Consider the following 57566-nt stretch of genomic DNA (forward strand, 5'->3'; position numbering starts at 1 on the left):
TTCGTCATGGCGTATTTTTTTATAAACCATTAATGTATCTTCCACCTTAGGTGGCTAACTTGATTGTATAACTTACCTCACATAAAATTTCTAAAACAATAAGAGAATAAAAAAATTTCTTTCATTTAAAACATCATACTCTTTTTGCAAAGAAATTTGATAAATCATACTTCAGCTTTTCATGCTTAATCCTTCTTATAAGTACGTCGATTGTAAAATTAAGCTAGACAACAAAAAAGCCTTCTGTTGGTAAACTCAATATGTATTTCCGACCAAAGAAAACATAAGGAGTTAGTACAGAATGGCCTATAAAACATCTTAACACGGATGAACTCACGTTCATAGAAACATATTATGATCAAATCGAAGGTGAGAAATTGTCTAGCTTATTTTGACAAACGAATGGATTTAATACTTGAAGACATTGAATTAAACGCAGCGATTCATCTCATTAGTAGAAAATGGAGTTAAAAATAAAAACTGTAATTGCCAAGTGCAATTACAGTTTCTTTATTTCAACCTTTAGATCTGATAATAAAGCGATAAACTTATCTCTATTCGCTGGAGCAACATATTCTAATAAGATCCTTTCATATTTTTCAAACTTGCTGTCGATACTTAATTTATCTTCTCCAATGTGGGGATTTATTCTCATGAGTAATGCGCCTTTGAAGATAAATTTAAGCGTTACACCAATTGAGACGCTTCTCGTTTTTGTATATTCAGGCAATAGCAGTTTGTAGTTGTTAATTGTATTCTTAAGTTGATCACTCAGCTGAACACGTAAGCGAAGTTCTTTCGTTTCCAGTTCTTCCTTATCTATATATCTTAGTTTGATAGAATTATCGTGAATTACCTTATCCCAGTTCGTGATTGCCGCAACATCATCAATCGCTTTAGCGATAACCATTGCTTGCGTCATATTAGCACTTGCTTCTTCTTCATATTTTTCTTTCAGTAGTCTGAAGTATTCAGAAGTTTCTATTGAAATTCTAGCTTGAAAGTAATCCATTTTTCTCATCCTTGTAACTGAATTCATATTATCAGTGTATATGATATTACGAGAATTTACAAAGGAGAGTCTTCAATCTGCTGTTCGACTGTGAAGTTACGTGATTTAGTCATATTTTTGTGATAAAAATTTTAGTTCTAATATAATTTGTTATTCATTCACTCCACCTGTACAAGGTTCATCACCATGTTTTTGAGCCTGAAGAGTATCAACCAACCATTTATTATCAGCTTCTAAATCATCAGTTAATTCGTCTAATGATACAGGGGAACAAGAAGCATCATAATAACCTGAGATTAATGCATCTGCAATAGCTTGATTAATTTGAAGATTAGATAAATTTTCGATACAGCCACTATCATAATTATCAGTTACACAACTAATTGGAGAAGGTTCATAATTTCCATCGCATATTCCGTTTCCATTAATTTTTTGTTGGATGGAGAAGTTAATTCTATCTAAAGTAGTTGTTCCGCCTTGACAAGATTCAGATAGTTCTCCCGAAGCTAATAATTCTTGATATACTTCATATAGAATACGAGGTTCATATTCATTATATATACAACTCGTCCCTTTTGTATTTTCCATGATACAATTTTTTACTTCTTCACGTTTCTCAGGTTTTTTTAGATTATCGGTGATTTCATCTGTTGAAACTGTTTCACTAGTTGTTTCTTCAACTTTTTCTATTGATTCAGATTTTCCTTTTATAGATTCTTCTGTAGATAAATCTTCTGTTTTGTTATTTTCCTTCTCTTTATCGACTGAAATTTCACTTTTCTCTGTCTTTTGTTCTGTTTCTTTTAATTTATTATTTATATCCATATACATGTAAGTAATACCACCCATAACTACAATCAATAAAACTATAATTGCAATTAATAATTTTTTCATTTAAAACTCTCCTTTTTGTCTTGTAAATTTATTATTTATTTTCATTAATTTTACACCAGAAGTGCTAACCATAATTAATATACATAGATTTTAATTAGTGTAATAAAAGTAAAATTAAATACAATTGAAATGTCGGTTTCCGTAAACTTTTGACAGACTCCTATTCCTATATGGGTAATTTTATATTAATATTTATGAGCATTCTTACTAAAAATTTTCAGACACTGGAAGAGCAGTCCAAACCACTATGATAATAAGATTTACCGTTTAAAGGAATATCAACTTCAATAAAAAATCGATAATGGTGAAGATACATATTCTAGTTGTATGGTGAATCATAATATTATGTTTGAATAATTCTTTTAGAAATACCTCTGCAATTAAATTTAAAGAATTTAACTGCAGAGGTACTCGTTAATTTAAGTGAAAGAGAATATTATTGATTTAATAATTAGAAATCATTTTTAAATTCGTTCGCATCCCATTCTGATTGAAGTATTCTAAGGTAATCAAAATCTTCAATATTTCTTGCATAATTATTTGATTCTTCCAGAGGACGCTCCCAATAAGATATGACGAAATTTTTCCATTTTTCTGGATTATTTCTAAGTTCATCACCTAAAATATGAACACTTTCTAAAATATATTTCCTGTATACATCATCATATAAATAAATAAATGTCACATTATCGTAAAAATCAATGATGATTTCTTCGCCCCACCCTTTATATTTATAAGTATCTTCTCCAACAGGCTTTCCATATAATTTCAACATATAGTTTCTATCATAAAGTTTCGCAAAACCAGAAGTTTTGTCTTGAACAAATCTGTCAACTGTTTGTTTTCTTAAAGGATTATCTGGGAAGTCGGTGTATGCTTTAATCTCACTCATATTTTCTCCGACAAAATTAATATATGAGTGAGATTCTGGATGATATCTGCCATAATCCATAATGGTATAGTACTCAGAATTATAATATTTTTCAGCAGGACTATTTAATTTAATACCATCATTCATGTTAAGTTGGCCCAATTTAATACGGTTAGCAATCACTTGGTCATAATAATCTATATTTGAAAGAACAGGTATAACTTTTACACTTACCTTCGTACTCTTGATTGATCTGAAATCTGAATATACTTGGATTGTAGTAAATACATCTTGTTTAGGAATATTCACTTTAAACTTACCATTTATTGTTTTAGTACTACCAATAACTTTATTATTTTTTAGAACATATACAATACTATCAGTTTTAGCAGTACCTGTAACAGCTGTGCTTTCAGTTGTAATTCTGTTTAATTTTACATTAGTATTTGATAATGGTTTAACAGATAGTATCAAATGACTGAGGTTTTTTAATGAAGATTTTTTCTTATATATATTATTGTACTGATTGTAATATGTTACTGAATTTTTTGCTTTATCTTTAACGTATAAACTAACAGGATTCCATGATCCTTTTGCAGACTTATCTGTTATCTTTAATGTACCTATGAATGTAGTAGCATTCTTTTTTACAAAATTGATTTTATTAATTTTATTACTATTTGGAAGCATATAATTCATTGATACTTGATGTACACCTGTACCTTTATCGGTCACTGATGCTGTAATTTGTACATTATCTCCAGGGTATGCAGTTACCTTACTGATCTTAGTTGATTTTAAAACAGGTTTACTCTTGTCAGTCGCAGCTTCTGTTAAAGAAACAGTACCGATCATGAATCCAATAATTAAAGTAAAAGATAAACAAAACTTAAGCAATTTTTCCATTTACAATTCTCCGTTTCAATATTTAATTGTTATTTATGTATAAAGACACCTTTAAAAGGTAATTATATTATATAAGGTTATTTGTTATTAATAAATATAAATTATGGAAAATAAAAAAATATCCAAATACATTCGAATATTATAAGATAAAATGTATTTTCATTATCTATTTAAACTGAGGGAAATTATGAAAAGATTATTAGGGTGTTAATGTTTTTATTATTATTATTTGCAATGAATTTTGATATTGCAGATGCAATGAAGATTAATGAGAAAAATGTAATAGCGGTACCCAGAGACGAGATAAAAATTATTTCAACTGGTAATGACGATGTAAGTGAAACGAAAATAATTAAAATTAAACCATTATTACCAAAGCAGCCGATTCATCAACTTGGTGGACATCCCTTCTTTTCTCAGGAAGATTCGAGAGTGTTTGAAGAGGATATACAAGCTGATAATCAGCTTGTGCTTCAAATCGATACAGACGATGATGAAAGAGTAGAAATTGCATGGCACGATGATGGTATCAGCAATATTCTGATGATATCAGAAGATTTAAAGGCAATGAATTTTGATAAGTACATTTATACATGGGATACATTATAAGGAATACTGAGGTTCGTTTAACCAAATTAAAAAGCAAGATTTCTATATATAGAAATCTTGCTTTAAAATACGTAACTTAACTAAAAGTTTCGACTTTTGTGTTCACTCTAGACAGGTGAACTTTTTTTATCACTAAAAGGTTTGGTTTTACAGAATATATTTTAATATTAATATTCTATGTTTGGCATTGCGTTTACTTGTTTTTGATAACGCTTAAGCGCATAAAAACCAGCACCACTAATAATTGTTACGATTAATAATTTTTTCAAGCTCACCATTCCTTTATTTTAGCTATTTATTATTTTGGTAATAATTTAGTTCTAAATCTTTTGATGTTTGTTGACGAATTTTTTTCATCAATTCTGTGTCATCAATAAGTGATTGACCATATGACGGTATCATTTCTTTAATTTTAGGTGTCCATTCAGATTTATATTCAGGGAAGTTTTTCTCAAGTACTTCTAATGCGACTGAAACTGAAGTTGATGCTCCTGGAGATTCTCCTAATAGTGCAATCACTGTATGATCTTTAGAGTTAACAACTTCTGTACCGAATTGAATAAATCCTTTACCATATTCAGGTGTGTCTTTAATGACCTGTACACGTTTACCTGCTGTATATAATTCCCAATCTTCATCACGTGCTTCTGGGTAGAATGTACGTAAATGATTCATACAACCTTCTTTAGTCATTAAGATTTGGTCGATAGAATACTTGATTAAAGGTAAATTCTTAACTGCAGAAGATAATAATGTTGCAATATTATATGGTTTAACAGATTTAAATAAATCTAAATTAGAACCATTTTTTAAGAATTTAGGGCCAATACTTGCGAATGGACCGAATAGTAATGTACGTTCACCATCAATATAACGTGTATCTAAGTGTGGTACAGTCATTGGTGGTGTCCCATGTGGCTCTTTACCATAGACTTTTGCGTCATGTTGCGCGATGATGTCTGGATTAGTACAAATTAAGAATTGACCTGTAATCGGGAAGCCGCCTAGATTTTTACTTTCAGGAATACCTGTTTTTTGTAAAAGTGGGATTGCACCGCCACCAGCACCGATAAATACATAATCAGCAATTTCAGTTTGAACGCCACCACTATTAAGTTGACGTACTTTTACTTCCCATTTGCCATCTTGTCTTTGATTAAAATCGATAACTTCGTGATTGTACTGAACATCAGCATTTGGGTGCTGTTCAATATTTAGAGCCATTTTACGTGTTAGCTCTCCGAAGTTCACATCTGTACCTTCATTGATTTTACTAGCGGCCATAATATCACTTGGACTGTGACCTTGCATCATTAATGGAATCCATTTTCTCATTTCTTCGATATCTTCTGTAAATTCGATATTATCGAACATTGGAGATTCTTTCATCACATGATAACGATCTTTTAAGAATTGGACGTTATTTTTACCTCTAACAAAACTGATGTGAGGTAATGGTTGAATGAAGTCTTTAGGGTCTGAAATATTTTTACTTTTAACTAAATGTCCCCAAAACTGTTTTGAAATTTCAAACTGTTCATTAATTTCTTTTGCTGTTTCAATGTTGATTGATCCATCAGGTTGTTTCACTGTATAGTTCAATTCACATAAAGCAGCGTGACCTGTTCCTGCGTTATGACGCTCATTTGAACTTTCGAGACCAGGGCGGTCTAAACGTTCATAAAGTTTTATATTCCAACTTGGTTCTAATTCTTTAAGCATAGAACTAAACGTTGTACTTAAAACCCCAGCGCCAATAACAATAACTGTTTTTGACTCTTGTTTATTCATATGAATCTCCTTCCTATTGCTTATAAATGATAGTATAGTACAATCATGTTGAAATTTAAAATACTTAGCTTGGAATAAAGAAATAAATTTTATTTCATAAAATTAGTACTTAATGATTGTAGTATAGATACCTTGTGATTAGTAACGATAAAAATTTTAACGAGATAGTGAGCTATTGTAACATTTGGAGAAAAAGGTGCAGTATTTTATAATGGTCTGCTTGTCAATGAGCCGGGTATTAAAGCTGATGTAGTAGATACAACAGGCGCCGGTGATACATGTAACGGTGCACTTGCTGTGGCATTAAGTGAAGGGATGGCACTTGATGACGCGATCTTATTTGCAAATAAGGCGGCGAGTATTTCTGTAACAGGCTTAGGTGCACAAGGCGGTATGCCCTATAGAACGGTGATGACAGATGTATAAGACAGGGACGTTAAACGAGTGTGTATTTGTTCTCGATGATCAGACCGTACATGCTTGATTGAAGAGAGTGGTGCAGGTAAATTAGCATGGATGAATATCTTAACCGGTATTCATTCGAAGGATCAAGAAGAGAACGTAGTATATAGCACAACTGTGAATTACAAATCGTCGAAAGAACCTGAAGCAAGAAGCACTAGAAGTATTTCATCATTTGTATAAGTGTTAGTAATTCTATATAATCGTTGTAAAATGATACTATACTATATATTAGGATAGTAGAGATGAGGAGTGGGACATATGTCTATTATAAGTGAAGAAGAAAAAGTAAAAATATTGTCGGATGTTATCGCAATTAAAAGTGTGAATGACAATGAACTTTCGGTGTGTGAATATCTACAAAAACTGTTAAGCCAGTATAATATAGAATCTACGATTGAAAAAATAAACAAAAGTAGAGCAAATCTCATCGCAGAAATAGGGGAAGGTAAACCCGTATTAGCTTTTTCAGGCCACATGGATGTCGTTTCAGAAGGTAACAGTGAAAATTGGAAATACGATCCTTTTGAAATGACAGAAGAAGATGGCAAGCTTTATGGACGTGGTACTGCTGATATGAAATCAGGGTTAGTTGCTATGGTAATAGCAATGATTGAAATCAACAATGCAAATCTTCTGCAGAAGGGCACGATTCGCTTACTGGCAACTGCTGGAGAAGAAATGGAACAAAAAGGTTCAGCACAACTTTATAGCAACGGTTATATGGATGATGTAGATGCACTTATCATTGCTGAACCGTCAGAGTCAATGATAGCTTATGCACATAAAGGTTCTATGAATTTTCGAGTAACATCCAGAGGGAAATCAAGTCATAGTTCTGCTCCTTTTATGGGTCAAAATGCGATAAAACCTTTAATAGAAGTTATTAGAGAAGTTGAAAATGAATTTAATCATGTCTTGAAGGATGTAGAATTTAAAGTTCTAGATTTTTCATCTCTTTCAGATAAAGTTAAAAAGGAATTTAATATTGAAATAAGCAGTGAATCATTAGGTTCTGCTATATTGACGAATACAATTATACAAGGTGGTAACCAAGTCAATTCTATACCTGAACATGCGGTAGCTGAATTTAATGCAAGAACAGTACCTAAGTTTGATAATGATAAGATGAAACAATTGTTTAATAAGATTATCGAAAAGCATAATAAAGAAGGCAATCTAAGTTTAGACATAGACCTAGATCTTCCATCCGTGGCGACAAATGAAAATAATAGGCTAGTGACACTAATAAAGAAACACGGGGAGAACCATCTGAATATGAACCTGTTAGTAGCACCTACTATGGGTGTCACAGATGCTTCAAATCTTCTTAAAGATAAGGATGAAAACTTTCCGTTCGTGATGTTCGGTCCTGGAAATCCATCTTTGGCACATCAGACTAATGAATATGTTGAACAAGAAAAATACATAAAATTTATAGAAATCTTTAAACAGACCGCATTAGATTATTTAAACGAAAAAAATTAAAGAATCTAGGGTATAAACACATTCTTTTCCTAGTGAAATTTGACTTCAAGTGCTGACACAATTCATTTTAACTAAATGGTTAGGGTGCTTAGCTAACTAGATTTTACACCCTTATATTGCATCGATTGTAAAATTAAGCTAGACAACAAAAAAAGCCTTCTGTGCTAAACTCAATATGTATTTCCGACCAAAGAAAACATAAGGAGTTAGTACAGAATGGCCTGTAAACATCTTAACACGGATGAACTCACGTTCATGGAATCAATTTATCATCAAATCGAAGGTGAGAAATTGTCTACCTTATTTTGACAAACGAAAGGATTTAATACTTGAAGACATTGAATTAAACGCAGCGATTCATCTCATTAGTAGAAAATGGAGTTAAAAATAAAAACTGTAATTGCCAAGTGCAATTACAGTTTCTTTATTTCAACCTTTAGATCTGATAATAAAGCGATAAACTTATCTCTATTCGCTGGAGCAACATATTCTAATAAGATACTTTCATATTTTTCAAACTTGCTGTCGATACTTAATTTATCTTCTGCAATGTGAGGATTTATTCTCATGAGTAATGCGCCTTTGAAGATAAATTTAAGCGTTATACCAATTGAGACGCTTCTCGTTTTTGTATATTCGGGCAATAGTAGTTTGTAGTTATTAATTGTATTCTTAAGTTGATCACTCAGCTGAACACGTAAGCGAAGTTCTTTCGTTTCCAGTTCTTCCTTATCTATATATCTTAGTTTGATAGAATTATCGTGAATCACCTTATCCCAGTTCGTGATTGCCGCAACATCATCAATCGCTTTAGCGATAACCATTGCTTGCGTCATATTAGCACTTGCTTCTTCTTCATATTTTTCTTTCAGTAGTCTGAAGTATTCAGAAGTTTCTATTGAAATTCTAGCTTGAAAGTAATCCATTTTTCTCATCTTTGTAACTGAATTCATATTATCAGTGTATATGATATTACGGGAATTTACAAAGAAGATTCTTCAACCAGCTTGCTTATGATGGTAATGACTAGGGCAATGGTAATACTATATGAAAATGGTAAAAATAGGAATGAATTGTACACGAGTACGATTTAACACCTTTAGCGTTAGGGAAATAGATAAAGCAATATCAAACTACTGGTTATTCAATCATCAAGATAACTTGTCAGATGAGTAAAAGGAGACGATTAAATTGTGCAAAGAATTTCAATAATTAAAGATGGAAAACGATATTTTAAAGCAAGCAGCTCTGATTAGCAGTAATGCGATGGTTTTGTGATTGTAAATGAAAAACAAGCTATTACTCTTAGGAAGAAGAGTCCTAGTCACTATAGAAGTGAGATGTACCTTCTCTAAGTTTGTAGCCAATCAAAACTATATATATGAATAATATCAGTCCCCGCGTTTCGATTGAAGCGCGGGGTTTTATTGTTGTGTAGATTACGCATGGGGTAACGACAGAGAATAAAAGAATATATTTTATTATTTAAAAAATTTTTTTAGGTTAACCTAAAGTTATGGTATATTATTGTATAAGGAGATGATAATATGAATAAAAGTCTGGAAGAAATAAATGGTAAGGTGTCTTTTGATAGTGAGGCACATGGCATCAAGAAAATGATTATGTATCTGGGACCAGGGCTGTTGGTAGCCGTCGGTTATATGGATCCAGGAAACTGGATCACATCAATGGCAGGGGGTGCGCAGTTTGGGTATACGCTGCTCTTTGTCATACTGTTATCCAGTCTGTCAGCGATGCTCTTGCAAAGTATGTGCGCGCGTCTTGGGATTGCTAGTGGTATGGACCTCGCTCAGGTTACCAAGCATATGAGCAATAAGCCTGTGTCCATCGCTGCATGGGTTGTTACAGAGCTTGCAATTATGGCTACAGATATCGCGGAGATCATCGGTAGTGCCATTGCTTTAAATCTGCTGTTCAACATTCCTCTAGTTATCGGAGTAACGATTACTGTTGTAGATGTCTTACTGCTGCTTGTCATCATCAAGCTGGGTTTTAGGAAGATAGAAGCTATTGTTGGTGTTTTAGTGTTCACGGTCTTATTTATCTTTATGTTTGAAGTATATTTTTCTTCACCTGAATGGAGAGACGTGCTGGAAGGATTTCTGCCAAGTACAGCTATCGCTACAAACAGTAACCTGCTATATCTTGCTCTTGGAATCATCGGTGCAACCATCATGCCCCATAACCTTTATCTGCACTCATCTATCGTGCAGTCTCGGAACTATATACGTGATAATGTTGCTAAGAAGAAAGAGGCTATTAAGTATGCAGTGATCGACTCACATATTCAGTTGACGATTGCTTTTGTAATCAACTGTCTTATATTGATACTTGGGGCTTCGTTATTCTATGGCAATGGAGAAGAACTCGGCAGATTCTATGATCTATATAATGCGCTAAAGGCATCGACATTCACAGGTGCAGTAGGCGGCGCATTGATGAGTACATTATTCGCTATAGCATTGTTAGCTTCGGGTCAGAACTCGACAATTACAGGAACATTATCAGGTCAGATAGTTATGGAAGGGTTCCTTAACATAAAGATACCGCAGTGGGCAAGACGACTGATTACAAGGATGATTGCTGTAATTCCTGTTTTCCTATGCTTGTGGTTGTATGGTTCAAGTGCAACAAAGATTGAAGATTTGTTGATTTTTACACAAGTATTCTTAAGTCTTGCGCTACCATTCAGCATTATTCCGTTAACGCTAGCAACAAGCAACAAAAAGATCATGGGAGAAGCGTTCGTCAATAAAACATGGGTGAATGTCATCGCCTGGCTGTTAACAGTAATCCTTAGCGTACTGAATATGTATTTGATTGTAGAGACGGTAAAAGAATTTTTATAATAATGATGTAAAAATTATATAATTGAATATGGCACTATTAAAAATGGATATAATGTACTTAGTTAAAAACTACAAATTAAAATTTAGAGCGTAGTGGATTGTATGAGTTTCTCAACTTCAGAGTATTAATTATCTAATAAAAGTAATGAAGTTGGTAATAATTGTATATTAAACATAAATTGAATCATTTAATATAAACAAGAAATAACCTAGGTATTGATATGTTCAATACCTAGGTTATTTCTTGTGTTTTTATTGTCTATCACTCCATCCTACTGAGCACTACTTCCCCGAGTGACTTCGCACAGATCATCATCGACTCTTCATTAATTTCAAACTTCGGATGATGGTTTGGATATGGATCTGCTATTCCTTCAGGTTTAGCACCGACGATGTAGAAGGTTCCTGGTGTTTGCTTTAAGTAATAAGCAAAATCTTCTGATCCGGACAGTGTATCTCCTTCAATGACTTCATCAAAGTAGCTGCCTTCACTTTGTTTAAGAATATCTCTAACTGCACGTGTTTGTTCAACGTGGTTATAGAGTACGGGGTAGTTAAAGTGATAATCTAAGTCAACTGTAACACCGAATGCTTTCTCCAGCCCTTCGACTTGGTTTTTAATGGCTGCGTACGCTATGTCTTTTGATGGTTCGTCCAAGTATCGTGTCGTTCCTTTTAATACGACTTTGCCTTGTATGACGTTATGTGTTCCTGGTGCTTCGAATGCGCCGATGGTTACGACGACTGAATTTTTAGGGTCTGTACAACGTGATACGACGGTTTGTAGTTGTGTGACAAAGTAAGAAGCGGCAACGATGGCATCCTTTGTATTCTGAGGCATTGCAGCATGGCCGCCTTTGCCTTGAATGACGATATCAAAGGTCGAAGAACCTGCATATGTCTCTGCTTCATGTATTTCAATCTTCCCTTGATCAACAAAAGGAAAGACATGGATGCCATAAATTTCATCGAGATTATCCAGGATGCCTGATGCTACGATATCTCTTGCACCACCTGGCGGCTTCTCCTCAGCATGCTGATGGATGATGCGGATTGTCCCTGATAATTCATCTTTTAGTTCGATCAGTGCATCTGCAAGTATTAATAAGTACGCCGTATGGGCATCATGACCACAAGCGTGCATTAATCCGTCACGCGTTGATTTATATGCTAAGTTCGTTTCCTCATGTACCGGAAGTGCATCGAAGTCTGCGCGTAACCCGATGATCTTCCCTGGGTTCCCACTTTCGATATCAACAACGACTGCAGTGCCGCCACCAACATTGGTATGTACTGTGACATCCTTTCCTTTATAGAAGTTCTCGATAAATGCAGCAGTTTCATGTTCCTCGAATGATAATTCAGGATGTGCATGCAAATAACGTCTGATTTCAATCACTCGCTCCTGCTTTTCATCTAGTTTCTTGAATAATGTGTCTTTGAGTGTCATATTGTATCCCCTCATTTTTCTATAATATATCAGATTTAAGTTATGAAATGTTGCTGGGCGAAGTATATCGGCATCTACTGCTGACAATATAAAATTAAAAGGAAATATAATTTTCATTTTTTAAGATAAAGTGTGATAAAAGTTACAGCAAAATAGTATGCATCGTGTCATAATTTCTTTTCGATATTATAAGAAACGGGGTCAGGCCATGAAGCAACTTCTAAAAGTAACGTTCACATTAAGTTTATTATTCTCATCTATTGGAGTGATAGATGACCAGCAGGCATATGCAGCAGCTATTGATAACAAAGGAATAGGATCACAGTATCAGGACGGGCGTTTTAATACAGACACATTAGATGCGGGTCATGGCTATAGCGTAGGGAAGAGAACGTATATTGGTGACAAAGTGACTAAAGTAACGCTCTCGGCAAAAGGGAATCTGCTGACTATGTATAAAGAACGGGACAATAATAAGTTTCAGAAGGCGAATAATAAAACACTAGAGAATAAAGTATGGGTAAATAGGAATGGACAATTGTTTGTATTGAGCACCAGCGCGAACTATCGTGCGATTAAAGGATTTAATAATAACGAGTTCTTTAATACAAGAAAATTTAATGATGAAATCATCAAACTCATCAACAAGGATAGAAAAACAAAAGGGTTGAGCCCCCTGCAATATCGTCCTCAATTGCAAAGCGGAGTAGATGTCCGTGCGAATGAACTTGCAAGCTACGGTAAGATAAGGGTTAACGGTGTAGCACACGTAAGACTCAATGGAGAGCGCTACCTCACTGCCTTTCCGGTGAATGTTCGTAAGCAGGTCGCAGGAGAAAACTCACTGCTGAGTAGCTACATGGGCAATCCATATACACTAGTTTCAGAAAGATATCTAGCTAAAGTATGCTTTGAACAATGGAAGAAGAGTCCGAGCCACTATGCAAGTATGATGTACCCTAAATTTAAAGGTGTTACCTCTTCTGTTAAGCTCGGAAAGGGCGATGGTACATTCTCGAAATTTGTAGCGAATCAGAACTTTACATACAAATAGATACGAGTCCGCGATTGATGATAAACAGATCCACTGAATGATCAGTGGATCTGTTTTCATATTAAGCTTAAATTTTTTGTAAAGGCTTTCTTTACGAATTGTGTCTAGTTTGTTAAGATTGTAAAGATAATGTAAATATAGAAAACAGGAGGAAATTTATGTTAAAGTTTTTACAACCTGCGCCTAAAGCACAGCCTTTAGACAGCAAAGAAGTTGACGCAGAGTACAAGAAGTTACGTCTGCAGGTCTTTATCGGAATCTTTATTGGCTATGCAGCTTACTATCTATTAAGAAAGAATTTCTCGCTTGCGATGCCGGCACTTATTGAACAGGGATTCACAAAGACCGATCTCGGTTTCGCGTTATCGGCGGTATCTATTGCATACGGTATTAGTAAATTTGTGATGGGAACGGTATCAGACAGGAGCCACGCCAGAAACTTCATGGTGCTTGGTCTTGTACTGACGGCAATCGTCAACTTACTGCTTGGCTTTGTTCCGTTCTTTACCTCTTCAATTGCCATTATGTTTGTCTTATTATTCTTAAATGGTTGGTTCCAGGGCATGGGCTGGCCGCCTGCTGGAAGAACATTAGTCCATTGGTTCAGTGTATCTGAGCGTGGGAGTAAAACAGCACTATGGAACGTTGCACATAACGTAGGTGGTGGAGTGATGGCACCGCTTGCTGTATTTGGTATCACACTGTTTACAACATACAACTTCGGCTATCTAAAAGGTTTTGAAGGTGCGTTTATCTTCCCGGCACTGATTGCCTTAGTATGCGCTGCAATAACGTTCTATTTCATGAAGGATACACCTCAATCACAAGGATTACCACCGATTGAAGTATATAAGGATGATTATCCGAATAAAGCACATGAGACATTGGAAGAAGAATTAACGACGAAAGAGATTCTCTTCAAATATGTACTGAATAACAAGTGGGTCTGGATGATCGCAATCGCTAATATCTTTGTCTACTTCGTAAGATATGGTGTATTAGACTGGGCACCGACGTATCTTAATGAAGAAAAAGGTTTTCAGCTTAACGAATCCAGCTGGTCTTACTTCTTATATGAATGGGCAGGTATTCCGGGGACCTTATTGTGTGGCTGGTTATCAGATAAGGTATTCAAAGGGCGTCGTGGTCCGGCAGGATTTATCTTTATGATCGGCGTAACGATCGCAGTAATCGTCTACTGGCTGAATCCTGCAGGCAACCCGTGGATCGATAATATTGCACTGATTACTATCGGGTTCTTGATCTATGGACCGGTAATGCTGATTGGCTTACAAGCACTGGATTATGTACCGAAAAAAGCAGCAGGAACAGCAGCAGGACTTACTGGATTGTTCGGTTACCTGGCTGGTGCGGTGATGGCGAATATCCTGATGGGAGTAATCGTTGATAACTTTGGCTGGGATGCAGGATTTATGCTATTGGTCGGAGCCTCCGTACTTGCGACATTAAGCTTTACCTTCACGTGGAACGTGCGTGGACAAGAAGTAATTAAATAGGACAAAAAATGCATAGAGTATTCTATGCATTTTTTTTATAATACAGGTAAGGAGGTGTGGAGAATGCTGAAGCTAGAACATATCAGTAAACGTTATAGAGAAGGTTATGTGCTCAAGGATATCTCATGTGATGTGCAGCTTGGTGAGTTCTTCGTCCTTGTCGGCCCGAGTGGCTGTGGGAAGAGTACGCTGCTAAACATGATTGCGGGTCTTGAGGATATCACAGAGGGTGAACTCTATATTGACGGACAGCTTGCAAATCATCTGCATCCGAAAGCACGTTCATTGTCGATGGTGTTTCAGAACTATGCGTTATATCCGCATATGACGGTTGAGAAGAATATTCTATTTACGCTAGAGAATCGTAAGGTACCTAAAGCGGTGCGTTATGACAGGATGTTAGAAGCGGCGAAGCTTGTTGGGTTAGAAGATTATTTGAAGAAGAAACCCGGCGAACTCTCTGGTGGCCAGTGTCAGCGTGTGGCATTAGCGCGTGCCATCGCCAGTGAATCGAAGCTGTGCTTAATGGACGAACCGTTATCTAACCTGGATGCCAAGCTGCGCGGCCAGATGCGTGTCGAGTTACGACAGTTACAGCAGCGCCTCGGTATGACGATGATTTATGTAACGCATGACCAGGTTGAGGCGATGACGATGAGTGATCGTATTATGGTCTTGAATGAAGGGCAAGTACAGCAGATTGGCACCCCGCTTGAAATTTATAATGAGCCAAACAATAAGTTCGTTGCGAGTTTTATAGGGTCTCCTGCGATGAATATTGTACGTGGTGATGTAGTGGATGGTATAGTGCAGTTCGGTGACTTCAATCTACCAATTAACATGCCGGTTGCTGATGGTGCGATAGAGGTAGGGTTCAGACCCGAAGATGTGACACGTGATGCGTTAGGGGCGCCCGTTACTGTAACGGCGTGCGAGATGTTAGGAGATACGACGGTCGTCACCTTCATAGTCAATGGCGCGCAATGTATCGCTAAGTTTTCAGAGCAGGTGATGCTTGAGATTGGTGATGAGATTCGCATCTCGATCAATGATAAGAAAGTTCAATATTTCGATTCTGAAAGTGGAGTAGTGATTAAATAAACGGGCAATCGCCCGTTTATTTTTTTTGAATGATTGTTAACTTATTTTAAAAATTAGTTTACAATATAATGGTGCAGTTATATTGTAAAAGTATACAGGGGGGATTTTATGTTAGCGCAACGTATTATTAAAGGAGAAAGTATTTCAAAAGCAGAAGCATTATCGTTATTTGTCGATAATAATATAGATACATATGACTTACTACATGAAGCATATCAAGTGCGTAAATATTATTATGGTCGTAAGGTGAAACTGAATATGATTCTTAATGCGAAGAGTGGGATTTGTCCAGAAGACTGTGGTTATTGCGGACAATCGAAACTGATGAAGAATAAAGACAAATATTTACTGGTTGATAGTGAACAGATTAAATCAGGTGCAGATTTCTGTGCAACACATGACATCGGCACTTATTGTATTGTTATGAGTGGGCGAGGGCCAAGTGATAAAGAGGTTGATCATATTGCAGATACTGTTGAAACAATTAAACACGAACATCCGCAGCTTAAGATTTGCGCTTGTCTCGGTCTGACGAATGATGAACAAGCAAAGAAGCTGAAATCGGCTGGCGTAGATCGTTATAATCACAATATTAATACGAGTGAAAATTATCATGACGAAGTCGTAACGACACATACATATCAAGACCGTGTCGATACCATTGAAATCATGAAAGCCAATAACATCTCGCCATGTTCAGGTGTAATATGTGGGATGGGTGAGACAGATGAGGATATTATTGATATGGCATTAGCGCTTCGAGCGATAGACGCAGATAGTATCCCGGTAAACTTCCTTCATCCTGTAAAGGGGACGAAGTTCGGTAATGAAGATAACTTAACACCAGAACGCTGTTTAAGAATATTATCGATGTTCAGATTGATTAATCCGTCGAAAGAAATCCGCATTGCTGGGGGTAGAGAAGTGAATTTAAGAACATTACAACCCCTTGCGATGCAGGCAGCAAACTCCATCTTTGTAGGAGATTATCTGATTACCAATGGACAGCCGAATGAACTCGATTATAAGATGCTAGAAGATCTAGGTTTTGAGATTGATATAAATGAATCTGAAGTAAATAAAGCAGCACTCAAAATTTGAGTGCTGCTTTATTCACTACCGTTATTAATCAGCGCAAATGGATAGACTTTATCAGCGCTTTCTAGAAGCTGTGATGCAACAACGGTCATCGTCCATCTGGAATTTACGATGTCGTCTATAAGCAGTATGTTCTTACCTGTGAGTTGCTCATGATTGACGATATGAATCGTGTCTTTAATATTTTGTTCTTGCATCATAGAATTTTTCATATCTCTTTGTGATGCGCCAGGACGTATCTTTTCCACAGCTTCGATATATTCGATGTTAAAACTTTGAGCAAGCTGCTCGGCCAATGTTTTGACGAGTCCTGGATTCCTTAAACTTGGAACGGGAACAATCGCATCAATTTCATTCTGATATATCATATCTTTCAAGAAATGGCGGACTGTTGCTACTGTTTTTTCAGAAACCTGATCGTGTTCTTTTTCTAGCATAAATCGTCTGCCGATAGGAGAATATGCATCAGTTGTATATGTCCATCCGGGTTGCATCTGTAAGTGTTCTTCAATCTTTTTGTTATAAGCTGTACGTTTTCTTGGTGCTATTTCACCATGTAACTTATTTTTATATTGCGTCGCTGATTCAAGGTATGGATTATCATTTGTCATTGGGACAAATATACGATTTCTGCAATAAGTACACATGCCACAGACTTCTTTAATGTCTGGGGCATCAAGTTCTTCGGCAATGTATTTCATATAACAGCCATCATAGTTGATAAATCGTTTGAGGTTGTTTAATTCATTCATGCGCGTATCATTGAGTTTGTTCTGAAGCTTCGCATTTGCAGTCGCATCAAATGTATTTTGTTCGTTGATGACATACTTTCTTTTGTGCAGCTCAATATATTCATGGACATAGAGATACTTTAGAACACCTGCAAGCTTTGTCGTATTCAAGTTGAAGTGTGGGAGTATCTCATTACGTGATAAGCCTTCCGGATACTGTCTCAGCAGATCGAGAATCTGTGACAATAGCTCTGGGTCTTTGTAAGATGAATCTATAAATGATTTGATAATTTCTTCATCTTCATCACCATGCAGAAGGATAGCAAGGGCAGGTTTTCCGTTTCTGCCTGCACGACCGATTTGCTGGTAATACGATATTAAGTTTTGTGGCAGTTGAAAGTGCATTACGAATCCGATGTCTGATTTATCATAACCCATGCCAAGTTTAATTGTGGCAACGATGACACGTAGCGTACCTTCATGAAAGCGTGCGAGTACCGCTTCTTCTGTATTATTACCGAATTCATCCTGCATACCGGAGTAATAAGCTTCAGCGTCGATATTATGCAGTTTTAAGAACTCGGCTACTGAATCACATTCTTTTTTTGTGAGACAGTAGATGATGCCTTGTGACTTGCTTATGAAAGAGTGATTCAGTAATGCGTCAGTCACAAAAGCAAGACGCTCAACTTTAGATTGTACCGGATTAATTTGAATAGAAATATTATCGCGCATTAAGTTGCCGCGAAAGACAGCTAAATCATCACCGAGCTGATCTTTAATATCATCGATGACACGATCATTGGCTGTAGCAGTCGTACCTAATACTGCGATAGAATCTGGTAATGTCTTGAGTAAGTTGACGATACGTTGATAATCCGGTCTGAAATCATGGCCCCAGTCTGAGATAGAATGTGCTTCATCCACAACAATCAGCTCGATATCATTGATTGCAGTCAGTGCTTCTATGAAACGTGGATCTGATAATTTCTCCGGTGAGACGATGATAGCATCTGCTGCATCGAGGTTGGAATAGATGCTATCCCATTCATCGCGATTATTACTGTTGATTGTTACAACATTCAACCCGAGCTTTGCAGCTGCATCAATCTGGTTGTGCATCAATGCAAGCAGTGGACTGATAATGATCGTTGGACCACTGCCGTCTTCTCTTAATAGCTTTGTAGCTATAAAGTAAACGATAGATTTTCCCCAACCGGTCTTCTGTATGACGAGCACTTTTCTTTTATTTGCTACTGCTTGTATTGCTTCAAGTTGCCCATCGCGGAACTGAGCGACGTTGCCATATGACGTCTGTAATAACTGAAGTGCGCGACTTTCAATATTCATTATGGAACCTCCCTTTGATATTATCATAACATGCTTTTTCTATGCGCTCAGCTTATAAAAAGCATACAGTTCAATATGCTTGATTATTGCGTCTTACAACATATCATACGTAATATATTTTAGAATATGTATAAGGAGAGGATTATAATGCATAAACGATTATTAGACAGACTGAAAGCAAAAGAAGAGAAGATGATTAAGATTCGCAGATATTTACATGAACATCCTGAACTATCTTTTAAGGAAGAAAATACATCTGACTATATCGCAGATTTTTATAGAGATTTGGATGTTTCAGTCGAACGTAATATTGGACCCCGTGGGATTAAAGTTACGATTGATTCAGGGAATCCTGGCAAAACATTAGCTATCCGTGCAGATTTCGATGCGTTGCCAATACAGGAAGAAACAGGCTTACCCTATGCGTCTAAGGTCGAAGGTGTGATGCATGCATGTGGTCATGATGCACATACAGCATATATGCTCGTCCTCGCTGAAACACTTGCAGAACTGAAGGATACGTTTAAAGGTAAAGTAGTGGTCATCCATCAGCCTGCAGAAGAAGTGCCGCCCGGTGGAGCGAAGGCAATGATACAAGAGGGTGTCTTAGAGGACGTGGATCACGTATTAGGTTTACATGTCATGAGCACGATGAAGACAGGGACCATCTATTATCGACCTGGTTATGTTCAGACTGGACGTGCTTTCTTTAGATTGAAGATTAAAGGAAGGGCGGGACACGGTTCAAGTCCGCATATGGCAAATGATGCAATTGTTGCATCGAGTATATTTGTCACGAGTGCACAAACGATTGTATCTAGACGGCTTAGTCCGTTTGATGCAGGGGTCGTGACGATAGGTTCGTTTGATGGGCAGGGGCAGTTTAACATCATACAGGATACCGTATCATTAGAAGGTGATGTCAGAGCGCTGACAGATCAGACGAAAGAAGTAATCGAAACAGAGATTCGACGCATTGTTAAAGGGATAGAAGTGATGTTTGACGTAGAGTGTGAACTTGATTATCAGGATGACTATCCTGCCCTTTATAACGATCCTGAATTTACGCAGTACGTTGCAGATACACTTCAAAGCGCAGATCTAGACTTTGATGTTGCACTGACCGAGCCACAACCCCCATCAGAGGATTTTGCCTATTATGCTAAGGAGAGACCTTCATCATTTATTTATGCAGGGGCGAGCCCAGAAGATGGACATATATACCCGCATCATCATCCGAAATTTAATATCAACGAAAGATCATTACTGATTGCAGCTCAAGCAGTTGGCACGGTCGTCATAGACTATTTAAATCAATAAAAAGGTGCACAAATAAAAAATGATTGCAAAACTTCTCGAATTTCGGTACTATAGTATTTATTTCTTACTAAAACTATCGGAATTATAGGAGGTTAGTTATGGGCTGGACTATTTTTAGCGGTTTAATTATTGGTTTACTACTTGGATTTGTGATGCAGCGTACACGTTTTTGCTTAACTGGAGGCTTCAGAGATATGTACGTTCAAAAGAACAATAAAATGTTCTATGCATTGCTTGTCGCAATTACAATACAAGCGATTGGATTAGCAATATTAACGTCTTTACATGTGCTCGAAATTCCTTATGATGCATATTCTGTAATCGGTACGATATTCGGTTCATTTATATTTGGTGTGGGTATCGTTCTTGCAGGTGGCTGTGCAACGGGAACGTGGTATCGCGCAGGTGAAGGATTGATTGGAAGCTGGATTGCATTATTTATGTATGCACTGTTTGCAGCGATTACGAAGAACGGTGCATTAAAACCAGCGCTTGATAAGGTTAATGGTATGACTGTTGTAGAATCAAAGATGAGTACAATGTTTGGTTTACCCTATTGGGTATTAGTTTTAATATTAAGTGCACTTACGTTATTCTTTGTCGTTAAAACATTAAGAAAACCTAAAGTTGCGGTACCGAAATTGAAGCAAAAATTTACTGGCGTACGTCATCTATTCTTTGAAAAGAAATATCATCCTTTCTTTGCGGCAGTACTTATTGGGCTTATCGCACTTGCTGCATGGCCGATGAGTTACTCGACAGGTCGTAACTATGGTTTAGGAATCACAACACCGTCAGCCAAGCTATTACAGTTCTTAGTCAATGGTGATGTTACGCTGCTTGACTGGGGTGTATACTTGGTACTTGGAATTCTTATCGGTTCATACATTGCGGCAAGAGGATCAAGAGAATTTAAATGGCGTCTTCCAGATAAGATTACGATTCGCAACAGCGCAATAGGCGGTGCATTGATGGGGATCGGTGCAGCATTTGCTGGAGGATGTTCTATCGGTAATGGCTTAGTATCCACTGCCACGATGAACACACAGGGCTGGCTGTCATTATTATTTATTATTCTTGGAACTTGGTTTATGAGTTATTTCTTATTCGTGAAGCCGATGAAACAAGCGAAATCTGAAATCGCGGCTACAAAGGTTAAAACACAGACAGTATAGGAGGATAAATATGTTATATGAACTTGGAACTGTAGGAATGGTATGTCCCTTTCCTTTAATAGAAGCGCAGAAGAAAATGGAAGCATTAAGTTCAGGTGATGAACTTAAAATAGATTTCGACTGTACACAAGCGACGGAAGCAATTCCGAACTGGGCAGCTGAACAAGGCTACCCTGTTACAAACTATGAACAGTTGGATGATGCTTCTTGGACGATTACCGTTCAGAAAAAATAAACTAAAGGATCCGGAAAATTTTCCGGATCCTTTTTTATGTGTCTTTATTATGCGTAATGACCTTCGTCCCTTTATTATCAGCGATTTCATGTGCACGTTTAACGGCTTCAGCTTTAGTGGAGAAACTATCGGAGGCGCGCTTTGCACCTTTCGACCTAACTTTCCAAGTATCTTCGAAGTACACTTCTACATCATTATCCATAAGTTCTGGATTGCTCGTACCCTCGTCATTATGAAGCGTAATTTTTTTATTCTTTAATTCCTTAAGTTCTTCTTGTGAAGCGGATTGATACCACTTCTTAGCTTGAGCTGTTGCAATTGGAATAAGATCTGATTCTTTATAACCTTCTTTCAGCATCGCGTTTGCAATATCAATCGCTTTCTTACGTTCGAGCTGTTCAAAGTGTTTCCATGTGTCCGGATAATCATCCATTGTCCACATAATATCATCTCCTTTTATATACTATAACCGATTATCTAGGTATTAATCATCTGTAATCAGCGATAATCGATTCATAGTTGAAAGAATGGCATTTCTTTTTATATTGAATTTTAATGTGTGTGTTGCATTTATACAACTGTTTATGTAAAATACACATATAATATTTGAAATACAATCGATGAGGAGGAGATGTGATGGTAGAACAAAAGATAAAGAAGAAAGGGTTTATCGATCGATCTTTAGATATCATCGAGAAATCAGGGAATAAATTGCCTGATCCAGTTGTTATTTTTATTTCACTATGTCTTATCATTTTGTTTGCTTCATTTGTTACTGGAACGATGGGTGTTTCTGCTAAGAATCCAGCTGACGGTAAAGTGATTGAAGCAGTGAACTTATTAACGCCTGAAGGTATTGCTAAGATTATTTCAGAAGCAGTTAATAACTTTGCAGCATTTCCACCACTTGGCCTCGTCCTTGTTGTGATGATCGGTGTAGGAGTTGCAGAGAAAACGGGGTACTTTGAGACGTTAATGAAGTATACCATCGAGAAGACACCGCGCAAGATTATTGTTCCAATGATTATATTGGTAGGAATCCTTGGAAATGCTGCGGGTGATGCGGCACCAATCGTACTTCCTCCAATCGCTGCGATGGTCTTTATTAAGCTTGGTTATCATCCGGTCGCAGGGCTTGTTATGGCTTATGCCTCAGCGCTCGGTGGGTATTCAGCAAGTTTGATGATTGGGATGAGTGATGCATTAATCGTGTCGTTTACAGAACCAGCGGCGAAACTTGTCGATGATAGTGTTCCAGTAAATGCGGTGATGAACTACTATTTCCTATGTGTGTCTACAGTAGTGTTACTCATTGCTGCTTGGTTCGTTACAGTCAAGATAACAATACCTAGATTTGGAGCATATAAAAGCGATGTGCATACTGCTGCTGAAGATGTCACTCCAATAGAACGTAAAGCAATGATCTATGCAAATATTGCATTGCTGATTGCGATGGTGATTGTGATGTTTTTAGCGGTTCCTGAGAATGGATTATTGAGAAATGCGAAAACAGGAAGCCTTATTCAGGACTCTCCACTTATGAATGGAATCGTTCCAATTATAACAGTGCTGTTCTTCGTGCCAGGACTGGTCTATGGCTTTGTAGCAGGGACGATGCGTTCTACGAAGAAGTTTGCAGAGATGCTAGGGGATGCGATGAGTACGATGGGACCATTTATCGTAATCGTATTCTTCGCTGCACAAATGCTTGCGTATTTTAAATGGAGTAATCTTGGAACGATCATCGCGATTAAAGGGGCGGAGGCTTTGCAAGGGCAAAACGGCGTTGTACTGATACTCGGCGTATTAGCTTTGTCTGCGTTTATCAATATGCTGATTGGTAGTGCATCAGCCAAGTGGGCAATCATGGCTCCTATCCTAGTTCCGATGTTGATGTTACTCGGATTCCATCCAGCATTTACACAAGTAATCTACCGTGTCGGAGATTCGATAACAAATCCGATTACACCGATGATGCCTTACTTACCACTATTATTGTCTTATGCACAACGCTATGTGAAGGATATCGGCCTTGGAACATTGATTGCAGCATTGATGCCGTTCTCTGTAGCATTCGGTATATTCTGGACAATATTATTAATTGTTTGGTATTTAACAGGACTTCCAGTGGGACCAGGAGGACCGATCCATTTGAAATAGGGTGTAGAATTTAAGAGTGAAATTGGCGCCGTGCCAAATTCGGACAGGAAAAGAAGAGTGAAATTGGCGCCATGCCAAATTCGGGCAGAAAAAGAAGAGCGAAATTGGCGCCATGCCAAATTCGGGCAGAAAAATAAAAGTGAAATTGGCGCCGTGCCAAATTCGGACAGAAAAATAAGAGTGAAATTGGCACCATGCCAAATTCGGACAGAAAAAGAAGAGCGAAATTGGCGCCATGCCAAATTCGGGCAGGAAAAGAAGAGCGAAATTGGCTCCGTGCCAAATTCGGACAGAAAAAGAAGAGTGAAATTGGCGCCATGTCAAATTCGGGCAGAAAAAGAAGAGTGAAATTGGCGCCATGCCAAATTCGGGCAGGAAAAGAAGAGTGAAATTGGCGCCATGCCAAATTCGGGCAGAAAAATAAGAGTGAAATTGGCGCCGTGCCAAATTCGGGCAAGAAAAGAAGAGCGAAATTGGCGCCGTGCCAAATTCGATATATGATTGACTTAAGGTCTTAAGAAAGATGTCAATAAAATGGCATCTTTTTTTATGTTAAAATGGAATAAACTAGAAAAAGAGGTGTGGCAATGAATTCATATTTATCATTTTGGAAGCGAGCATTTGATTTTAAAGGAAAGTCTTCTGTAAATGACTTTAAAATACCATTCAATTTTCATTTGTTATTAGCTTTCATTATTTTTCCTTTCGTACATAGTTTTGTTGGTGGAAAGCTGTGGACAATACAAGATATCAAGATAGGTAATTTAATGATACCAATTAAGATTTCAAGTTGGGTACTTTATTTATATGTCATTACATACATTCCTACACTTGCTTTAACAATGAGAAGATACCACGATTTAAATGAAGAAAAAGAAATGGGATTATTATTTGTAACATTTCCGCTTATTTATATCATTGGGACGTTTATGCTACTTATTGCTGGGCAGGGATTACCTGATACTTTGATGGTCTCAATCATTATCGTCATCCTCCTGATCCTACCTTTAATATGGTTTATTGCAGAATGGTTTAAATTATCATTTAAAAGTATAAAGTAATATAATTAGGGTGAAGGAGGCGTTAATTTTGAAAAAATTACTTAAAGAAAAGACATCGTTTGTATCAGATATGTTAAAAGGAATGGCTCTTACTGATGAATCTCATGAAGTGGTTGCAGATTCTATTATTGTACGTAAAGAAAAGAAGATAGGAAAAGTTGCACTTGTATCAGGCGGTGGTAGTGGCCATGAGCCGGCACATGCTGGTTATGTTGCTGAGGGCATGCTAGATGCAGCAGTTTGCGGTGAGGTATTTACTTCTCCAACACCGGATAAAGTTCTTGAAGCCATTAAATCAGTTGCAACAGATGCGGGTGTATTACTGATTATTAAAAATTATGCCGGAGATGTCATGAATTTTGAGATGGCGATGGAACTTGCTGAAATGGAAGGAATAAAGGTTGATCGCGTGATTGTACGTGATGATGTTGTAATTGAGAATAAAGAGCAACGCCGCGGTGTGGCAGGTACGGTCATCGTTCACAAAGTTGCAGGTTATTATGCTGAACAAGGGTTATCATTAGAAGAAATTAAATCAAAAGTTGAAGCATTACTTCCGAATATTGCAACCATCGGAATGGCGATTAAGCCTTGTATGGTCCCTACAACAGGTCGATATGGATTTGACCTGGCAGATGACGAAATGGAGATTGGTATTGGGATTCATGGTGAGAAAGGAATTTATCGTGAAAAGATTGAACCAATTGATAAGGTTATCGAAAGGCTGATGACTGAAATAGAAGCGAATTTAGAGTTTGATGACGCAGTAGTAATGCTTAATGGCATGGGAGGTACACCGCTAAGTGAGCTTTCGGTAGCCGCGCATTACTTAGATGAATATTTTAAATCAAAAAACAAATCAATTACTAAATTTCTTGTAGGTGACTATATGACAGCATTAGATATGCAAGGATTTTCGATTACAGTAGTCAAATCAGATGAAGCATTGATTGAAGCATTAAGTGCAAATACTAAAAGCAAATATTTTTTGTAGGAGTGGTTGGATGAATGCACAAGAACTTTCAGTAAATTTAAAGGCATTATATAAAGTATTTGAAGAAAATGAAATATTGCTTACAAACTTAGACCGTGAAATCGGTGATGGCGATCATGGTGTGAATATGCTCCGAGGATTTAAAGCAGTCGATGAAAAGTTGTCAGGTGATACGATCAGTGAAGTCTTGAAAAATTGTGGTATGACACTGATGAGTGTTGTCGGTGGGGCGTCAGGTCCGTTGTATGGTTTCTCATTTGTAAAGATGTCACAAGTTGCTGAAGAAGAAATTAGCCGTGACAATGTTAGTAAGCTTATTGAAGCTTTTAAAGATGCGGTTGCAAGCCGTGGTCAAGTTTCAGGTGGAGAAAAGACGATGTATGATGTGATCAGTAAAGTTAGTGATGCATTGAATCAAGGTAATATCCCATCGATTGAAGCATTACAGCAGTATGCAGAAGAAACGAAGGATATGATGGCGACAAAAGGTCGAGCAGCTTATTTTAAAGAACAGTCGGTAGGTACAATTGATCCTGGTGCACAGAGTAGTGTATGGGTGTTAGATGCCTTACTTTCGGGAGTGAGATAATGGAAATATTAATTGTAAGTCACAGTGAAGCTATTGCTAAAGGGGTTAAAGCTTTGCTTGAACAAATGGCACAAGATGTTGTTGTAAAGGTTACTGGAGGTATAGATGGAGAGATTGGTACGTCTATAGATGATATTATGCAAATGTTTGATAGTGTCGAAGGAGAAGCACTTTGCTTTTATGACATCGGATCTAGTAAGATGAATATAGAGATGGCCTTAGAAATGAATGACTATAGTAATATCCATATTGCACATTATCCGATTGTTGAAGGTGCATTTCTAGCAAGTGTAGAAAGTAAGATTGGTAAAGGCTATAAAGAAATACTGGAAAGCTTAAGTAACAACTTTAAAGAAAAATAAAAAAGCGCGAAATTGGTGGTGTGCCAATTTCACGCTTTTTTATATCATATTTATTATCATCTTAATTGCAGCAAGGGCAATCAATAGTGCGAGTATTACTCTTAATAATTGCTGGTTCGTCCTCTTTGATACTTTCGTTCCGATAGGCGCAAATAACAAACTTGCAATGACTAAAGGAATCATCATTACAAAATCAATTTGACCTGTCATCGACTTCATGAGAAATGTGCCAATGGATGAGATAAATGCAATCACAATGCTACTCGCAACTACACTTCTGAAAGGTGCTTTAAAAATTGCAAGCAATACAGGAACAATAATGAATGCGCCCCCTGCACCGACGATTCCAGAGAGTATCCCTATCGTAAGTGCTGTGATAAATAGTGCGATTTTATTGAAGTGTGTGCACTCATTCTCTGGCTTTACTTTGACAAACATTAAAAATACGGCAACTATTGCTAAAAATGTATAGACGATATTGATTAATGATTCATCAAATATTGAAGCACTATATGCGCCGATTAAACTTCCAAGGAATATACCAGCTCCCATTGGTACAATGATCCCTTTATTGAGGTCAGGGTTATGCCGCTGACTCATGCCGCCGCTCATCGTACTAAAGAATACTTGTGCTGCCGTGAGTCCGGATGCAATTTCTGGTGTTATCTTATATCCGAATATTGGTGGAATAAATAGCAGCATCGGATAAATTACAATAGCTCCCCCGATTCCGACAAGTCCTGATATAAATGCACCAAATGCTCCAATTAAAGAGAGAATTAAGATTAAAGACGTGCCCATTCGATCATGCCGCCTTGGACATTTGTCGTCTTAATATCAAACTGTTCCAAATAGTCACATGCCATACCACTTCGGTTACCTGAACGGCAAATAATAATGTAGTCATCGTCTTTATTAAAGTCACTTACATGCTGATCCAGTTCAGATAATGGAATATTTTTAGCATCTTCAATATGTCCTGCTTCAAATTCATCAATTTCTCTAACATCGATTAACAGTACTTCGGCATTTTGTTCTAATAGTTGTTTTAAACTTTTTACTGTAATTGTATTCATATGCATTACCTGCTTTTTATTAGTAGATTTACTGCTTCTTTTACAAAATTGTCAGTATCCGTATTATTTTTTACGTTCTCTTTTACACATTCTGCTAAATTCTCACTTACAATGACGCCGATTAATCGTTCAATCCCACTTCGGGAAGCACTAAGCTGTGTTACGACATCTTTGCAATCTTTGTTTTCTTCCATCATCTTCAGGACGCCATTTAATTGTCCTTGCAGACGCTTTAGACGATTGATCTGATTTTTATCGTATTTCATAATGATCCTTCTTTCTAATTTATTGATATCCATACTATATACCCCTCTAGGTATCTGTGTCAATTAAAAAATACCCCCATAGGTATTTGACAAATGAATATTGTTCATTGTATGATACCCCCATAGGTATGAAACGAGGAGGAAACAATATGAGAAAGATTATGATTATAGGTGGTGTTGCAGGTGGCGCATCTGTAGCAGCACGTTTGAGACGATTAAATGAACAAGATGAAATAACGATTATTGAAAGAGGTCCGCATGTATCATTTGCAAACTGTGGATTGCCTTATTATATCGGTGATGAGATAAAAGATAGAGATAAATTATTAATTCAAACACCTGAACTGATGAATAACCGTATGAATATTAATGTCAGAACGAATACGGAAGCCACTCAGATTAATTCTGATAATAAAACAGTCGTACTTAAAACAGAGCATGGGGTTGAAGAAGCATCTTATGATGTCCTTATTCTATCGATGGGAGCGCGTGCGATTGAAGTACCGATTGAAGGTGCAAAACAAAGCCATGTCTTTACTCTAAGAAATATTCCGGATATGGATAAAATAAAATCTTACATAAATGAGCACAATGTTAAAACAGCGTCTGTCGTTGGTGGAGGATTTATTGGATTAGAGATGGCTGAGAATTTACATGCATTAGGAATTGATGTAACCCTGTTTGAGTTAGGTGATCAAGTGATGCCGGGCATGGATAAAGATATGACTAAATTATTAGAAACACATATGGTGCAGCGCGGTGTCCATTTAAAGTTAAAGACTTCTATTAAAGAAATTAATGAACATAATGTCATTGCAGAAAATGGGGAAGTCATTCAAAGTGATATGGTTATTATGGCTATAGGGGTCATTCCAGAGTCTGCAATTGCTCAAGAAGCAGGGATTGAGACGAGGGTTAAAGGTGCTATCAAGACAAATGATGTCTTTGAAACATCAATAAAAGATATATATGCTATTGGTGATGTTGCTGAGATTACACATAAGATTTCACAGCAGGATGTACATATCCCGCTTGCGTGGATTGCGAATCGTCAAGGACGTCTTCTTGCTGATCACCTTAATGGAAAGGTGATAGAAAAGATGAAACCAATCGGTACGGCAATTGCGAAAGTATTTGATCTCACTGCAGCAAGCACAGGACTTAATGAACGTACATTGAAGATGCAGGGACTTGATTATCATATTATTCATGTATCTGGACAATCAAATGCGACATATTATCCAGGTGCTGAGCCGATGACGATCAAGGCGCTGTTTAGTCCTGAAGGCGAAATTTATGGTACGCAGATTGTAGGACGAAAAGGTGTGGATAAACGTATCGATTTGATTGCGAGTGCAATGACATTTAACCAGGATATCAGAAGCCTCGCTCAAATTGAAATTGCATATGCACCACCATTTTCATCAGCAAAAGATCCGGTTAACATGGTGGGTTATATCGCACAAAACGTACTGGATGATGAGATGAAGATGGTTCAATACGATGAAATTGAAAATTTTAATCAATTGATAGATGTACGTGAACCGATTGAATACGACATGGGTACTATTGGCAGTGCGAAGAATATTCCACTTGGCACGCTGCGCGATCGTCTGGATGAACTTGATATAAATGAACCAGTAGCCATCTTCTGTCAAGTCGGTCAGCGTGGCTATAATGCAGCGCGTATATTACAGAATAATGGGTTCGATGTCGTCAATCTTGACGGTGGATTTAAACATTATAAAGCGATGCATGAAACGGTAAATACACCGGAAGTGAATGAAAAAGAGCAGATACACATTAAAGAACGTACTAAGAAGGAGCAGCCGATGAAAAAAGATGATAGACGTATTATTGAAGCAAGTGGACTACAGTGTCCTGGCCCTATTCTAAAAGTAAAAGAAAACATGGATGAAATGAAAGACGGAGAGCAGCTTGAGATTCATGTGACGGATTTCGGTTTCTGTACAGATATCGAAGCTTGGGCTAAGAATACAGGAAATACAATGATCAGTAATGAAATGAAGGATGGAAAAGTCGTTGCAGTAGTACAAAAAGGTGCTGACTTACCGATTAACGTGATGGACGACAGAGAAGGACATCAGCTTGTTGAGACGAAGAATGGTGCAACGATGGTTGTATTCAGTGGCGATCTTGATAAAGCGTTAGCATCATTTATTATTGCAACAGGTGCAGCATCATATGGTAAGGAAGTGACGATGTTCTTCACGTTCTGGGGCCTTAATGTGATTAAGAAACCTGGTGTGACTGTTGCAAAAGAAGGGCTCGATAAAATGTTCAGCAAGATGATGCCGAAACATGCGGGAAAACTCCCGATATCTAAGATGAATATGGGTGGAGCAGGTGCACGTATGATTCGTCACGTAATGAACAAGAAGAAAGTAGATTCTTTAGAAACAATGATCGAAAAAGCCCAATCTATGGGTATTAAGATGGTTGCATGTACGATGAGCATGGATATTATGGCAGTGACAAAAGAAGAGTTGATCGATGGCGTTGAATACGGCGGCGTTGCAACATATCTTGGTGATACAGAACAATCAAACTTAAACTTATTTATTTAGGAGGCATATTATGTATTTTAAACAATTTTTTAACGAACAACTTGCACAGTATTCTTATTTAGTAGGATGTCAAAAAACAGGAGAAGCAATTGTCATTGATCCGCTACGTGATGTTACACCTTATATAGAGACAGCAGAACAAGAAGGATTACGCATTACGCATGTGACTGAAACACATATCCATGCAGACTTTGCGTCAGGTATAAGAGAAGTCATCAATATGGGAGCACGAGGCTTTGTATCGGGGCATGGCGGTCTTGACTGGACGTATCAAGATATTGAAGCAGACATTATTCATGAAGGAGATGCCATTAAAGTAGGGAATGTGAAACTTGAAGTCATGCATACCCCAGGGCATACTCCTGAAAGTGTTAGTTTCTTACTCTATGATAATGGAATGGATGTACCGATGGGCTTATTTACAGGAGACTTCATCTTTGTCGGTGATGTTGGACGTCCCGACTTATTAGAAGAAGCGGCTGGTATTAAAGATACGACAGAAATAGGCGCAAGACAGATGTTTGAGTCACTGAAGAAGATGAATGACCTTCCAGATTTCATTCAAATATGGCCAGGTCATGGGGCAGGCAGTGCATGTGGTAAATCCTTAGGCGCTGTACCGATGACGACACTCGGCTATGAACGTGCAAATGGATGGGCGTTCCAGATTGAAGATGAGGATGCATTCGTCAAAGCATTAACGAGCGATCAGCCGGAACCACCGTATTACTTTGCTGAGATGAAGCGTATAAATCGTGATGGTGTAGCGCTTATGCATCACAATATTGTAACACCAGTAGAGACTATTACAGAACAAGCGATAGACCTAAGAGCAAAAGAAATCTATGCAAAGAATATGTCAGAAGGAATCAATGTACCATACAATAAGAAGTTTCTATCATTTGCAGGATGGTATTTAGATTACAGTCGCCCATTACAGCTTGTTGGAGAATTTGATGAAGTGCAACAAGCAGCGTATGATTTGAAGATGATAGGCTTTGACGATGTTCATACTTATGTTAATGTCGTTGATGGAACTGCATATCAAACAATCGAACCAGAAACATTTAAACAGCTGAATAAGGATGATATCAATATACTGGACATGCGTACGAAAAAGGAATGGGATGAAGGACATTTCGACGGTGCTGCACATGTTCATTATGGCAAACTGCAGCAAGCATCTATTCCATTTGCAAAAGATGAAACAATATATGTGCATTGTCAGTCAGGTGTTAGAAGCGCGATTGCGATGAGTATTCTAGAAAATGAAGGATATACGAATATAATCAATGTGAGTGGCGGCTATGCTGCTGTAAAATAAAAAAGATGACATATCTGAAGCACACCCCTAAGGTTCAACTTTAGGGGTGTGCTTCATTTAATGGATACGTCCAGTAGTGTACTGGATATCTTCTTGATATGTGAGTGCTGCTTCAATTGCAAGATGCAATGCTTCTGTAACTGTTGCAATTGGCATTGAGGGATGTGTATCTGTTTGTTCAGGTGCGAAAGGAACATGGATAAAGCCACCACGAATTGAAGGGAATTCGTTTTGTATCATGTATAACAATTGATACATGAGTTCATTGCATACAAACGTTCCTGCGCTATAAGAAACTTCAGCAGGGATCTCATGGTCCTGTATACTTTTAACAATCGCTTTAACAGGTAAATTTGAAAAATATGCATTGTCCCCGTCTTCATGAATAGGTATACCTGAAGGTTGAACACCCGCATTATCCGGTATACGCGCTTCGATCAGATTGATTGCGACTTGTTCTATAGTTATTTTATCACGTCCACCTGCTTGACCCACGCAGATGACAATATCAGGAAAGTTCTTCATGATGGTTGCCTTTAATTGTTCAGCACCTTGTTGGAATACTGTTGGCAATTGTTGTTTTATAATCTCTGCGCCCATTATAGTATCCGGGAGTCCTTGGACTGCTTCGAATGATGGATTGATGGTTGCATCACCGAATGCATCGAATCCTGTTACAATAACACGTCTCAATAGAATCATCCTCTCTTTTTGTTATTACTATTTTATACATAAATTGAACAGATGTATAATATAAGTAACGATAATGGGAGGTAATGAAATGACGACATTCAATGCTTATCAGGCTAATAAATATGACGCTTTCTTTGAAACTAAAAAAGGTAGATATATCTATGAAGTGGAAACAAGAGATCTACTCAACATGCTTGATCTAAAACCTGGCATGCGTATCCTGGAAATCGGCAGTGGTACAGGGCTATATATCACGAAGTTTGCAGAGCAAGGTATCAAGATGGTTGGAATTGATATTTCTGAACATATGACAGCGATAGCACAGCAAAAAATTGACCATCTAAAGCTTGACGCAGAAGTGCATGTTATGGATGCAAATCATATTGATTTCCCGGAAAATTATTTTGATGCTGCTTTTTCTATGGGGGTTTTTGATTTTATTGAACAACCTGAAAACGTCTATCAGTCAATCAGTAAAGTGGTAAAGCCGGGTGGTAAGATTGTGATAGCAACTGTAAATCGTGAAAGTCAATATGGTGAACTTTATATGAGTCCAGAATTTAATCAAGGTAAAGTATATGCACATGCACATTTTAAGTCGCTGGATGATTTAGTTGCGATGCGACCTGACCATGTATTTCAGAAATCAGCATGTTTATTTGTTGCTTATGATGCAGAGGAATCGATGTTTACATTAGAAAAGGAGGAGGAATTAAGAAATACAATTGCTGGTGGATGGATTACTGTAGGATTTATAAATAAAAAATAGAACTGTAGTATTATAATTTCTTGTATCCGGTTACATTTTTTTAGATTAAATGCGATGCGAGTATTACAAATGACAAAAAAAGGTCTATAATAGAGGTATTGTATTTTATCAAAAATGGGGGCAGAGATAATGAAACGTAAATTTAAAGAAACAGATGTAATCTTGATCGGTGGCGGCATTATGAGCGCGACACTCGGTGTATTGTTAAAAGAACTTGATCCATCAATTAATATTAAAGTGTTTGAAAAGCTAGGAGCTTCAGGACTCGAAAGCTCTAACGCCTGGAATAATGCGGGGACAGGACATTCAGCACTGTGTGAACTGAATTATACGACAGAAGATGAGGACGGTAATATTGATATTACAAAAGCGAGTGGTGTTAATGAACAGTTTCAGTTATCTAAACAGTTATGGGCGTACTTAGCACAGCAAGGCAAATTAAAGGATCCTGGCAACTTTATCATGCCCGTACCGCACTTAAGCTTTGTGGAAGGTGAGCAGAATGTAGATTTCTTGAAACGTCGTCTTAAAGCTTTATCTGATAATCCGTTATTTGAAGGGATGGAACTTACGGAAGACCATGACAAGATGCGTGAATGGGTTCCGTTGATGATGGAAGGCCGTAATCCGAATGAAAAGATTGCAATTACACGTATGGAAGCAGGTACGGACGTTAACTTCGGCGCATTAACAAATGACCTGTTCGATATTATGACAAGTTATGATGGTGCAGTTATTCATTATAATCATACAGTGAAAGATATTAAGAGAAATGACAATGACAGCTGGGATGTTAAAGTCTATGATCAAAATCATAAGACAACTGAAGTCCATAGTGCGAAATTCGTGTTTATTGGTGCTGGAGGATACGCTTTACCATTATTACAGAAGACAAAGATTCCTGAGGCTAAAGGGGTAGGTGGCTTCCCGGTGAGTGGATTATTCTTAGTATGTAAAGACCCATCAATTGTTGAACAGCATCTTGCAAAAGTTTACGGTAAAGCAAAAGTAGGTGCACCCCCAATGTCAGTGCCGCATCTAGACACACGTTATATAGACGGTGAACGTGCATTACTCTTTGGACCATATGCTGGATTCTCTCCAAAGTTCTTAAAAACAGGGCGTTATACAGATTTAATTGAATCTGTAACACCAGGCAATATTACGAATATGCTTTCAGCAGGTGCGAAAGAGATGAAATTAACGCAGTACTTAATTTCCCAAGTTATGCAGAATCATGAAGCACGTATGGAAGAATTACGTGAATTCGTACCGAATGCGAAATCTGAAGACTGGGAGATTGTTGTCGCAGGACAACGTGTTCAAGTTATTAAAGAAACTGAAGATGGCGGCAAAGGAACGCTCCAATTTGGTACGGAAGTGATTACAAGTGAGGATGGTAGTATCGCAGCCTTACTAGGAGCATCACCTGGGGCTTCAACTGCAGTCCATGTTATGCTACGTGTAATTAATGAATGTTTCGGTGAGCGTATGACAGAATTTGAACCAAAGATAAAAGAGATGATTCCATCATACGGTAAGAAGTTAGCAGAACACCCTGAACTGTTTAAAGAAATTAACAAACAGACAGCGAGTGCTTTAGGATTGAAAGAGAAGTAATGATAGATGACTTATAATTTAGTTTGATATATGACTCGAACGATGCTCATAAGCATTGTTCGGGTTTTATTGTACTTGCAGCATCATAATTCATGACTAGCTTAATCATTATGTCAATCGCATGCATTATGATATTTTAAATATAATATTAAGAAAAGAAGGATGGCCTATGCTTGAACGTATAAACATTGTATTACAGAAGTACATCGCTGTATTGACGCTATTGTCTTTATTATGTGGCGTTATCTTTGATGGGTATTTGAAGCACCTTATATTTATTGTGCCCTATATTTTTGCCTTTATGACATTTAGTGGCAGCATCCGTATGAAATTCAGAGACCTTCGTATATTTCTGGAAGCGAAGGGTACAATTCTGTATTGTATGTTCATATTGCACGTTGTCATGCCCGCCATCAGTTATGTGATTGCAACGACGTTGTTTGATGATCAACTGTTAGTGATTGGGTTTGTTATGCTTATGACCGTCCCGACAGGCGTTACAAGTCTGATCTGGATAAGTATTGGTAGAGGAGATGTCGCACTTGGCATCGCTGTGATATTGCTGGACACATTATTAGCACCAGTCATCATCCCTTTCGTGCTACATCTGGTGTCCGGGACGACAGTTGAGATTGATACACTCAGTCTCGTTATTGGATTGATATTCATGATTGTTGTACCTACAATCATTGGGATACTCTTGAACGAACTCACAAAGGGTAAGTTTCCGGACTGGATCGGCAATCGTTTAAGTCCATTTTCTAAAATGGCACTTTTCCTTATTGTATTGATTAACGGAAGCGCGATTGGTCCTTATGTGAAAGATATGAATCTTGAGTTACTGAAGATTATTGCGGTTGTATTTGTTATCGTGGTTATAGGTTACATCATTGCAGTAGGATCTAGTTACTTTATGCAGCATAGCTATGCACGTCATGTGTCGATGACTTTTTTAGGGGGGATGAGAAATATCTCTACCGGTGTCATAGTTGCAACAACATACTTTCCACCAAAGGTTGCAATGCCAGTGGCTTTTGGTATGCTGTTTCAACAGTTATTTGCAAGTATCGTCAGCACACAGCTAGAAAAGAGACGTCCTGGAGAAAACTAAAATTTAATTTTTCGACGGAATTATTAAAGAATTGCAGAAAATACTGCGATTCTTTTTATTTTTGCAGGAAATAATTGAAAAACTGCAGAAGCTTTGATTTTACTCGATTTGCGTTGAAAAAAATTACGTATTATATTGAATTTGAGGTGATATTTTTGATAAAAAAGGTTCACAAACCGAGTACAGTACAAGCGTATTTATATGAATTAGAAAATCGAGTACATATGGAGCTAGACGACTATTATAAATTTGTGAAATATAAGAAAGGCTTTGAAGGTGAGCTCAGGTTCTTTGAAATGATTGAACATCTAGAAGGAGAATATATCATAATATGGGATGTCAATATCATGAAACCTGTACGCGTGCAATTCGATTTCATTATTATTACGGCAAATAACATATTGCACTTTGATATCAAAAATTATAGTGGTAATTATCGTTATCAGAACAACCGGTTAATGAGTGAACAAGGTAAGACGGATAAAGATATCTTTATACAGTTAGACAATGCAGATTCCTATTTAAAACAGCTCATTGCAAAGTACGAGATGCCTCAAAAACTGATCAGTAAAATTATATTTATCAATGAAGATTTCAATTTAACAGGCTTTAGTGGAAAAGACTGTGTAATGTTCTCGCACGAACTTGAACCAGTGTTTAATTACTTAAAGTCATGTAAAGGAATCACACAGCAAATGATCAACTTCGCAGATGCACTTATAAAGCTTCATGACAATGAAGGTGTTGACAACCGAATTCATTATTACAATCTTGAAGATTTAAAGTTAGGCCTGCGCTGCCCGAAATGCAGGAAGATGGAGATGAGCAGAATTCGAAGGAAGACTTATTTTAAATGTAGTTGCGGAAATAAATTGAAAAACGAAAATGCAGTATTACAAGCTTACGAAGTATTAGCTTTGTTTGGTAAGGATAAAGTGAAAAGAAAAGATATTGTAGATTTTACTGGTTTATCAAATCGTACGGTAACGAGATTGATGAATCAGCATTTCTATAAACATTCACATTACAGAGGTACTTACTATAAGAAAGGTGAACAAATTAATATTTAGATAGATTTGATTGCAAGATGGCCCGTAAATTAAAAACATGGGCCAAGATGAAGATGGAAAGAAGCAATCTGGATCAAGATGGCTCATAAAAATAAAACATGGGCCAAGATTAGGACCGAGGTGAGAGGAAATGAAGCAAGATGGCTCATAAAAATAAACATGAGCCAAGATGAGGAGCGAGACGAGTGGAAGTGAATCAAGATGACCCGTAAATTAAAAACACGAGCCATCTCGCTAGTAATCAGGCGAAAGTATATTACAAGACCTAAAAAACACCTCATCCACAATGGATGAGGTGTGCATCATATCATTCAGCGTATTACTGATAGATACCTTTGGCTTTATCTGAGTAATCGATATAAATATTTTTTACTTGTTGGTAGTGACGTAACGTATCTTTGTAAGTTTCGCGTCCGATACCTGATTTCTTGTAACCACCGAATGGAGATCCTGCTGGAATCTGGTTGTATGTGTTGATCCAGATTCGACCAGTGTCTATTGCATTAGCAACTTGCAATGCATCATTTAAGTTTGCTGTGAAGATACCGCCAGCTAAACCATATTCTGAATCATTCGCTTTCTCGATAACTTCTTCTTTTGTTTTAAATTTAGATACCAATACGACTGGCCCAAAGATTTCTTCTTGAACTAAACGTGATTTGTTATCTTCAAATTCAACGATTGTCGGTGGGAAGAAGAATCCTTTATCACGTCCATTATCCATTAAGCGTTTTCCACCAGTAACGATATTAAGTCCTTCTTGTTTAGCAATTTCGATATATTCTTCAATCTTATCGATTTGTGCCTGTCCTGTTTGTGAACCATAATGATTATTTTCATCCATAGGGTCACCTACACGTACTTTTTCAAAAGCATCTTTAAGTTTGGCTACAAACTCATCATAGATACCTTCTTGAACATATAGTCGGCTACCTGCTGAACAAACTTCTCCTTGGTTAAATAAAATACCGAGTTGTGCACCTTCAATTGCTTGCTCAATATTTGCATCATCGAAGATAATGTTCGCACTTTTACCTCCAAGCTCTAAAGTCGCTGGAACGATACGCTTTGCTGCAGCTTCTGCAACACCGTAACCGACTTCAGTAGAACCTGTAAATGATACTTTTGCTACATCTTCATGATTGAAGATTGCGTTACCTGACTCCGAACCTTTACCTGTTAAAACATTTAATACCCCTTTAGGTAAGATGTCCTGAACAATTTCAGCAAACTTCAGTAATGATAACGGTGTTGATGATGATGGTTGAATAACAACGGCATTACCAGCAGCAAGCGCAGGTGCTAACTTCCAAGAAGCCAGTAGCATTGGGAAGTTCCATGCAACAACTGCACCTACTACACCGATTGGTTCGTGTTTAATAATACTGATGACATCTGCATCTACTTCTTTATTTGTTCCTTCATCAGCAAGTATGACACCTGCAAAATATCGGAAATGTTCAATTGCCATTGGAATATCAATATTTAATGATTCACGTATGGCTTTACCACTATTTAATGATTCAATTTTAGCAAGTTCTTCACGATGTTCTTCCATTTTGTCTGCAATTTGATTTAATAGTTTTGCTTTTTCGTTGTGAGAAGTGTGGCGCCATGTTTTAAAAGCTTCCTCAGCTGATTTCACAGCTACATCTACATCTTCTTCTGTTGCTTTTGCAATCTTAGCTAATACTTCTCCTGTGGCTGGATTTGTTACATCTAAGGTTTCTCCTGCAACACTATCTTTAAATTCACCATTAATAAATAATCCATATTGTTCTTTTAATAAGTTACTCATGATCTTCCTCCTAATAGTAAAATCGTATTGCTCCTATTTATTGTACATCTGTACGCTCTTCATAAGCAATAGAATTGCTTATATATTCAGAAGATTTTGCAAATACTCTGTATATACAACAAATAGATCGATTTTCTCAAATATTATATTTCAATGCTGTAATATTTTTGGATAATACTTACAATTACTATTTTCAAATATTAGTTACAATCATTGATACGACAATATTTATTAAGGAGATGAATTTATTACAGCTATATATAAAATATATCACTTAAGTAACAAATCATTAACAATGCTCAAAATCATGTTTAAACGTGATATAGTATTTTCAGTGCTCAAGAGCGCAGTAAAAATTAAAAACTAATCTAAAACTATTTTAATATAACGATTATATTACACGGAGGAATTTTAAATATGAAAAAGACAGCATTAACTTTAACAACACTTGCAACATTATCGACATTAGGTACAACTCAAGCTGATGCATCGGCGTACGGTAGAACAGATGTTGCTCAAACTTCATCTTCAGTAAGTTCAATTGATTCAAGTGCATATAACTATACATATAATAATGATGGTTCATACACTTATACTTATAACTACGACGCACCTACTTCAGTAGTTGCACAAACAGCTACACAAACAGCTACACAAACAGTTGCACAAACAGCAGCACCTGTAGTGTCACAAACTTCTACAACTTCAGAAGTGAAGAAAGCTCCTGCAACAACGGCAGTTAGCGGAAATGTTGCATCAGTAGCATTAAGTGTTGCAGTTGGTAAATCTTATGTATATGGTGCGAACTCTGCTTCAGCAGTAGATTGTTCATCATTTGCACAACAAGTATTAGCAGCAATGGGGAAATCAATTCCTCGTACTACTTATGCACAAGCTGCAGTAGGTACACAAGTGTCAGCACCACAACCAGGTGACTTAGTATTCTTCAATAACTACAGCCACGTTGGTGTATATATCGGTGGAGGACAAATGGTAGATGCATTAAATCCTTCTGAAGGTATCGGACAACGTTCAGTAAGCTATGTTAGTGGACATGTAGACGGATACTACCGTTTCTAAGATTAAACGCGTTAAGGCACAGTGCAGTTGCACTGTGCCTTTTTTATATTTAACTTTATTAATTCTATGTCGTATATTACAATCAAATAAATATGGTGCGGGAGGCGATATAATTGTGGGAATATAAGAAATTTGAAGCATTAACACACGATGAAATTTTTCAGATCTTTAAACTTAGAGTAGATACATTTGTAGTTGAACAGCAATGCTTTTATCCAGATATTGATGAAAGAGATTTAACTTGCATCCATTACTTCACTAAAGAAGATGATAAGATAGCGGCATATGCTAGAATTATCGTTGACGGACAAACGGTGAAACTGGGTAGAGTAATTGTGAATCCACAGTTTCGTGGTAGAGGATTAGCGAGAACACTTATCCAAAAAGGACTTGATTATATAAAAGATAATTATCCGGATAAAAATATTTCCTTAAGTGCACAAGCTCATCTAAAGGATTTCTATAGCAGTTTTAATCTATCACCAGTATCTGATATTTATTTTGAAGATCTAATCCCCCATATAGATATGGCGCGTAAACCTTATGCAATAGATACACAACTGGAAGGATGAATGATTTGAAAGTTTATATAAGTTGTTTTCTCGTGCAGGATATCGAATTTATTATAGCTTCTGATGAATGCGGTGTCATTTATTTAGCGAACGAACATACACATGAATATGTCAATCGCCATATTGAACGTTTCTTCAGTCAAGCGACAAAAGTTACTGGCTATGAAGCTGACCAGTATCATACGCATTATATTGAAGAGCTGAATCTTTATTTTGCGGGCAAGAAGCAGCAGTTAGAATGGCCGCTTAATCTTGCAGGGACAGACTTTCAAAAGTCGGTATGGCAGACCCTGCTTACGATTCCATACGGTGAAACACGATCGTATAGCGATATTGCATTGCAATCAGGTAATATGAAAGCTGTCCGTGCGGTAGGAGGTGCTATTGGTGCAAATCCCGTGATGATCGTTGTGCCTTGTCACCGTGTTATCGGCAAGGATGGAACGTTGACAGGATTTAGTGGTGGTTTAGATTTGAAGGATAAATTATTAAATATAGAGAAAATACAATTATAAAAATTAAAGGAGTAAGCTAATGACAATACCAGCATGTCCCAAATGTAATTCAGAATATACTTATGAAGATGGTTTAAACTATGTATGTCCAATGTGTGCACATGAGTGGCCGCAGCAAGAAATCATTGAAGAGATAATCGTAAGAGATGCGAACGGTAATATTTTAAGTGATGGGGACAGTGTAACAGTAATTAAAGACTTAAAGGTTAAAGGAAGCTCCTCTGTGATTAAACAAGGAACGAAGGTAAAGAACATTACACTAGTTGATCCTGATAATGGACATGATATCGACTGTAAGATAGATGGATTTGGTCAAATGAGCCTTAAAAGTGAGTTCGTAAAAAAATTATGACAAAACGTATAGAAAGTATCGATATTATGCGTGGAATCAGTGTCATGGGGATTTTATTTATGAATATCGTTGGTTTTCATATGAATGAAGTTTTTACAAATCCTCTAGATCACTTTCAGCTGCCTTTAGATAGAATGCTGTATTACCTTGATATGTTATTCGTGCACAATTCATTCTATCCTATTTTTTCATTTTTATTTGGGTTTGGCCTCGCCATTATGGCAACAAATATTAAGCAGCGCGGTGGGAATTTTATCCCGGTATTGTATAGAAGGGTATTCGCACTACTTGCGTTTGGCTACATTCATGGATTACTGATCTTTTATGGGGATATATTAAATGTATATGCAGTGCTCGGCATGATTGCAATCCTCTTCTTACTTATGCCGAATATCGTCAGTCTGATTGTTGCGCTCATGATATCTGTCATTTTTCTGCTGATAAATTTGATGGTGATCATTACTGTAATACTCTCACCAGATGCAATTCCTTCTGCATCTTCCAGCAATGCTGCACAGCGCTGGATACAAGTGATGCAAAGCGGAGACTTCAGTCAAATACTCGCACTGAACCAGCAATTCTTTCTGGAGAATTTCACGGCATTAAGTTTAACAGGGATATTTGGTTATGGATTATCGGTTCTGCCTTTTATCTTATTTGGAATGTATGCGATGCGTGCTGATATGATTGGCGCTATACTTAAACATAAACGTATGATGATGATAACGGCAGCAGTATCCCTTACCCTAGGATTACTGATTAAATATTATGTCATCTATGCACATCTGGATATGTATGCAGCTCAGTCGTTTATATTCTATGGCGGTACATTAGTAGCAGTTTGTTATTTTATCGTAGTTGTCCTGCTTACAGATAATAAACAGTTCTATAAGGTGATGCAGCCATTTTACTATGCGGGTAAGATGAGTTTCTCATTATATATATTGCAGAGTATCTGTATGTTCATCATATTTTATGTGCTACGTTTATATGCGAAGCTGGATCTGTATCAAGTATTCATGATCGCACTGTGTATTATAATTTTTGAACTGGTCATTGCTACATATTATATGAAAAGACATAAATATGGACCATTAGAATGGGTATGGAGGAAAATTACATACTTAAAATGAAGGCTTAAGCGATAGGAAATAAGGTGATATTATGGTACAATGCTAATCGAAAAGGTGGTGTATCAAATGCATAATATACAGGAACGCTTAGCTGAATCCATACTTAGCGGAAATTTTCATATTGCTGAAGATATAATGAATCAGACAGACTTTCTAGAGTTTGAAGAAATATTTATTAGTGCATGTCATAAAAGTGAATCTGTGATGTACTATACATTTATATTAGAACAGATGAAAAAAGAGGAGACAGTAGAACTCCATGACTTAGCTTTCTTGTTACTTGTCTATCCGCTTTGTGAAGTTAATGGAGCTTTTCATAGTGCATATTATCATGCTGAACGTGCTGTATATATGACTGATTCTAAAGAAATCAAGAATTTGTTACAGTTGCTTTTCTTGTACACTGTACCGAATCCAGTGCTTTCTGACAGAGAAGCATTTGATACAGCTCAGCAGATATTATCTATTGATTCGAATAATCAGGTCGCGAGAAAATTGATGAAAAAAGCCGCTAAGCAATTAGATCAAGTTGTTATTGATATTAAAGACTTTAATCACTATAAAAACGCCTAGACATATTAGATGCCAGGCGTATTTTTATTGTTCAAGCCATATCTCTATTGGAACGATTATTGGAAAGTGTCCTCTGTCTTCGGATAGCTTTGTAACGAGTGCCGATGCTTTTGCGTACAATGGAAGTGCGAACATGGTTTCATTTGCTTGAATTTCTTGTAATATATTAATTTCGGAATCAGCTTGAATCAGTAATGTAGATTCTATGACTCCATCAACCTGTGTGCCGAAATGACCAAACATAAAGGTGAGTTTAAAATCAAACATATGCGGATCTTCCTGGCTTATTTCATAATCTATTCGATGCATTACAGTAGGTTCTTCAGAATGACTTTCAAAATCACGTACATGTGCTTCGCGTACAAATGTCTGTAAGATTTGTTTGTTAAGTTCCATAATAAGCTCCTTTTATTAAGTTAGTTTCATAATGAAATAAAGTATTGAGAAATGCAAATAATTATCCTTTATAACATAAAGCATATAAAATAAATTTCAAGAGATATTGTTTTTACGTGAAACGTGCTATAAGATGTATAGACAACTATTGTTTTGGAGGAAATATGAAAAAATCTACTATAATCATGATTACATTTTTAATTGGCGCATTCTTTACCTTTTTAAATGAAACCTTACTGAATATCGCCTTGACAAAGATTATGACAGTCTTTCATGTCGATGCACCGACTGTTCAGTGGCTTGCTACTGGATTTATGCTTATCATGGGGGTGCTGATGCCATTATCTGCTACTATAATTCAGTGGTTTACGACGCGACAATTATTTATAGGATTGATGTCCGTCTTCCTTATTGGAACATTGGTAGCAGGGTGTGCAATCAATTTCCCTATGCTGCTGGCAGGAAGGATGATTCAGGCGGCAGGTACAGGATTGTTGATACCTGTTATTATGAATGCGATGCTGCTATTATTCCCGCCGCATGAACGTGGGAAAGTTATGGGTAATTTCGGCCTTGTTATGATGTTTGCACCTGCAATTGGGCCGACCCTTTCTGGTGTAATCGTTGATACATTAGGATGGAGATGGTTGTTTTTTGCGGTCGTACCATTCGTTTTATTTTCAATCGGATTTGCGTTTAAATATCTGGATAATGTCGGCGAAGTGACGAAACCGAAAGTCGATATATTCAGTGTTGTCTTATCAACAATAGGTGTTGCAGGTATTATATATGGCTTTAGTTCTGTCGGAAATATAGAAGGTGGATTTAGCAATAAAGCGGTATTCTTACCGATTCTTAGTGGACTTATTTCCCTGGTAATCTTTATTGTCCGTCAGAACCATCTGACATCACCACTACTTGATATGTCCGTTTTTAAGTATAGCAACTATAGTAAAGGGATGTTTATCTTTGTCGTTGTTGTGATGGCGATGTTCGCTTCTGAGATTGTGATGCCGATGTACTTACAAGGGCCGATGGGATTCAGTGCCAAAGTTGCAGGAATGATACTGTTGCCTGGTGCTTTATTAAATGGCGCGATGAGTCCAGTTATGGGACGAATATTTGATAAGATTGGTCCACGTAAGATGATCATTCCGGGCATGTTTGTTCTGATGCTCGTCATGATATTCTACTCGACGATTCACCCAGGAATACCACTATATATATTTATCATTGTTTATATGGTACTCATGGTATCTATTTCGATGATTATGATGCCAAGTCATACGAATGCAATCAATCAGTTACCAAAGCATTTGTATCCACATGGCACAGCAATCGGTAACATGATACAGCCGATTGCCGGTGCAATGGGGATTTCGGTCTTTGTAAGTATAATGACGCATGGTCAGCAACAAGCATTAGAAGGAATAAGTAATCCTACCCATTCACAGACTCAAGCAGCACTGACGTATGGCGTACATCACGCTTATTGGTTTGCAATAGCCCTTACAGTCATAGGGTTTATTACGGCATTATTTGTTACACGTTCTAAGGCACCTGAAGGTGAGACATTCGGACTGCCTGAAGAACAAAATTAAATTTAACGTTTATGACTTTTAATATCGGGTAATAAAGACATGTTGTGAAATATTCATAGCACGTCTTTTATTATATTAAGGGAGAGGTTGGATGTCTAAAGGTAATATAGAATCAATGAAAATCGGTGCAGCTTACGTGGGTGTTATTGTAGGTGCCGGCTTTTCAACAGGTCAGGAAGTTTTGAAATTTTTCACGAATTATGGTATTTACAGCTATTTTGCTATACTTATTTCTGGAATTATGTTGACGTTCTTTGGCCGTCAGATCAGTAAGGTTGGTTATGGATTAGATGTAGACAGCCATGAACCAACGATTACATACCTTTTTGGTGAAAAATTTGGTAAAATCATTGACTATATTTTAGTGTTTTTCTTATATGCAATATCGGTGATCATGGTCGCAGGATCAGGGAGTGCGTTTCATGAAAGCTTTGGGATACCGATATGGTTAGGTTCGTTACTTATGATTATTGCTGTAGTAGGTACGTTGCTGATGGACTTTAACAAGATTGTCAGAGCACTTGGAGTTGTAACGCCATTCTTGATTGTCGTTGTAACAATTATTGCAGTTTATTTCTTCTTTAAAGGGCATGTGCCATTAAGCGAAGTAGATAAATACATCGATCCTTCAAAGCAGCCATTTAAATCGAAGTTTCTTCCAGAAAGTTCACTTTGGTGGTTCTCCGGCTTAAACTATGGTGGCTTAGCATTTGCTACTGGCTATAGTATGTTAGCTGCAATTGGTAGCGATGCCTCGAAGAAACATATTGCAGGCCGTGGTGCCTTTATCGGTGGGATTACATTACTTGTACTATTATTGATGGTAAACTCTGGCTTACTGAGTGAACTGGAATTAGTTCAAGACTCAGCGATTCCAACTTTAGTGTTAGGACGTATGATTCATCCGGTGCTTGGTATAGCATTAAGCATTATTATGCTGATGGTAATGTATAATACGATTGTCGGTTTAATGTATTCGTTTACAGCACGCCTGACAACACCTTATTCAAAGCAGTATATTATATTGCTCATCGTATCGATGGTTATTGGTTATGCTTTAAGTTTTGTTGGCTTTGTAGAGCTTGTAGGAACAGTTTACCCAATAATGGGCTATGTAGGGTTATTACTATGCCTAGGACTATTACTTAAATATATTAAGCGTAAAAAGGCAGGGAAAAATCACATCGCGTAAGCGTTGTGTGTTCCCGGCTTTTATTTATATCGACGGATAATAATGTTACAATTAGCGTAGATTGAAGGGAATAACAATGAAGAAAAGATACTTATTAATTATAATTTTAGTTGCTTTAACTGTGATGGCGTTTGCATTAATATTTGGATGGTATAAAAAAGAAAATCCCGCATTAAATCATGATACGGTATTCGATGAACTTGGTGTGGCAATGAATGTTAAGCTGATTTCTGACGTCCAATATGGCAAAGATGCACCAAACTCACAAATGGATATTATTATGCCGAAGAAAATTAAATCAGGAGACAAATTACCGCTTATTATATGGACACATGGCGGGGGATATATCGCAGGTGATAAAAAACATAAAAATGCCTATCTTGCACGTATTGCAGAGCGGGGCTTTATTATTGCAAATATGAACTATGCGCTTGCACCTGCCCATAAATATCCCGTACCTTTAATTCAGGAAAAGCAAGCTGCACAGTTTATGAAGCGTAATACATTCCATCTTCCGATTGATTTTAATCAAATTATTATTGGCGGAGATTCAGCAGGAGCACAAATTGCAGCGCAGTTTGCAGCAATTCAAACGAATGAATTATTAAGAAAAGAAATGCAGGAAGAAGCGGTCTTTGCCCCGGACGATATTAAAGGGGTAATATTATTTGGTGGATTATATGATATGAATACGGTAAGAGCAACAAAATTTCCACGAATTGAAGATTTTATGGAAAGCTATACTGGAGAAAAATATTGGGAGCGCGAGTTTAAACAGATTGATCAGATGTCTATTACGCAGCAAGTAACAGGAAAGTACCCTCCAACATTTCTGACAGTAGGAGATGCAGACCCATTTGAAAGTCAGGCAATAGAACTGGTCAAAGTGTTGCAAGAAAATAAAGTACCGAATTCGACCTCATTTTTTGATGGCTCACATCGATTAAGACATCAATATCAATTTCATATGAATCTAAAGGAATCTCAAATAACATATGATAAAGTGATTAAGTTTCTGAGCACGTTTACTGATCAAGCATTGTACAATACGTTAGAAGAAGAACCGCTTACAACGAAAACGAAATAACAGGAGGAATGCACCTTGAAAGATAAAGTATTACTCACAGGCGCAACAGGATATATTGGTAAATATATATCAAGTCAATTGGCAGCACAGTATGATATTTATGCGATGAGTAAATATCCGAGCGAACCATTAGAAGGCGTCACCTGGCTTACTGGCGATATGTTCTCTTTGAATGACTGTATTGATGCGATGGCCCACGTAGATTTTGGAATATACTTTATTGATCCCAATAAACGTTCCAGCAGAATGAACGATACAAAGTTTCGTGATATCAATGCTATCAGTGCAGATAATTTTGCACGTGCTGCAGAGATTGCACAATTGAAAGCAATTTTCTATGTATCTGGTACAACAGAAGATCAAGAAACATTGAATATTCTGCGTAGCTACAAAACACCGGTTCATGCCTCAGTCACATCAGTTAAACGTAAAGGGATTGTTGCACAAACACAGAGTTCAGAAATCAATGATGTGAGAAGTATTCAACGTACGTTGATGCCGTCAAACTGGTCGATAGCTGACTTGAGTCATCATTATTTTAATTGGTTGAGTGATATGGCCTTTAATATTATTAACGTAAAACGTCAAGATAATGTATATACGATTTATGCAGCGGGCAAGCATGTACTTACGTTATCTGAGGATGAAGGAAAAAGTGATGAAAACAGAATGGTTTATAAGATAACAGACGGTGCATTATACAAAAATACACTAACAAGTCGTGCACGTATGGAGTTTAGAAGATTGAAGCACACTGACACCCTTATCATTGCACTTCATGATTACGAACCTACGATACCATGGCTCATCTATATATTGATACAATTACCGGTGTATCATCTTTCAATGAAAATCTTTGATGTTGAGATGCGTATTGCTCGCTTTCAGGAAGATAAAGCAAATGGTATAGAAAAACAGTATACAAAGTAACAAACGGCTGTATAATACAGTCGTTTTTTTGGAGGTTCATTTACATTTTTATATTACATTTTTGTAAAGAATGTAAAGAAGGTTTATTATATCAACGGTTTGCATACGCTTACTTTACAGACTTAATACATTTTTAACAAAACGCTATTAAAAGTTAACAATTTCCTTTAAAATAGCGATGTAGAGAACTATGGTGAAAATATTAGGAGGCAATATCATGTTTAATAAGAAGAAAGATAAATTTGCGGTTCAATTAGAAGCGATGGCAGAGAATCTAGATCGTGCTGCTGTAGCATTTGGTGACATGACATTTCACAATGCGTTTGATTTAAAGAAATATGCGGATACAATTAAAGCCTATGAAACAAATGGTGATGAACTGATGCACCAAATGATTTCAGATTTAAATCAAACATTCATCACACCGATTGAACGTGAAGATATTCTTGCTCTTTCAAATGCAATTGATGATGTTATGGATGCTATGGAAGAAACATCAGCAATGTTTGAAATGTATTCAATTGAATACTCAGATGAGTATATGGCTGAATTTGTTCAGAACATTCAAGGATGCGCAAAAGAAATTAAGATTGCAGTGACGCTCGTTGCTGAGAAGAAGTTATCCCATGTGCGCGTACATTCGATTAATATTAAGGAACATGAAACAAACTGTGACGGTATTTTAAGACAGTCAATTAAACATATCTTATCTGTAGAAACGGATCCGTTAACTGTGATGAAAGTAAAAGATATTTATCAGTCTTTAGAGGATATTGCTGATAAATGCCAGGCAGTTGCGAATATACTTGAATCTATCATTATGAAGAATAGTTAAGGAGCATTTTTATGGAACCGATTATTATTTTTACATTTGCGATTGTGTTCTTCGCGTTAGCTTTTGATTTTATCAACGGTTTTCACGATACGGCGAATGCAATTGCAACTGCAGTCTCAACGAAAGCTTTGAAGCCTCGTCATGCGATATTGATGGCAGCTGTACTGAACTTTGTAGGAGCAATTCTTTTTCATGGGGTAGCGAAGACGGTTACGAAAGATATTGTAGACCCATTTACGTTACAAAACGGTCAAGTGGTCATCCTTGCGGCATTAATCAGTGCGATTACATGGAACTTAATCACATGGTATTTTGGGATTCCGAGTTCGTCGTCACATACATTGATTGGATCAATTGCAGGCGCTGCAATTGCATCAGGTGGTTTTGGAATTCTGGAATATGCAGGATTTACGAAGATTATTGTAGGGTTATTGATTTCACCATTACTTGCATTTATCGTTGGTTATATCATGTATACAATTATTAAAACAGTATTTAAGAATGCAAACTTAACGAAAACAAATCGTAATTTCAGATTCCTGCAGATTTTCACAGCAGCAGCGCAAGCTTTTGCACACGGGTCTAATGATGCGCAAAAAGCGATGGGTATTATTACGATGGCATTAATCTCAGCCGGGATGCAGACCGGAAGTACTGAACCTCAGACATGGGTACAGCTTTCATGTGCAGCAGCGATGGGATTAGGTACAGCAGTAGGAGGATGGAAGATTATTAAAACAGTTGGTGGTAATATCATGAAGATTCGTCCAGCCAACGGTGTTGCAGCAGACTTATCATCTGCATTTATCATCTTTGGAGCAACACATTTTCATCTACCTGTATCCACAACGCACGTTGTATCCTCTTCAATTCTAGGTGTGGGATCAAGTCACCGTGTTAAAGGCGTGAAGTGGACGACAGCACAGCGTATGATTATTACATGGGTGATTACATTGCCGATTTCAGCCATCATTGCAGCGATTATCTATTTTGTTGTTAACTTCATTACACATATTTTTTAATTAAATCATACATATTCGGGTAAACTGTTAACAGTTTATCCGAATTTTTTTAGGAGGGATAAGGATGGAACATATAGTATTTGTACATAGTGCAAGTGAACAAACAAAAGAGAGTGGTAGTAATCCTTTGCTGAGAACGATTCCGCAAGGTGAGTACGTGTGGCATAAGCACCGCTATCCAAGAGACAAGGGACAGGTCTATGAATTATGGGTGGAACCATTCATTGAAAGTTTGAATGAAATTGATGATCATGAACCTGTCACCTTAATTGGGCACTCGTTCGGTGGCACTGTAATTATGAAGTACTTAACTGAAAATCAAGTGACACAAAAAATTAAACAAGTGATTCTTATCGGGTCCCCTTTGTTTGGCTGCGATGACAAGTTTAGCGATGAGCAGAATAAGTTAAGAGAAGATGCAGAGGACTATATCGATGTACCCATTACGCACATTCAGTCTGTTGATGATGATCGTGTAGACATCAAACACCAAATGTGCTGGCAACAACAATTTCCACAAATGAATATCATTACAAAACAATTCGGGCAGCACGAATTTCATGATGGTATAGATGAATTGAATCAATTACTTTAATTAGAGGAATAAAGATAAATAAAGTGCTAGCTTTATTTATCTTTATTTTTTATTTCAAACGAAAGCGTTTACAGTTTGTTAATTTTATATTACCATACTTGTATACAAGTAGACGGAGGTAAACCATGATACCTAAACAATGGATGGATCAACTTTCAACAGGAGAGCAGATAGCATTAGATTTGAGGTATAAGATTATTTCTAAGCAGATTAAGGATGGAGAGAAGCTTTCAGAGAATACATTAGCTCAGATGTACAAGGTGAGTCGTTCACCCGTAAGAGATGCGGTAAAAATTTTATCTAATGATAAATTGATTCGTTTAGAACGGATGGGTGCAGTGATAATGGCTTTATCAGAAAATGATATAAAAGAACTTTATGACATGAGACTGATGATTGAAAGTTTTAGTTTTGAAAAGATCAGAAAAAAGGATATATCTAAAGTCGTACTGGAACTCCATAAGAAACTTGAAATGATGAAAGTAGCGGTTAAATTTAATGATGCTGCGGAGTTTGCTATGCAGGATATTCTTTTCCATCAGACGATGATCGAAAGTATTCACCATAAGCAATTAGAAAAGTTATGGATGAGCATTAAACCGACAATGCTGATACTGAACCTAATTTCGATGGAGGAAAGAATGAAGTTTAATAAAGGTGATTTTGAACGCATCTTTAAGAATCATCATGAATATATCACGACTGTTGAACAAAGAGATAGAAAAGGTTATAAAAAAGTACTTCATATGAATTTTGATGATGTTCATGAAGAAATAGATGATTTATTCTATTCTCAAACGAAGGAGGAAAATTAATGTTTAAAATAGGTGTAGATATCGGTACGACGAGTACTAAAGCGGTAATCTATAAAAATCAAGGTGAGATAGTGGGTGTACATCATGTGGAGTATCCATTATTAACACCTACTACAGATACAGCGGAGCAACATCCGAATGACATCTTTGAAGCGGTTTTAGAAACCATCCGTATGGTTGTGAAAAAAGCAGAAGCCGCTAAAAATGAGATTGATTTTATTAGCTTTTCTAGTGCAATGCATAGTTTGATCTTGATGGATGAACATAATAAACCACTTACTAATAGTATTACGTGGGCAGATAATCGGAGTTATCAGTATGCAGAAAAGCTGAATCGTGAACATGATGGTCTTGCTATCTACCACCGTACAGGGACACCGATTCACCCGATGAGTCCGTTGACCAAAATGTTATGGCTGAAAGAAACGGAAACCAAGCTTTATCAGTCGACTAAAAAGTTTATTGGAATAAAAGGTTATGTGTTCTATCAACTCTTTAAGAGATATATCGAAGATTATTCAATATTAAGTGCCACGGGTATATTTAATATTCGCCAGCTTGATTATGATGATGCTGTGCTCAAGCTTTTAGAAATAGACAAAAGTCAGTTATCTGAAGCTGTAGATACGACGACACTGTTAACAGGAATAGATAAGCAATATGCGGATATCATGAATATTGATGTCAACACACCATTTGTTATCGGTGCGAGTGACGGTGTACTTAGTAATCTCGGTGTAGATGCATTTAAGCCTGGAGAAGTTGCAGTAACTATTGGCACAAGTGGAGCGATTCGCACAGTAATTGATCAACCGAAAACAGATAGTCAGGGGAGATTGTTCTGCTATGCTTTGACAAAGGACAAATGGGTCATTGGCGGTCCTGTGAATAATGGTGGTGTCGTCTTGCGCTGGATACGTGATGAATTTGCTTCAAGTGAGATTGAGACAGCAAAGCGTCTCGGTGTCGATAGCTATGAAGTATTGACTAAGATTGCTGAACGCGTGCCACCAGCGAGTAATGGCTTGATCTTTCATCCTTTTCTTGCAGGAGAACGTGCGCCACATTGGAATGCAAATGTGCGTGGCTCATTCTTTGGATTAACCCTCTCGCATAAAAAAGAGCATATGATTCGTGCGGCACTTGAAGGTGTCATCTTTAATCTCTATACGGTTTATATTGCGCTTTCCGTGTTGATGGATGAAGAAGTAAAGACATTAAAGGCAACAGGAGGATTTGCAAAAAGTGCACTATGGCGACAGATGATGTCCGATATTTTTGAACATGAAGTGATTGTACCGGAGAGTATCGAAAGTTCTTGTCTTGGTGCTTTTATTCTCGGTCAAATTGCAATTGGAGAAAAAGATAACTTTGACCATGTCAGTGCTATGGTTGGTGCAACAAAGCCACATCAACCGATTCAGCAAAACGTATACATCTATCGCGAGGTATTACCGATTTATATTAAGATGACACAACAATTGATGGAAACATATGATGACATTGCTGCGTTTCAAAGAAAATATGAAAAGAGGGAAGTATAATGGATTTTATCGTACAACAATGGCCGTTATTTACAGTCGCTATAGCTATTATTATTCTACTGGTCTTAATTATGGGACTCAAACTTAATACGTTTATATCATTAATCATCGTCGCTTTTTTAACGGCACTTATGCTAGGGATTCCTTTAGATAAAGTCGTCGCTACGATTGAAGCAGGAATGGGTGGGACACTTGGACATATTGCGCTCATCTTTGGTTTAGGTGCGATGCTTGGGAAGTTACTTGCTGATGGTGGGGGAGCAACGAGAATTGCACATACGCTCATCGATAAATTTGGACTAAAACATATTCAGTGGGCTGTAGTTGTGGCATCCTTCATTATTGGGATTGCGCTATTCTTTGAAGTCGGTCTTGTATTACTGATTCCGATTGTGTATACCATTGCGAAAGAAACGAAACTACCCGCACTTTATTTAGGTATTCCTATGGCTGCAGCACTTTCTGTAACGCATGGTTTCTTACCGCCACATCCTGGACCGGTCATGATTGCAAAAGAATATGACGCAAACCTTGGTGAAGTATTAATATATGGCTTTATCATTGCGATTCCTGTAGCAATCATTGCAGGCCCGTTATTTACAAAGTTTGCAAAGAAAATTACGCCGACAGCATTCACACGTGAAGGAGACATCTCGTCTTTAGGTAAAAACGTGAATTTCAAAATTGAGGAAACACCAGGATTTTTCATTAGTACACTTACAGCGTTATTTCCTGTATTATTAATGCTGATTTCCACAATTGTTAAATTAATGGTAGAAGCACAAGGAATAAATGTAAATGGATTGATCAAGGCCATTTACCTAATTGGTGATGCATCTACTGCCATGTTGATTTCAATATTGATTGCTGTAATCACAATGGGTCTCTCTAGAGGGCGCAAGATGAAAGATGTGATGCAGTCGGTTACAGATGCAATCTATCCAATTGGGATGATGATTCTGATAATCGGTGCAGGTGGCGCATTTAAACAGGTATTGATTGATGGTGGCGTAGGTAAGCATGTCGAAACATTATTTACGCATTCAGACTTTTCACCGATTCTGTTAGCTTGGCTTGTTGCAGCAGTACTTAGAATTGCATTAGGATCTGCGACAGTTGCTGCGATTTCTACGACAGGTATCGTTATTCCGTTGCTTGAAGCGTCTGATGTGAATTTAGCATTGGTTGTTCTTGCAACAGGTGCCGGGAGTGTCATCGCATCACATGTGAATGATGCAGGATTCTGGATGTTTAAAGAATATTTCGGGTTATCCATTAAAGAGACAGTGCTGACATGGACGCTTCTAGAGACGATCATATCTGTGAGTGGTCTCGTCTTTATTATGATTTTCAGCCTGTTTGTATAATCAAATCGCTCGTAAATGTAAGTTGTAAACTGTATAATCATTATATAACACTAATTAAATGAGGGATTATATGAACAATTATTATAATGCACAACCTGTGACACGCGCATCAGCGTATCGTCAAACGTTTTTATTCTTTATGTATTACTGGATTATCTTTGCGGTAGGAACATATTTAGGACAATTTGTGCCAGCGGGATTAAGATTTACGGTTTCTATGGCAATTTTTGCACTTGTAATGTTATCGTTATTCGTGCGTGCTTCACGTAAGTTTGGATTCTTAATTTCTAACTTAATGGCGTTTGGGATGGGGATTGTAAGTTACGGTACATTTATGTACTACATGTCAACGTTAGGTGAAGCTGCATTCTATCAAAACGTTGCACTTGCTGTAGGGGCATTCTTAGCCTTTGGTTTAGTTGGATACTTTGTAGTAGGAGATGCATCTAACTTAGGGCGTCTATTATTCCCAGCATTAATCGCATTAGTATTTGCAAGTTTCTTAGGCATATTCATTCAAATTCCAATGTTCCAGATGGTGATTACAATTGCAGGACTTGCAATCTTTTTCTTGTATACAGTATATGACTTTAACCGTTTAAAACAAGGAAACTTCTCACCACAGGAGATGGGATTTAGCTTATTTATCAACCTATTGAATATCATTTTAGATATTTTACGATTAGCAAGTATTTTAAAAGATTAAAGGCATGCGCCTTTAATCTTTTTTGTGTAATGAAGGATTAATGTGTATAATAATGACATAAATTATTGAAAGAGAAGTGTATATTATGGGTCGTAAATGGAACAACATTAAAGATAAGAAAGCTGCAAAGGACAAGGATACAAGTAGAATCTATGCGAAATTCGGTCGTGAAATCTATGTCGCAGCAAAGTCTGGAGAGCCAGATCCTGAATCGAACCAAAACTTGAAATTCGTTCTTGAACGTGCGAAAACATACTCTGTACCGAAACATATTATTGATCGTGCTATCGAGAAAGCTAAAGGCGGTGCAGAAGAGAACTACGATGAACTACGCTATGAGGGATTTGGTCCTGGTGGTTCGATGTTAATCGTAGACGCCCTTACAAATAACGTTAACCGTACAGCGAGTGACGTTCGTGCGGCGTTTGGTAAGAACGGGGGGAATATGGGGGTATCCGGTTCAGTAAGTTATATGTTTGATAATACTGCAGTGTTTGGATTTGATGGTAAGAGTGCAGATGAAACGCTGGAAATTCTGATGGAAGCAGATATTGATGTACGCGATGTAATAGAAGAGGACGGGCACGTTATTGTCTATGCAGAACCTGATCAATTTGCAGCAGTACAGAATACATTGAAAGAAGCAGGGATTGAAGAATTTACTATAGCCGAACTTTCAATGGTCCCTCAGACTGAATTAGACTTATCCGATTCGGACTTAGAAGTATTTGAAAAGTTAGTAGACGCGATTGAAGATTTAGAAGACGTACAGACTGTACACCATAATGTAAATGTATAATTTGTAAGCACTGAAGCGATTTCAGTGCTTTTTTAGGAGGAATTATGAATAAACAGGATTTTATAGAGACATTGCAATTACAACCACATCCAGAAGGGGGCTATTACTATGAGACATATCAATCTGAACTTAACATAGATGATAAAAGACTATATACAAGCATCTATTTCTTGCTAGAGTCAGGAAATATTTCACACTTTCATCGTATACAGTCGGATGAACTGTGGTATTTCCATGCAGGTGATTCACTGACGATTCATATGATTCATCCTGATGGGAGTTATCAGTCTGTTAAACTTGGGCTCGATGTGAAAAAGGGTGAAGTGCCACAATATCTAGTACCAAAGAACACGATATTTGCATCTACAGTTGAAGGAGAAGATAGATGGAGTCTCGTTGGCTGTATGGTCGCACCAGGATTTACATTCGAGAGCTTTGAACTGTTTACGCAAGATGAACTGATAGAGTGGTACCCGAGACACCAAACGATTATCGAAAAATATGCATTAAAGCACAAGGGGAATGTATAATGAAAAACAAAAAAATTACGCCATTTATGATGTTTAATGGAAAAGCAGAAGCGGCAATTGAATTTTATACCGCTGTATTTCGTAATAGTGAGATCATTTCTATGATTAAGTATGATGAACAAGGACCAGGTGCACCCGGGACGGTGAATCATGCAGTGTTTACAATTCATAACGAACAGTTTATGGCAATTGACAACGCGAATGGTACAGATATTCCTTTTACGCCGGCGCTAAGTTTTGCGGTTGAATGCGAATCTGCTGAAGAGATTGAATTCCTATATGATCAGTTAAAGGAGGATGGACAAGTGCTGATGGAACTTGCGCCGATGCATCCAGTGTCAGAGAAGTTTGCATGGGTAGCTGATCAGTTTGGTATCAACTGGCAATTAAACCTATCCATTGGATGATAGCACCTTATTGATAAGGTGCACAGACTGTAGACAAAGTCTCCTTCGGAGATGAAGTTTACAGTCTTTTTTTGATAAAATATAGGTATATCATTGAACG

At 37.2% G+C, this 57566-nt stretch carries 58 protein-coding genes and 1 pseudogene; 44 read left to right on the forward strand and 15 right to left on the reverse strand.

Features of this window, described 5'->3' with window-relative positions:
• Positions 1-499: 499 nt before the first annotated feature.
• The 3 genes from ACZ2V4_RS10355 to ACZ2V4_RS10365 all read right to left on the reverse strand — a co-directional run bounded on the left by ACZ2V4_RS10355 (position 500) and on the right by ACZ2V4_RS10365 (position 3683).
• Positions 500-1012: a hypothetical protein gene (locus tag ACZ2V4_RS10355; RefSeq protein ID WP_490514830.1), complete on the reverse strand. Its 513-nt coding sequence runs from the start codon at positions 1010-1012 to the stop codon at positions 500-502.
• 150 nt (positions 1013-1162) lie between these two features.
• Complete coding sequence (locus ACZ2V4_RS10360; protein WP_490514831.1) at positions 1163-1906, reverse strand: hypothetical protein; 744 nt, start codon at positions 1904-1906, stop codon at positions 1163-1165.
• Positions 1907-2357: 451 nt separating this feature from the next.
• The gene (locus ACZ2V4_RS10365) at positions 2358-3683 is read right to left on the reverse strand and encodes a hypothetical protein (RefSeq protein ID WP_490514832.1); all 1326 of its coding nucleotides are present in this window, start codon (positions 3681-3683) and stop codon (positions 2358-2360) included.
• Positions 3684-3893: 210 nt separating this feature from the next.
• On the opposite strand from ACZ2V4_RS10365, the gene ACZ2V4_RS10370 reads away from it, so the two are divergent.
• Entirely contained in the window at positions 3894-4292 is a 399-nt protein-coding gene (locus ACZ2V4_RS10370) for a DUF1963 domain-containing protein (RefSeq protein ID WP_490514833.1), read from the forward strand.
• A gap of 167 nt (positions 4293-4459) precedes the next feature.
• Here ACZ2V4_RS10370 and ACZ2V4_RS10375 read toward each other — a convergent pair whose 3' ends face one another.
• Positions 4460-4561, reverse strand: coding sequence for an SE2200 family small protein (locus tag ACZ2V4_RS10375; RefSeq protein WP_086038098.1), 102 nt, complete (start codon positions 4559-4561; stop codon positions 4460-4462).
• 22 nt (positions 4562-4583) lie between these two features.
• Entirely contained in the window at positions 4584-6083 is a 1500-nt protein-coding gene (lqo, locus tag ACZ2V4_RS10380) for an L-lactate dehydrogenase (quinone) (RefSeq protein WP_490514834.1), read from the reverse strand.
• 174 nt (positions 6084-6257) lie between these two features.
• Here lqo and ACZ2V4_RS10385 point away from each other — a divergent pair.
• The 3 genes and pseudogenes from ACZ2V4_RS10385 to ACZ2V4_RS10395 form a co-directional block, all read left to right on the forward strand.
• Positions 6258-6509: pseudogene (locus ACZ2V4_RS10385) on the forward strand (PfkB family carbohydrate kinase); the annotation flags it as partial.
• A 54-nt stretch (positions 6510-6563) separates the two neighbouring features.
• Entirely contained in the window at positions 6564-6728 is a 165-nt protein-coding gene (locus tag ACZ2V4_RS10390; RefSeq protein ID WP_283722494.1) for a hypothetical protein, read from the forward strand.
• 78 nt (positions 6729-6806) lie between these two features.
• The gene (locus ACZ2V4_RS10395; RefSeq protein ID WP_490514835.1) at positions 6807-8033 is read left to right on the forward strand and encodes an ArgE/DapE family deacylase; all 1227 of its coding nucleotides are present in this window, start codon (positions 6807-6809) and stop codon (positions 8031-8033) included.
• A 413-nt stretch (positions 8034-8446) separates the two neighbouring features.
• On the opposite strand, the gene ACZ2V4_RS10400 is transcribed toward ACZ2V4_RS10395, so the two are convergent.
• On the reverse strand, positions 8447-8959 hold the full coding sequence (locus ACZ2V4_RS10400; RefSeq protein ID WP_490514836.1) for a hypothetical protein: 513 nt from the start codon (positions 8957-8959) through the stop codon (positions 8447-8449).
• Positions 8960-9580: 621 nt separating this feature from the next.
• Here ACZ2V4_RS10400 and ACZ2V4_RS10405 point away from each other — a divergent pair.
• Positions 9581-10903 carry an Nramp family divalent metal transporter gene (locus ACZ2V4_RS10405; protein ID WP_101035391.1) on the forward strand — a complete coding sequence of 441 codons (1323 nt, stop codon included), beginning with the start codon at positions 9581-9583 and terminating at the stop codon, positions 10901-10903.
• Between the two features lie 262 nt (positions 10904-11165).
• Here ACZ2V4_RS10405 and ACZ2V4_RS10410 read toward each other — a convergent pair whose 3' ends face one another.
• A complete protein-coding gene (locus ACZ2V4_RS10410; RefSeq protein ID WP_490514838.1) occupies positions 11166-12353 on the reverse strand; it encodes an amidohydrolase in 1188 nt (395 codons plus the stop codon).
• Between the two features lie 208 nt (positions 12354-12561).
• Between ACZ2V4_RS10410 and ACZ2V4_RS10415 the strand changes: the two genes are divergently transcribed.
• The 4 genes from ACZ2V4_RS10415 to bioB all read left to right on the forward strand — a co-directional run bounded on the left by ACZ2V4_RS10415 (position 12562) and on the right by bioB (position 17126).
• The gene (locus ACZ2V4_RS10415) at positions 12562-13407 is read left to right on the forward strand and encodes a CAP domain-containing protein (protein ID WP_490514839.1); all 846 of its coding nucleotides are present in this window, start codon (positions 12562-12564) and stop codon (positions 13405-13407) included.
• Positions 13408-13565: 158 nt separating this feature from the next.
• Positions 13566-14924 carry a glycerol-3-phosphate transporter gene (glpT, locus tag ACZ2V4_RS10420; RefSeq protein ID WP_219493853.1) on the forward strand — a complete coding sequence of 453 codons (1359 nt, stop codon included), beginning with the start codon at positions 13566-13568 and terminating at the stop codon, positions 14922-14924.
• 63 nt (positions 14925-14987) lie between these two features.
• On the forward strand, positions 14988-16025 hold the full coding sequence (locus ACZ2V4_RS10425) for an ABC transporter ATP-binding protein (RefSeq protein ID WP_219493855.1): 1038 nt from the start codon (positions 14988-14990) through the stop codon (positions 16023-16025).
• A gap of 108 nt (positions 16026-16133) precedes the next feature.
• On the forward strand, positions 16134-17126 hold the full coding sequence (bioB, locus tag ACZ2V4_RS10430) for a biotin synthase BioB (RefSeq protein WP_219493857.1): 993 nt from the start codon (positions 16134-16136) through the stop codon (positions 17124-17126).
• Positions 17127-17134: 8 nt separating this feature from the next.
• Here bioB and ACZ2V4_RS10435 read toward each other — a convergent pair whose 3' ends face one another.
• Complete coding sequence (locus tag ACZ2V4_RS10435; RefSeq protein ID WP_219493859.1) at positions 17135-19204, reverse strand: RecQ family ATP-dependent DNA helicase; 2070 nt, start codon at positions 19202-19204, stop codon at positions 17135-17137.
• Between the two features lie 147 nt (positions 19205-19351).
• Here ACZ2V4_RS10435 and ACZ2V4_RS10440 point away from each other — a divergent pair, with 147 nt between their 5' ends.
• The 3 genes from ACZ2V4_RS10440 to ACZ2V4_RS10450 all read left to right on the forward strand — a co-directional run bounded on the left by ACZ2V4_RS10440 (position 19352) and on the right by ACZ2V4_RS10450 (position 21934).
• The gene (locus ACZ2V4_RS10440) at positions 19352-20524 is read left to right on the forward strand and encodes a M20 family metallopeptidase (protein ID WP_219493861.1); all 1173 of its coding nucleotides are present in this window, start codon (positions 19352-19354) and stop codon (positions 20522-20524) included.
• Between the two features lie 98 nt (positions 20525-20622).
• Positions 20623-21699 carry a YeeE/YedE family protein gene (locus ACZ2V4_RS10445; RefSeq protein ID WP_219493863.1) on the forward strand — a complete coding sequence of 359 codons (1077 nt, stop codon included), beginning with the start codon at positions 20623-20625 and terminating at the stop codon, positions 21697-21699.
• A gap of 10 nt (positions 21700-21709) precedes the next feature.
• Positions 21710-21934: a sulfurtransferase TusA family protein gene (locus ACZ2V4_RS10450; protein WP_099482697.1), complete on the forward strand. Its 225-nt coding sequence runs from the start codon at positions 21710-21712 to the stop codon at positions 21932-21934.
• Positions 21935-21968: 34 nt separating this feature from the next.
• Here ACZ2V4_RS10450 and ACZ2V4_RS10455 read toward each other — a convergent pair whose 3' ends face one another.
• Entirely contained in the window at positions 21969-22379 is a 411-nt protein-coding gene (locus ACZ2V4_RS10455) for a DUF2188 domain-containing protein (RefSeq protein ID WP_219494803.1), read from the reverse strand.
• A gap of 191 nt (positions 22380-22570) precedes the next feature.
• On the opposite strand from ACZ2V4_RS10455, the gene ACZ2V4_RS10460 reads away from it, so the two are divergent.
• From ACZ2V4_RS10460 to dhaM, 6 genes are all read left to right on the forward strand, one after another.
• Entirely contained in the window at positions 22571-24094 is a 1524-nt protein-coding gene (locus tag ACZ2V4_RS10460; protein ID WP_219493864.1) for an AbgT family transporter, read from the forward strand.
• Between the two features lie 57 nt (positions 24095-24151).
• The gene (locus ACZ2V4_RS10465) at positions 24152-24442 is read left to right on the forward strand and encodes a hypothetical protein (RefSeq protein ID WP_490514840.1); all 291 of its coding nucleotides are present in this window, start codon (positions 24152-24154) and stop codon (positions 24440-24442) included.
• 239 nt (positions 24443-24681) lie between these two features.
• Positions 24682-25155, forward strand: a complete 474-nt coding sequence (locus ACZ2V4_RS10470) for a DUF805 domain-containing protein (protein WP_086038111.1) — start codon at positions 24682-24684, stop codon at positions 25153-25155.
• 28 nt (positions 25156-25183) lie between these two features.
• Complete coding sequence (gene dhaK / locus ACZ2V4_RS10475; protein WP_219493866.1) at positions 25184-26149, forward strand: dihydroxyacetone kinase subunit DhaK; 966 nt, start codon at positions 25184-25186, stop codon at positions 26147-26149.
• A 10-nt stretch (positions 26150-26159) separates the two neighbouring features.
• Positions 26160-26738, forward strand: coding sequence for a dihydroxyacetone kinase subunit DhaL (dhaL, locus tag ACZ2V4_RS10480; protein ID WP_219493867.1), 579 nt, complete (start codon positions 26160-26162; stop codon positions 26736-26738).
• Positions 26738-27100 carry a dihydroxyacetone kinase phosphoryl donor subunit DhaM gene (dhaM, locus tag ACZ2V4_RS10485; protein ID WP_308316964.1) on the forward strand — a complete coding sequence of 121 codons (363 nt, stop codon included), beginning with the start codon at positions 26738-26740 and terminating at the stop codon, positions 27098-27100. Before dhaL ends, dhaM begins: the two co-directional genes overlap by 1 nt.
• 39 nt (positions 27101-27139) lie before the next feature.
• Here dhaM and ACZ2V4_RS10490 read toward each other — a convergent pair whose 3' ends face one another.
• Genes ACZ2V4_RS10490 through ACZ2V4_RS10500 form a run of 3 tightly spaced genes read right to left on the reverse strand, consistent with a single transcriptional unit; the run spans position 27140 to position 28442 of the window.
• Positions 27140-27901: a sulfite exporter TauE/SafE family protein gene (locus tag ACZ2V4_RS10490; RefSeq protein WP_219493869.1), complete on the reverse strand. Its 762-nt coding sequence runs from the start codon at positions 27899-27901 to the stop codon at positions 27140-27142.
• A complete protein-coding gene (locus ACZ2V4_RS10495; protein ID WP_219493870.1) occupies positions 27886-28176 on the reverse strand; it encodes a rhodanese-like domain-containing protein in 291 nt (96 codons plus the stop codon). Before ACZ2V4_RS10495 ends, ACZ2V4_RS10490 begins: the two co-directional genes overlap by 16 nt.
• Before the next feature lie 5 nt (positions 28177-28181).
• Positions 28182-28442 (reverse strand): metal-sensitive transcriptional regulator, encoded by a 261-nt coding sequence (locus tag ACZ2V4_RS10500; protein WP_219494804.1) that lies wholly within the window; start codon positions 28440-28442, stop codon positions 28182-28184.
• Positions 28443-28591: 149 nt separating this feature from the next.
• Here ACZ2V4_RS10500 and ACZ2V4_RS10505 point away from each other — a divergent pair, with 149 nt between their 5' ends.
• Entirely contained in the window at positions 28592-31030 is a 2439-nt protein-coding gene (locus ACZ2V4_RS10505) for a CoA-disulfide reductase (RefSeq protein WP_219493872.1), read from the forward strand.
• Between the two features lie 10 nt (positions 31031-31040).
• On the forward strand, positions 31041-32354 hold the full coding sequence (locus ACZ2V4_RS10510; RefSeq protein ID WP_490514841.1) for an MBL fold metallo-hydrolase: 1314 nt from the start codon (positions 31041-31043) through the stop codon (positions 32352-32354).
• Positions 32355-32411: 57 nt separating this feature from the next.
• Here the strand turns inward: ACZ2V4_RS10510 and pcp are convergent, their stop codons facing one another.
• On the reverse strand, positions 32412-33047 hold the full coding sequence (gene pcp, locus ACZ2V4_RS10515) for a pyroglutamyl-peptidase I (protein WP_419956629.1): 636 nt from the start codon (positions 33045-33047) through the stop codon (positions 32412-32414).
• An 88-nt stretch (positions 33048-33135) separates the two neighbouring features.
• Here pcp and ACZ2V4_RS10520 point away from each other — a divergent pair, with 88 nt between their 5' ends.
• The 4 genes from ACZ2V4_RS10520 to ACZ2V4_RS10535 all read left to right on the forward strand — a co-directional run bounded on the left by ACZ2V4_RS10520 (position 33136) and on the right by ACZ2V4_RS10535 (position 37617).
• Positions 33136-33816 (forward strand): class I SAM-dependent methyltransferase, encoded by a 681-nt coding sequence (locus ACZ2V4_RS10520; protein ID WP_219493883.1) that lies wholly within the window; start codon positions 33136-33138, stop codon positions 33814-33816.
• A 114-nt stretch (positions 33817-33930) separates the two neighbouring features.
• Positions 33931-35436 carry a malate dehydrogenase (quinone) gene (mqo, locus tag ACZ2V4_RS10525; RefSeq protein WP_256447897.1) on the forward strand — a complete coding sequence of 502 codons (1506 nt, stop codon included), beginning with the start codon at positions 33931-33933 and terminating at the stop codon, positions 35434-35436.
• 169 nt (positions 35437-35605) lie between these two features.
• A complete protein-coding gene (locus ACZ2V4_RS10530; RefSeq protein ID WP_490514842.1) occupies positions 35606-36547 on the forward strand; it encodes a bile acid:sodium symporter family protein in 942 nt (313 codons plus the stop codon).
• Positions 36548-36702: 155 nt separating this feature from the next.
• Entirely contained in the window at positions 36703-37617 is a 915-nt protein-coding gene (locus ACZ2V4_RS10535; RefSeq protein ID WP_490514843.1) for a nuclease-related domain-containing protein, read from the forward strand.
• Between the two features lie 319 nt (positions 37618-37936).
• Here ACZ2V4_RS10535 and ACZ2V4_RS10540 read toward each other — a convergent pair whose 3' ends face one another.
• Positions 37937-39415: an aldehyde dehydrogenase family protein gene (locus tag ACZ2V4_RS10540; RefSeq protein ID WP_490514844.1), complete on the reverse strand. Its 1479-nt coding sequence runs from the start codon at positions 39413-39415 to the stop codon at positions 37937-37939.
• A gap of 417 nt (positions 39416-39832) precedes the next feature.
• On the opposite strand from ACZ2V4_RS10540, the gene ACZ2V4_RS10545 reads away from it, so the two are divergent.
• The 6 genes from ACZ2V4_RS10545 to ACZ2V4_RS10570 all read left to right on the forward strand — a co-directional run bounded on the left by ACZ2V4_RS10545 (position 39833) and on the right by ACZ2V4_RS10570 (position 43640).
• Positions 39833-40495 (forward strand): C40 family peptidase, encoded by a 663-nt coding sequence (locus tag ACZ2V4_RS10545; RefSeq protein WP_490514845.1) that lies wholly within the window; start codon positions 39833-39835, stop codon positions 40493-40495.
• 113 nt (positions 40496-40608) lie between these two features.
• Positions 40609-41067 (forward strand): GNAT family N-acetyltransferase, encoded by a 459-nt coding sequence (locus ACZ2V4_RS10550; RefSeq protein WP_420494190.1) that lies wholly within the window; start codon positions 40609-40611, stop codon positions 41065-41067.
• Between the two features lie 5 nt (positions 41068-41072).
• On the forward strand, positions 41073-41582 hold the full coding sequence (locus tag ACZ2V4_RS10555; RefSeq protein ID WP_419895365.1) for a methylated-DNA--[protein]-cysteine S-methyltransferase: 510 nt from the start codon (positions 41073-41075) through the stop codon (positions 41580-41582).
• A gap of 19 nt (positions 41583-41601) precedes the next feature.
• Positions 41602-41934 carry a zinc ribbon domain-containing protein YjdM gene (locus tag ACZ2V4_RS10560; RefSeq protein ID WP_490514846.1) on the forward strand — a complete coding sequence of 111 codons (333 nt, stop codon included), beginning with the start codon at positions 41602-41604 and terminating at the stop codon, positions 41932-41934.
• Positions 41931-43067: a DUF418 domain-containing protein gene (locus ACZ2V4_RS10565; RefSeq protein WP_490514847.1), complete on the forward strand. Its 1137-nt coding sequence runs from the start codon at positions 41931-41933 to the stop codon at positions 43065-43067. Before ACZ2V4_RS10560 ends, ACZ2V4_RS10565 begins: the two co-directional genes overlap by 4 nt.
• 75 nt (positions 43068-43142) lie before the next feature.
• Positions 43143-43640, forward strand: coding sequence for a hypothetical protein (locus ACZ2V4_RS10570; protein WP_099482714.1), 498 nt, complete (start codon positions 43143-43145; stop codon positions 43638-43640).
• Positions 43641-43664: 24 nt separating this feature from the next.
• Here the strand turns inward: ACZ2V4_RS10570 and ACZ2V4_RS10575 are convergent, their stop codons facing one another.
• Entirely contained in the window at positions 43665-44036 is a 372-nt protein-coding gene (locus tag ACZ2V4_RS10575; RefSeq protein WP_283722519.1) for a hypothetical protein, read from the reverse strand.
• Between the two features lie 164 nt (positions 44037-44200).
• Between ACZ2V4_RS10575 and ACZ2V4_RS10580 the strand changes: the two genes are divergently transcribed.
• The 14 genes from ACZ2V4_RS10580 to ACZ2V4_RS10645 all read left to right on the forward strand — a co-directional run bounded on the left by ACZ2V4_RS10580 (position 44201) and on the right by ACZ2V4_RS10645 (position 57466).
• Positions 44201-45637 carry a DHA2 family efflux MFS transporter permease subunit gene (locus ACZ2V4_RS10580; protein ID WP_283722520.1) on the forward strand — a complete coding sequence of 479 codons (1437 nt, stop codon included), beginning with the start codon at positions 44201-44203 and terminating at the stop codon, positions 45635-45637.
• 91 nt (positions 45638-45728) lie between these two features.
• Positions 45729-46829 carry a YkvI family membrane protein gene (locus ACZ2V4_RS10585; protein ID WP_490514848.1) on the forward strand — a complete coding sequence of 367 codons (1101 nt, stop codon included), beginning with the start codon at positions 45729-45731 and terminating at the stop codon, positions 46827-46829.
• 76 nt (positions 46830-46905) lie between these two features.
• A complete protein-coding gene (locus ACZ2V4_RS10590) occupies positions 46906-47916 on the forward strand; it encodes an alpha/beta hydrolase (RefSeq protein WP_219493906.1) in 1011 nt (336 codons plus the stop codon).
• 15 nt (positions 47917-47931) lie between these two features.
• A complete protein-coding gene (locus ACZ2V4_RS10595; protein ID WP_219493908.1) occupies positions 47932-48846 on the forward strand; it encodes an NAD-dependent epimerase/dehydratase family protein in 915 nt (304 codons plus the stop codon).
• 217 nt (positions 48847-49063) lie between these two features.
• Positions 49064-49681, forward strand: coding sequence for a DUF47 domain-containing protein (locus tag ACZ2V4_RS10600; RefSeq protein WP_219493910.1), 618 nt, complete (start codon positions 49064-49066; stop codon positions 49679-49681).
• Positions 49682-49692: 11 nt separating this feature from the next.
• Positions 49693-50703 (forward strand): inorganic phosphate transporter, encoded by a 1011-nt coding sequence (locus ACZ2V4_RS10605; protein WP_219493912.1) that lies wholly within the window; start codon positions 49693-49695, stop codon positions 50701-50703.
• 64 nt (positions 50704-50767) lie between these two features.
• Complete coding sequence (locus ACZ2V4_RS10610; protein WP_219493914.1) at positions 50768-51298, forward strand: alpha/beta fold hydrolase; 531 nt, start codon at positions 50768-50770, stop codon at positions 51296-51298.
• Between the two features lie 125 nt (positions 51299-51423).
• Complete coding sequence (locus ACZ2V4_RS10615) at positions 51424-52113, forward strand: GntR family transcriptional regulator (protein WP_283721859.1); 690 nt, start codon at positions 51424-51426, stop codon at positions 52111-52113.
• Entirely contained in the window at positions 52113-53657 is a 1545-nt protein-coding gene (gntK, locus tag ACZ2V4_RS10620) for a gluconokinase (RefSeq protein ID WP_419895370.1), read from the forward strand. The genes ACZ2V4_RS10615 and gntK overlap by 1 nt, the downstream gene beginning before the upstream one ends.
• The gene (locus ACZ2V4_RS10625) at positions 53657-55024 is read left to right on the forward strand and encodes a gluconate:H+ symporter (RefSeq protein ID WP_219493920.1); all 1368 of its coding nucleotides are present in this window, start codon (positions 53657-53659) and stop codon (positions 55022-55024) included. Before gntK ends, ACZ2V4_RS10625 begins: the two co-directional genes overlap by 1 nt.
• 70 nt (positions 55025-55094) lie before the next feature.
• Positions 55095-55730 (forward strand): Bax inhibitor-1/YccA family protein, encoded by a 636-nt coding sequence (locus ACZ2V4_RS10630; protein WP_012656316.1) that lies wholly within the window; start codon positions 55095-55097, stop codon positions 55728-55730.
• Between the two features lie 85 nt (positions 55731-55815).
• Positions 55816-56529 carry a YebC/PmpR family DNA-binding transcriptional regulator gene (locus ACZ2V4_RS10635; RefSeq protein ID WP_086038139.1) on the forward strand — a complete coding sequence of 238 codons (714 nt, stop codon included), beginning with the start codon at positions 55816-55818 and terminating at the stop codon, positions 56527-56529.
• 44 nt (positions 56530-56573) lie between these two features.
• Entirely contained in the window at positions 56574-57059 is a 486-nt protein-coding gene (locus ACZ2V4_RS10640) for a cupin domain-containing protein (protein ID WP_219493925.1), read from the forward strand.
• Positions 57059-57466: a VOC family protein gene (locus tag ACZ2V4_RS10645; RefSeq protein ID WP_219493927.1), complete on the forward strand. Its 408-nt coding sequence runs from the start codon at positions 57059-57061 to the stop codon at positions 57464-57466. Before ACZ2V4_RS10640 ends, ACZ2V4_RS10645 begins: the two co-directional genes overlap by 1 nt.
• Positions 57467-57566: the final 100 nt, after the last annotated feature.

Source organism: Macrococcus sp. CoH-51_TC_04, assembly GCF_058188655.1.

What these genes read in the sequence shown, in the direction of transcription:
- ACZ2V4_RS10635 (WP_086038139.1), top strand. Translation starts at nt 55,816, where the DNA reads ATGGGTCGTAAATGGAACAACATTAAAGATAAGAAAGCTGCAAAGGAC.
- ACZ2V4_RS10530 (WP_490514842.1), top strand. Translation starts at nt 35,606, where the DNA reads ATGCTTGAACGTATAAACATTGTATTACAGAAGTACATCGCTGTATTG.
- ACZ2V4_RS10450 (WP_099482697.1), top strand. Translation starts at nt 21,710, where the DNA reads ATGTTATATGAACTTGGAACTGTAGGAATGGTATGTCCCTTTCCTTTA.
- ACZ2V4_RS10505 (WP_219493872.1), top strand. Translation starts at nt 28,592, where the DNA reads ATGAGAAAGATTATGATTATAGGTGGTGTTGCAGGTGGCGCATCTGTA.
- ACZ2V4_RS10615 (WP_283721859.1), top strand. Translation starts at nt 51,424, where the DNA reads ATGATACCTAAACAATGGATGGATCAACTTTCAACAGGAGAGCAGATA.
- gntK (WP_419895370.1), top strand. Translation starts at nt 52,113, where the DNA reads ATGTTTAAAATAGGTGTAGATATCGGTACGACGAGTACTAAAGCGGTA.
- dhaM (WP_308316964.1), top strand. Translation starts at nt 26,738, where the DNA reads ATGGAAATATTAATTGTAAGTCACAGTGAAGCTATTGCTAAAGGGGTT.
- ACZ2V4_RS10590 (WP_219493906.1), top strand. Translation starts at nt 46,906, where the DNA reads ATGAAGAAAAGATACTTATTAATTATAATTTTAGTTGCTTTAACTGTG.
- ACZ2V4_RS10435 (WP_219493859.1), bottom strand. Translation starts at nt 19,204, where the DNA reads ATGAATATTGAAAGTCGCGCACTTCAGTTATTACAGACGTCATATGGC.
- ACZ2V4_RS10510 (WP_490514841.1), top strand. Translation starts at nt 31,041, where the DNA reads ATGTATTTTAAACAATTTTTTAACGAACAACTTGCACAGTATTCTTAT.
- ACZ2V4_RS10605 (WP_219493912.1), top strand. Translation starts at nt 49,693, where the DNA reads ATGGAACCGATTATTATTTTTACATTTGCGATTGTGTTCTTCGCGTTA.
- ACZ2V4_RS10415 (WP_490514839.1), top strand. Translation starts at nt 12,562, where the DNA reads ATGAAGCAACTTCTAAAAGTAACGTTCACATTAAGTTTATTATTCTCA.
- ACZ2V4_RS10565 (WP_490514847.1), top strand. Translation starts at nt 41,931, where the DNA reads ATGACAAAACGTATAGAAAGTATCGATATTATGCGTGGAATCAGTGTC.
- ACZ2V4_RS10645 (WP_219493927.1), top strand. Translation starts at nt 57,059, where the DNA reads ATGAAAAACAAAAAAATTACGCCATTTATGATGTTTAATGGAAAAGCA.
- ACZ2V4_RS10630 (WP_012656316.1), top strand. Translation starts at nt 55,095, where the DNA reads ATGAACAATTATTATAATGCACAACCTGTGACACGCGCATCAGCGTAT.
- ACZ2V4_RS10360 (WP_490514831.1), bottom strand. Translation starts at nt 1,906, where the DNA reads ATGAAAAAATTATTAATTGCAATTATAGTTTTATTGATTGTAGTTATG.
- ACZ2V4_RS10585 (WP_490514848.1), top strand. Translation starts at nt 45,729, where the DNA reads ATGTCTAAAGGTAATATAGAATCAATGAAAATCGGTGCAGCTTACGTG.
- ACZ2V4_RS10370 (WP_490514833.1), top strand. Translation starts at nt 3,894, where the DNA reads ATGTTTTTATTATTATTATTTGCAATGAATTTTGATATTGCAGATGCA.
- bioB (WP_219493857.1), top strand. Translation starts at nt 16,134, where the DNA reads ATGTTAGCGCAACGTATTATTAAAGGAGAAAGTATTTCAAAAGCAGAA.
- ACZ2V4_RS10470 (WP_086038111.1), top strand. Translation starts at nt 24,682, where the DNA reads ATGAATTCATATTTATCATTTTGGAAGCGAGCATTTGATTTTAAAGGA.
- ACZ2V4_RS10640 (WP_219493925.1), top strand. Translation starts at nt 56,574, where the DNA reads ATGAATAAACAGGATTTTATAGAGACATTGCAATTACAACCACATCCA.
- ACZ2V4_RS10440 (WP_219493861.1), top strand. Translation starts at nt 19,352, where the DNA reads ATGCATAAACGATTATTAGACAGACTGAAAGCAAAAGAAGAGAAGATG.
- mqo (WP_256447897.1), top strand. Translation starts at nt 33,931, where the DNA reads ATGGGGGCAGAGATAATGAAACGTAAATTTAAAGAAACAGATGTAATC.
- ACZ2V4_RS10400 (WP_490514836.1), bottom strand. Translation starts at nt 8,959, where the DNA reads ATGGATTACTTTCAAGCTAGAATTTCAATAGAAACTTCTGAATACTTC.
- ACZ2V4_RS10580 (WP_283722520.1), top strand. Translation starts at nt 44,201, where the DNA reads ATGAAAAAATCTACTATAATCATGATTACATTTTTAATTGGCGCATTC.
- ACZ2V4_RS10365 (WP_490514832.1), bottom strand. Translation starts at nt 3,683, where the DNA reads ATGGAAAAATTGCTTAAGTTTTGTTTATCTTTTACTTTAATTATTGGA.
- ACZ2V4_RS10520 (WP_219493883.1), top strand. Translation starts at nt 33,136, where the DNA reads ATGACGACATTCAATGCTTATCAGGCTAATAAATATGACGCTTTCTTT.
- ACZ2V4_RS10540 (WP_490514844.1), bottom strand. Translation starts at nt 39,415, where the DNA reads ATGAGTAACTTATTAAAAGAACAATATGGATTATTTATTAATGGTGAA.
- ACZ2V4_RS10460 (WP_219493864.1), top strand. Translation starts at nt 22,571, where the DNA reads ATGGTAGAACAAAAGATAAAGAAGAAAGGGTTTATCGATCGATCTTTA.
- ACZ2V4_RS10410 (WP_490514838.1), bottom strand. Translation starts at nt 12,353, where the DNA reads ATGACACTCAAAGACACATTATTCAAGAAACTAGATGAAAAGCAGGAG.
- ACZ2V4_RS10405 (WP_101035391.1), top strand. Translation starts at nt 9,581, where the DNA reads ATGAATAAAAGTCTGGAAGAAATAAATGGTAAGGTGTCTTTTGATAGT.
- ACZ2V4_RS10355 (WP_490514830.1), bottom strand. Translation starts at nt 1,012, where the DNA reads ATGGATTACTTTCAAGCTAGAATTTCAATAGAAACTTCTGAATACTTC.
- dhaL (WP_219493867.1), top strand. Translation starts at nt 26,160, where the DNA reads ATGAATGCACAAGAACTTTCAGTAAATTTAAAGGCATTATATAAAGTA.
- ACZ2V4_RS10500 (WP_219494804.1), bottom strand. Translation starts at nt 28,442, where the DNA reads ATGAAATACGATAAAAATCAGATCAATCGTCTAAAGCGTCTGCAAGGA.
- ACZ2V4_RS10545 (WP_490514845.1), top strand. Translation starts at nt 39,833, where the DNA reads ATGAAAAAGACAGCATTAACTTTAACAACACTTGCAACATTATCGACA.
- ACZ2V4_RS10600 (WP_219493910.1), top strand. Translation starts at nt 49,064, where the DNA reads ATGTTTAATAAGAAGAAAGATAAATTTGCGGTTCAATTAGAAGCGATG.
- ACZ2V4_RS10575 (WP_283722519.1), bottom strand. Translation starts at nt 44,036, where the DNA reads ATGGAACTTAACAAACAAATCTTACAGACATTTGTACGCGAAGCACAT.
- ACZ2V4_RS10445 (WP_219493863.1), top strand. Translation starts at nt 20,623, where the DNA reads ATGGGCTGGACTATTTTTAGCGGTTTAATTATTGGTTTACTACTTGGA.
- ACZ2V4_RS10490 (WP_219493869.1), bottom strand. Translation starts at nt 27,901, where the DNA reads ATGGGCACGTCTTTAATCTTAATTCTCTCTTTAATTGGAGCATTTGGT.
- ACZ2V4_RS10395 (WP_490514835.1), top strand. Translation starts at nt 6,807, where the DNA reads ATGTCTATTATAAGTGAAGAAGAAAAAGTAAAAATATTGTCGGATGTT.
- ACZ2V4_RS10610 (WP_219493914.1), top strand. Translation starts at nt 50,768, where the DNA reads ATGGAACATATAGTATTTGTACATAGTGCAAGTGAACAAACAAAAGAG.
- glpT (WP_219493853.1), top strand. Translation starts at nt 13,566, where the DNA reads ATGTTAAAGTTTTTACAACCTGCGCCTAAAGCACAGCCTTTAGACAGC.
- ACZ2V4_RS10425 (WP_219493855.1), top strand. Translation starts at nt 14,988, where the DNA reads ATGCTGAAGCTAGAACATATCAGTAAACGTTATAGAGAAGGTTATGTG.
- ACZ2V4_RS10495 (WP_219493870.1), bottom strand. Translation starts at nt 28,176, where the DNA reads ATGAATACAATTACAGTAAAAAGTTTAAAACAACTATTAGAACAAAAT.
- ACZ2V4_RS10625 (WP_219493920.1), top strand. Translation starts at nt 53,657, where the DNA reads ATGGATTTTATCGTACAACAATGGCCGTTATTTACAGTCGCTATAGCT.
- ACZ2V4_RS10560 (WP_490514846.1), top strand. Translation starts at nt 41,602, where the DNA reads ATGACAATACCAGCATGTCCCAAATGTAATTCAGAATATACTTATGAA.
- lqo (WP_490514834.1), bottom strand. Translation starts at nt 6,083, where the DNA reads ATGAATAAACAAGAGTCAAAAACAGTTATTGTTATTGGCGCTGGGGTT.